Annotated in this window: 52 protein-coding genes (1 of these 52 running past the window's edge); 48 read left to right on the top strand and 4 right to left on the bottom strand. The window is 31.5% G+C overall.

Annotated elements, in window-relative coordinates; genetic code table 11:
• The 34 genes from EI71_RS02975 to EI71_RS10325 form a co-directional block, all read left to right on the top strand.
• On the top strand, positions 1 to 683 hold the 3' portion of the coding sequence (locus tag EI71_RS02975) for a pyridoxal phosphate-dependent aminotransferase (RefSeq protein ID WP_162849710.1). 478 nt of this gene lie to the left of the window's left edge; the window shows 683 of its 1,161 coding nt (coding positions 479-1,161); the start codon falls outside the window, past its left edge; its stop codon occupies positions 681 to 683.
• A 57-nt stretch (positions 684 to 740) separates the two neighbouring features.
• Entirely contained in the window at positions 741 to 1,847 is a 1,107-nt protein-coding gene (gene prfB, locus EI71_RS02970) for a peptide chain release factor 2 (protein WP_119015769.1), read from the top strand.
• The gene (locus tag EI71_RS02965) at positions 1,840 to 2,796 is read left to right on the top strand and encodes a YitT family protein (protein ID WP_119015768.1); all 957 of its coding nucleotides are present in this window, start codon (positions 1,840 to 1,842) and stop codon (positions 2,794 to 2,796) included. Before prfB ends, EI71_RS02965 begins: the two co-directional genes overlap by 8 nt.
• Positions 2,796 to 3,389 (top strand): regulatory protein RecX, encoded by a 594-nt coding sequence (locus EI71_RS02960; RefSeq protein WP_119015767.1) that lies wholly within the window; start codon positions 2,796 to 2,798, stop codon positions 3,387 to 3,389. The genes EI71_RS02965 and EI71_RS02960 overlap by 1 nt, the downstream gene beginning before the upstream one ends.
• 78 nt (positions 3,390 to 3,467) lie before the next feature.
• Positions 3,468 to 5,510, top strand: coding sequence for a 1,4-alpha-glucan branching protein GlgB (gene glgB / locus EI71_RS02955; RefSeq protein WP_119015766.1), 2,043 nt, complete (start codon positions 3,468 to 3,470; stop codon positions 5,508 to 5,510).
• Positions 5,511 to 5,660: 150 nt separating this feature from the next.
• Entirely contained in the window at positions 5,661 to 8,171 is a 2,511-nt protein-coding gene (locus EI71_RS02950; protein ID WP_119015765.1) for a glycogen/starch/alpha-glucan phosphorylase, read from the top strand.
• A gap of 57 nt (positions 8,172 to 8,228) precedes the next feature.
• Positions 8,229 to 9,944, top strand: a complete 1,716-nt coding sequence (locus EI71_RS02945) for a MutS-related protein (RefSeq protein ID WP_119015764.1) — start codon at positions 8,229 to 8,231, stop codon at positions 9,942 to 9,944.
• A 215-nt stretch (positions 9,945 to 10,159) separates the two neighbouring features.
• On the top strand, positions 10,160 to 10,969 hold the full coding sequence (locus EI71_RS02940) for a hypothetical protein (RefSeq protein WP_162849709.1): 810 nt from the start codon (positions 10,160 to 10,162) through the stop codon (positions 10,967 to 10,969).
• 11 nt (positions 10,970 to 10,980) lie between these two features.
• The gene (locus EI71_RS02935) at positions 10,981 to 13,350 is read left to right on the top strand and encodes a DNA translocase FtsK (RefSeq protein ID WP_119015762.1); all 2,370 of its coding nucleotides are present in this window, start codon (positions 10,981 to 10,983) and stop codon (positions 13,348 to 13,350) included.
• Positions 13,350 to 14,243, top strand: a complete 894-nt coding sequence (gene lepB / locus EI71_RS02930) for a signal peptidase I (protein WP_119015761.1) — start codon at positions 13,350 to 13,352, stop codon at positions 14,241 to 14,243. Before EI71_RS02935 ends, lepB begins: the two co-directional genes overlap by 1 nt.
• Before the next feature lie 19 nt (positions 14,244 to 14,262).
• Positions 14,263 to 15,120: a ribosome biogenesis GTPase YlqF gene (ylqF, locus tag EI71_RS02925; RefSeq protein ID WP_119015760.1), complete on the top strand. Its 858-nt coding sequence runs from the start codon at positions 14,263 to 14,265 to the stop codon at positions 15,118 to 15,120.
• Positions 15,095 to 15,769, top strand: a complete 675-nt coding sequence (locus EI71_RS02920; protein WP_119015759.1) for a ribonuclease HII — start codon at positions 15,095 to 15,097, stop codon at positions 15,767 to 15,769. The genes ylqF and EI71_RS02920 overlap by 26 nt, the downstream gene beginning before the upstream one ends.
• A 123-nt stretch (positions 15,770 to 15,892) precedes the next feature.
• The gene (gene topA / locus EI71_RS02915; RefSeq protein ID WP_119015758.1) at positions 15,893 to 18,355 is read left to right on the top strand and encodes a type I DNA topoisomerase; all 2,463 of its coding nucleotides are present in this window, start codon (positions 15,893 to 15,895) and stop codon (positions 18,353 to 18,355) included.
• Positions 18,356 to 18,417: 62 nt separating this feature from the next.
• Entirely contained in the window at positions 18,418 to 20,901 is a 2,484-nt protein-coding gene (locus EI71_RS02910) for a hypothetical protein (RefSeq protein WP_119015757.1), read from the top strand.
• 75 nt (positions 20,902 to 20,976) lie between these two features.
• The gene (gene ftsY / locus EI71_RS02905) at positions 20,977 to 21,945 is read left to right on the top strand and encodes a signal recognition particle-docking protein FtsY (protein WP_119015756.1); all 969 of its coding nucleotides are present in this window, start codon (positions 20,977 to 20,979) and stop codon (positions 21,943 to 21,945) included.
• A 1-nt stretch (position 21,946) separates the two neighbouring features.
• Positions 21,947 to 22,246, top strand: coding sequence for a YlxM family DNA-binding protein (gene ylxM / locus EI71_RS02900; RefSeq protein ID WP_119015755.1), 300 nt, complete (start codon positions 21,947 to 21,949; stop codon positions 22,244 to 22,246).
• A 3-nt stretch (positions 22,247 to 22,249) separates the two neighbouring features.
• On the top strand, positions 22,250 to 23,668 hold the full coding sequence (gene ffh, locus EI71_RS02895) for a signal recognition particle protein (RefSeq protein WP_119015754.1): 1,419 nt from the start codon (positions 22,250 to 22,252) through the stop codon (positions 23,666 to 23,668).
• A gap of 45 nt (positions 23,669 to 23,713) precedes the next feature.
• The gene (locus tag EI71_RS02890) at positions 23,714 to 24,577 is read left to right on the top strand and encodes a U32 family peptidase (protein WP_162849708.1); all 864 of its coding nucleotides are present in this window, start codon (positions 23,714 to 23,716) and stop codon (positions 24,575 to 24,577) included.
• The gene (locus EI71_RS02885) at positions 24,574 to 25,761 is read left to right on the top strand and encodes a peptidase U32 family protein (protein ID WP_119015752.1); all 1,188 of its coding nucleotides are present in this window, start codon (positions 24,574 to 24,576) and stop codon (positions 25,759 to 25,761) included. Before EI71_RS02890 ends, EI71_RS02885 begins: the two co-directional genes overlap by 4 nt.
• On the top strand, positions 25,761 to 26,438 hold the full coding sequence (locus EI71_RS02880) for a YgjP-like metallopeptidase domain-containing protein (protein WP_119015751.1): 678 nt from the start codon (positions 25,761 to 25,763) through the stop codon (positions 26,436 to 26,438). The genes EI71_RS02885 and EI71_RS02880 overlap by 1 nt, the downstream gene beginning before the upstream one ends.
• A 62-nt stretch (positions 26,439 to 26,500) precedes the next feature.
• The gene (gene greA / locus EI71_RS02875) at positions 26,501 to 26,947 is read left to right on the top strand and encodes a transcription elongation factor GreA (RefSeq protein WP_162849707.1); all 447 of its coding nucleotides are present in this window, start codon (positions 26,501 to 26,503) and stop codon (positions 26,945 to 26,947) included.
• A 133-nt stretch (positions 26,948 to 27,080) separates the two neighbouring features.
• Positions 27,081 to 27,356 (top strand): HU family DNA-binding protein, encoded by a 276-nt coding sequence (locus EI71_RS02870; RefSeq protein WP_119015749.1) that lies wholly within the window; start codon positions 27,081 to 27,083, stop codon positions 27,354 to 27,356.
• A gap of 32 nt (positions 27,357 to 27,388) precedes the next feature.
• Positions 27,389 to 28,336, top strand: coding sequence for an ankyrin repeat domain-containing protein (locus tag EI71_RS02865; protein WP_119015748.1), 948 nt, complete (start codon positions 27,389 to 27,391; stop codon positions 28,334 to 28,336).
• 107 nt (positions 28,337 to 28,443) lie between these two features.
• On the top strand, positions 28,444 to 28,890 hold the full coding sequence (locus EI71_RS02860) for a ribosome maturation factor RimP (protein WP_119015747.1): 447 nt from the start codon (positions 28,444 to 28,446) through the stop codon (positions 28,888 to 28,890).
• 9 nt (positions 28,891 to 28,899) lie between these two features.
• Positions 28,900 to 29,973: a transcription termination factor NusA gene (nusA, locus tag EI71_RS02855; RefSeq protein WP_119015746.1), complete on the top strand. Its 1,074-nt coding sequence runs from the start codon at positions 28,900 to 28,902 to the stop codon at positions 29,971 to 29,973.
• Positions 29,973 to 30,233: an RNase P modulator RnpM gene (gene rnpM, locus EI71_RS02850; protein WP_119015745.1), complete on the top strand. Its 261-nt coding sequence runs from the start codon at positions 29,973 to 29,975 to the stop codon at positions 30,231 to 30,233. The genes nusA and rnpM overlap by 1 nt, the downstream gene beginning before the upstream one ends.
• 1 nt (position 30,234) lies before the next feature.
• Positions 30,235 to 30,522: a L7Ae/L30e/S12e/Gadd45 family ribosomal protein gene (locus tag EI71_RS02845; RefSeq protein ID WP_119015744.1), complete on the top strand. Its 288-nt coding sequence runs from the start codon at positions 30,235 to 30,237 to the stop codon at positions 30,520 to 30,522.
• Between the two features lies 1 nt (position 30,523).
• A complete protein-coding gene (infB, locus tag EI71_RS02840; RefSeq protein ID WP_119015743.1) occupies positions 30,524 to 32,371 on the top strand; it encodes a translation initiation factor IF-2 in 1,848 nt (615 codons plus the stop codon).
• A gap of 1 nt (position 32,372) precedes the next feature.
• Positions 32,373 to 32,765, top strand: coding sequence for a 30S ribosome-binding factor RbfA (gene rbfA, locus EI71_RS02835; RefSeq protein ID WP_119015742.1), 393 nt, complete (start codon positions 32,373 to 32,375; stop codon positions 32,763 to 32,765).
• A 1-nt stretch (position 32,766) separates the two neighbouring features.
• The gene (locus EI71_RS02830; protein ID WP_119015741.1) at positions 32,767 to 33,615 is read left to right on the top strand and encodes an Mrp/NBP35 family ATP-binding protein; all 849 of its coding nucleotides are present in this window, start codon (positions 32,767 to 32,769) and stop codon (positions 33,613 to 33,615) included.
• Between the two features lie 97 nt (positions 33,616 to 33,712).
• Positions 33,713 to 34,555 carry a hypothetical protein gene (locus tag EI71_RS02825; protein ID WP_119015740.1) on the top strand — a complete coding sequence of 281 codons (843 nt, stop codon included), beginning with the start codon at positions 33,713 to 33,715 and terminating at the stop codon, positions 34,553 to 34,555.
• A 379-nt stretch (positions 34,556 to 34,934) separates the two neighbouring features.
• The gene (locus tag EI71_RS02820) at positions 34,935 to 35,645 is read left to right on the top strand and encodes a helix-turn-helix domain-containing protein (protein WP_119015739.1); all 711 of its coding nucleotides are present in this window, start codon (positions 34,935 to 34,937) and stop codon (positions 35,643 to 35,645) included.
• A 114-nt stretch (positions 35,646 to 35,759) separates the two neighbouring features.
• On the top strand, positions 35,760 to 36,782 hold the full coding sequence (locus EI71_RS02815; RefSeq protein WP_119015738.1) for a phosphate acetyltransferase: 1,023 nt from the start codon (positions 35,760 to 35,762) through the stop codon (positions 36,780 to 36,782).
• A gap of 89 nt (positions 36,783 to 36,871) precedes the next feature.
• Positions 36,872 to 37,924, top strand: a complete 1,053-nt coding sequence (locus EI71_RS10325) for an NUDIX domain-containing protein (RefSeq protein WP_211321014.1) — start codon at positions 36,872 to 36,874, stop codon at positions 37,922 to 37,924.
• Between the two features lie 37 nt (positions 37,925 to 37,961).
• Here the strand turns inward: EI71_RS10325 and EI71_RS02800 are convergent, their stop codons facing one another.
• Complete coding sequence (locus EI71_RS02800; protein WP_162849706.1) at positions 37,962 to 38,954, bottom strand: LacI family DNA-binding transcriptional regulator; 993 nt, start codon at positions 38,952 to 38,954, stop codon at positions 37,962 to 37,964.
• A 188-nt stretch (positions 38,955 to 39,142) separates the two neighbouring features.
• Here EI71_RS02800 and malQ point away from each other — a divergent pair, with 188 nt between their 5' ends.
• The 5 genes from malQ (at position 39,143) to EI71_RS02775 (ending at position 44,438) form a co-directional block, all read left to right on the top strand.
• Complete coding sequence (gene malQ / locus EI71_RS02795) at positions 39,143 to 40,639, top strand: 4-alpha-glucanotransferase (protein WP_119015736.1); 1,497 nt, start codon at positions 39,143 to 39,145, stop codon at positions 40,637 to 40,639.
• 93 nt (positions 40,640 to 40,732) lie between these two features.
• The gene (locus EI71_RS02790; RefSeq protein ID WP_119015735.1) at positions 40,733 to 41,401 is read left to right on the top strand and encodes an HAD family hydrolase; all 669 of its coding nucleotides are present in this window, start codon (positions 40,733 to 40,735) and stop codon (positions 41,399 to 41,401) included.
• Positions 41,402 to 41,443: 42 nt separating this feature from the next.
• On the top strand, positions 41,444 to 42,892 hold the full coding sequence (locus tag EI71_RS02785; protein ID WP_162849705.1) for an MATE family efflux transporter: 1,449 nt from the start codon (positions 41,444 to 41,446) through the stop codon (positions 42,890 to 42,892).
• Positions 42,822 to 43,223, top strand: coding sequence for a bis(5'-nucleosyl)-tetraphosphatase (locus EI71_RS02780; RefSeq protein ID WP_119015733.1), 402 nt, complete (start codon positions 42,822 to 42,824; stop codon positions 43,221 to 43,223). Before EI71_RS02785 ends, EI71_RS02780 begins: the two co-directional genes overlap by 71 nt.
• A gap of 123 nt (positions 43,224 to 43,346) precedes the next feature.
• Entirely contained in the window at positions 43,347 to 44,438 is a 1,092-nt protein-coding gene (locus EI71_RS02775) for a leucine-rich repeat domain-containing protein (RefSeq protein WP_119015732.1), read from the top strand.
• 45 nt (positions 44,439 to 44,483) lie between these two features.
• On the opposite strand, the gene coaD is transcribed toward EI71_RS02775, so the two are convergent.
• A complete protein-coding gene (gene coaD / locus EI71_RS02770) occupies positions 44,484 to 44,963 on the bottom strand; it encodes a pantetheine-phosphate adenylyltransferase (RefSeq protein ID WP_162849704.1) in 480 nt (159 codons plus the stop codon).
• Between the two features lie 98 nt (positions 44,964 to 45,061).
• Here coaD and EI71_RS02765 point away from each other — a divergent pair, with 98 nt between their 5' ends.
• From EI71_RS02765 to proC, 7 genes are all read left to right on the top strand, one after another.
• On the top strand, positions 45,062 to 46,051 hold the full coding sequence (locus tag EI71_RS02765; protein WP_119015730.1) for a hypothetical protein: 990 nt from the start codon (positions 45,062 to 45,064) through the stop codon (positions 46,049 to 46,051).
• A 108-nt stretch (positions 46,052 to 46,159) separates the two neighbouring features.
• Positions 46,160 to 46,750, top strand: coding sequence for an XTP/dITP diphosphatase (locus EI71_RS02760; RefSeq protein WP_119015729.1), 591 nt, complete (start codon positions 46,160 to 46,162; stop codon positions 46,748 to 46,750).
• Positions 46,725 to 47,171, top strand: a complete 447-nt coding sequence (locus tag EI71_RS10095) for a metallophosphoesterase family protein (protein ID WP_162849703.1) — start codon at positions 46,725 to 46,727, stop codon at positions 47,169 to 47,171. Before EI71_RS02760 ends, EI71_RS10095 begins: the two co-directional genes overlap by 26 nt.
• A gap of 9 nt (positions 47,172 to 47,180) precedes the next feature.
• A complete protein-coding gene (locus tag EI71_RS02755; RefSeq protein ID WP_162849702.1) occupies positions 47,181 to 50,366 on the top strand; it encodes an EAL domain-containing protein in 3,186 nt (1,061 codons plus the stop codon).
• Between the two features lie 65 nt (positions 50,367 to 50,431).
• Positions 50,432 to 51,577, top strand: coding sequence for a glutamate 5-kinase (gene proB / locus EI71_RS02750; protein WP_119015727.1), 1,146 nt, complete (start codon positions 50,432 to 50,434; stop codon positions 51,575 to 51,577).
• Complete coding sequence (locus EI71_RS02745) at positions 51,558 to 52,802, top strand: glutamate-5-semialdehyde dehydrogenase (RefSeq protein ID WP_119015726.1); 1,245 nt, start codon at positions 51,558 to 51,560, stop codon at positions 52,800 to 52,802. The genes proB and EI71_RS02745 overlap by 20 nt, the downstream gene beginning before the upstream one ends.
• Positions 52,802 to 53,596, top strand: coding sequence for a pyrroline-5-carboxylate reductase (proC, locus tag EI71_RS02740; protein WP_119015725.1), 795 nt, complete (start codon positions 52,802 to 52,804; stop codon positions 53,594 to 53,596). Before EI71_RS02745 ends, proC begins: the two co-directional genes overlap by 1 nt.
• A 37-nt stretch (positions 53,597 to 53,633) precedes the next feature.
• Here the strand turns inward: proC and EI71_RS02735 are convergent, their stop codons facing one another.
• The gene (locus tag EI71_RS02735; protein ID WP_119015724.1) at positions 53,634 to 54,287 is read right to left on the bottom strand and encodes a DUF1836 domain-containing protein; all 654 of its coding nucleotides are present in this window, start codon (positions 54,285 to 54,287) and stop codon (positions 53,634 to 53,636) included.
• A gap of 151 nt (positions 54,288 to 54,438) precedes the next feature.
• Here EI71_RS02735 and EI71_RS02730 point away from each other — a divergent pair, with 151 nt between their 5' ends.
• Positions 54,439 to 54,870, top strand: coding sequence for a hypothetical protein (locus EI71_RS02730; protein ID WP_119015723.1), 432 nt, complete (start codon positions 54,439 to 54,441; stop codon positions 54,868 to 54,870).
• Positions 54,871 to 54,898: 28 nt separating this feature from the next.
• Here the strand turns inward: EI71_RS02730 and EI71_RS02725 are convergent, their stop codons facing one another.
• On the bottom strand, positions 54,899 to 55,495 hold the full coding sequence (locus tag EI71_RS02725; protein WP_119015722.1) for a helix-turn-helix domain-containing protein: 597 nt from the start codon (positions 55,493 to 55,495) through the stop codon (positions 54,899 to 54,901).
• Positions 55,496 to 55,689: 194 nt separating this feature from the next.
• Between EI71_RS02725 and EI71_RS02720 the strand changes: the two genes are divergently transcribed.
• The gene (locus tag EI71_RS02720; RefSeq protein ID WP_119015721.1) at positions 55,690 to 57,474 is read left to right on the top strand and encodes a glycosyltransferase; all 1,785 of its coding nucleotides are present in this window, start codon (positions 55,690 to 55,692) and stop codon (positions 57,472 to 57,474) included.
• Positions 57,475 to 57,671: the final 197 nt, after the last annotated feature.

Genomic DNA, 57,671 nt, shown 5'->3' with positions numbered 1-57,671 from the left:
CTCCTAAAAGTAAGATATTATTAATGAATTTCCCTAATAACCCAACAGGGGCTATTATGGAAAGAAAAGACTTAGAAGAAATTGCTAAGGTAGTTATAGAACATGATTTAGTTGTAATCTCTGATGAGATTTATAGTGAACTAACCTACTTTGGAAATCATGTATCTATTGCAGAAATTCCTGGGATGAAGGAAAGAACTATTTTAATCAATGGTTTTTCTAAATCCTATGCAATGACAGGCTGGAGACTTGGATTTGCAGTAGGACCTAGCGAAATTATTCGTCAGATGATTAAAATTCATCAATTTTGTATTATGTGTGCACCTATTACAAGCCAGCATGCTGCAGTTGAAGCATTAAGAAATGGGGATAGTGATGTAACATATATGCGTGAAGCATATGATGAAAGAAGAAGATATCTTCTTTATCGATTCAAGGAAATGGGCCTTCCTTGCTTCACACCTAAGGGAGCATTCTATGTATTCCCTGACATTCGTAAATTTGGTATGAGTAGCGAAGAATTTGCGATTAAATTATTAAAAGAGCAAAAGGTAGTTGTTGTACCTGGTTCTGCATTTGGTGAATCTGGTGAGGGATTCATAAGAATCTCTTATGCATATTCTATCGATGATTTAAAGAAGGCCTTGGCCCGAGTAGAGGAATTTATTAAAACATTAAAGTGATTTTTAAGGACTTGAAATGTTAAATTTTAAGTCCTTTTTGTCGGAAAGGAGATTTTTATGGAAAAGTATGAGATTCATAAATTTTTAGAAGAGTATAAACAAAAGCTTAGCGATATGTATCAGGCTTTACAGATTGAAGAAAAAGAACCAAAGCTTAAAAAATTAAATGATGAAATTGCAAGCCCAGAATTTTGGAATGACCAAAAGCGTGCTCAAGCCATTATTGTTGAAGCAAATGCCTTAAGAGATACCGTTTTAAGCTATACCACTGCAAATACACAGTATAAGGATATATCTGATATGGTAGATTTAGCTTTAGAGGATACAGATGCTATGATGATGCTTGAAGAATCCATAGAAGAATTTAAAAAATATATGGCTTCCTTAGAAGAAAAAGCTTTATTTACAGGAAAATATGATTTTAATAATTGTATTTTAGAATTACACCCTGGTGCTGGTGGAACAGAATCTATGGACTGGGCAGATATGCTATATAGAATGTATACTAGATTTTGTGCTAGAAAGGGATTTAAATGTAATGTGATTGATTTCCAAGCTGGAGATGAGGCTGGTATTAAATCCGTAACATTATCCATTGAAGGACCATATGCCTATGGCCTTCTTAAGGCAGAGCGTGGTGTACACCGCTTGGTACGTATTTCTCCATTTGATTCAAATGCGAGACGTCATACATCCTTCTGTAGCTGTGAAATTGCACCACAAATAGAAGAAACAAATGATATTGTAATTCCTGAAGAGGATTTAAGAATTGATACATTCTGTTCTTCAGGTCCTGGTGGACAAGGTGTTAATACAACATATTCTGCAGTAAGAGTTACACATAAGCCTACAGGCTTATTTGTTGCTTGTCAAAAGGAAAGAAGTCAAATTAGAAATAAAGAAATTGCTATGACTTTATTAAAATCAAAGCTATTAGAGCTTGAAATTAAAAAACAAGAAGAGGAATTAGCTAAAGAAAAAGGAGAACAAATGGGTATCAATTTTGGTTCTCAAATTCGTTCTTATGTTTTTTGTCCATACACATTAGTAAAAGACCATAGAACCGATTATGAAATGGGAAATATTACTGCTGTAATGGATGGCGATATTGAAGGTTTTATGCTTGAATATTTAAAGATGAAGGCTGGTGCTAAAAATGAATAATGAAAAAAAGGAAGCTTTAGAAGAAATTAAAGTTATCGAAAAGAAAAATAAGTCTAATTATAAAAAGTGGCTTATGCAATATGCTTGGATTACATTTGGTGTAATACTTACTACAATTGGATATTACTTTTTCTTTTCTCCAGCAAAAATAGTCGCTGGTGGAGTCAGTGGTATTTCAATTATTTTTGAACCAGTTTGGCACAATATAGAATGGTTTAAAGATTCCTATTTTATTTACGGACTTGAAGCAATATGTTTAATTTTAGGTTTAGTTTTTATTGGTAAGGAATTCTTTATAAAAACAGTTTATGCTTCTTTATTATTTCCAACACTTGTTTTCTTGTTAGAATTAGTAGTTGAAAAAGAGGTAATCTATTATTCAATAAGCGAAGGAAATCGTTCTTTAATGTGTATGGCACTAGGAGCTATTTTAACTGGTGCTGGTGTAGGTGTTGCATTAAGACATGATGGATCTACTGGTGGTATTGATGTCGTTCAAAAAATCATTTCAAAATATGCAAAGATACCACTATCTCAAACAATGTATTTTACCGATTGGGTAATTGTTGTTTTAGCTGGTTTATCCTTTAATCCTTTCGCATATAATATCGAATTTGTTGTATTTGGTTCTGTTGCAGTAATCATTGAGGCATATATCATTGATTATATTGCATTATCTATTAAGCCAAGAAGAACAGTATATGTAGTTTCTGATAATCCACAGGATATTAAGAATTTAATCTATACAGAGCTTGATAGAGGAGTTACCTTCTCTCCTGTACAAGGAGCATATACAAATAAAGAAAGAACAATGGTTATTTGTACAATGGATAAGAATGAGGCTTATCGAATTGTTGGTATGATTTCTAAAGTAGATCCTAAGGCATTTACTTTTGTAACCTCTTGTAAAGAGGTTCGTGGCGAATATGATAAGAGAGGTTTATTTTAATGCTTGTTGAAAAGATAGAGAAAACCAAAAAAGGAATGTATAAAATTACAGTTTTAGGTAAGGAATATCTTTTTAGTGAGGATACTATAGTAGAATACCGTATGACCTTAGGTCACGAAACAAATGAAGAAGAATTAAAAAATGCTTTGAAGAGAGAAGAACTTCAAAGCTTTTATTCTAAAGCTTGTAGTTATCAAATTAGATATGCTAAAGGTGAGGTTAAGGTTAGAGAGTATTTAAAGAATAAAGAAGTCTCTAAAGAAGGAATTAATCAAATCATCGATAAGATGAAAAAGAATAAAATTTTAAATGATAATGATTTAATTGATTCTATTATTTTATTTTTATCTAGAAAGGGTAATGGCAAGGCATTAATTAAAGAAAAGCTTTATCAAAGAGGCTTTTATAAGAAGGACATAGAAGAAAGAATGGAATATATGGATATGGAGGAATATAAAAATGGCTTAATTAAGCTATATCAAAAGGTTTCCCATAAGTATGATAAATATGATCCATATATTAAAAAAGAGAAGCTAAAAGCTTATCTTTTATCTAGAGGATATACTTACTCTGAAATTGTTTTCCTGTTCTAATTTAACTTGTTAAATTGTGAATTCTATAATATAATAATAGTAACTGCGTTACGATATAAAGAGAGAAGGAGTGAAATTATGTCTGTTCGTGAAAAAATTAATGGAGATTTCCTTTATTATTTTGACCAAGGAAAGGTAACTGATGCTTATCAGGTATTTGGTGCACATTTAGTAAAGGATGAAAATGGTTATATTTGTGCATGTGAATTTGCACTATATGCACCAAATGCTGACAAGATTTACATCATCGGTGAATGGAACTACTATCAAGAGGGCCAAACAGAGATGTATTGCATCGATGAGAAGGGTATTTGGTATGCAAGAATTGAAGGTAATTATGAGTGGAAGGCATATAAGTATGTCATCTACACAAAGAATGGACAGCGTTTAATTAAGGCTGACCCATATGCATTCTTCAGTGCATATCGTCCTGCACAGGATTCTAAGGTTTATGATATTGATGGCTATTGGTGGAATGACCAGGATTGGATGTTCACACATGAAAAGAGTTATGATAAGCCTTTAGCAATTTATGAAATGCATTTAGGATCTTGGAGAAAGAAACCAGATGGTTCATTCTATACAACTGCTGAGCTTGCTCCAATGGTTGTAGATTATATAAAGCAGTATGGATTTACTCATGTTGAGGTAATGCCTGTTTATGAGCATCCACTAGATATGTCTTGGGGTTACCAGGGTACAGGTTATTATTCTGTATCTGCAAGATGGGGAGTTCCTAAAGACTTCATGTATTTTGTTGACTTATGTCACCAAAATGGTATTGGTGTAATTATGGACTGGGTTCCTGGCCATATTTGCCGTGATGCCCATGGTTTATATATGTTTGATGGTACTCCATTATATGAGTATTCTAAACCTGAAGATAGAGAAAATGTTGAATGGGGAACTGCAAACCTAGACTTAGGTAAGGGTACAACAAGATCATTCCTATTCTCTAACGCAATGTTCTATATGAATTATTTCCATATTGATGGTTTCCGTGTAGATGCAGTAAGTAATTTAATTTACTGGTTAGGAAACTGCAACCGTGGTGTTAATGAAGGAGCATGTGATTTCTTAAGACAATGCTCTAGATTAATCTTTGGTAAGGATGATAGAGTTCTATTTATGGCAGAGGATTCTAGTGCCTATGGTAATGTAACAAAGCCAGTTGATTTTGGTGGACTAGGATTTAACTATAAGTGGGATATGGGTTGGATGAACGATACATTAAAGTATTTCAAGCTAGACCCAATCTATAGAAAGTATCATCATCACCAGTTAACATTCTCTATGATGTATTTTTATAGTGAGCAGTTCTGCTTACCACTATCTCATGATGAGGTAGTTCACTGCAAGGGCTCTTTATTAAATAAGATGCCAGGTGATAGATGGCAGCAATTTGCAAACTATAGATTATTATTAGGATATATGTTTACTCATCCAGGAAAGAAGCTATTATTCATGGGAGATGAATTATCAACTTATGATGAATGGCATTATGAGGGTGAGCTTGCATGGAATATCCGTCAATACCCAGATCATGACGCATCTGCAAGATTTGTTCGTGATATGACATTAGTATATAAGTATCATGCACCATTATGGCAAGCAGATTACTCTACAAATGGATTCTATTGGATTCAAGCAGATAATGCAGATCAATCCTTATATATCTTCGCAAGAGTTGCAAATGATCCAAAGGATCAATTAGTAGTTGTAATGAACTGTACACCTAATACATATGATAATTATAGAATTGGTGTACCTGAGGCTGATTTCTATGAAGAGGTAATTAACTCTGATAAGGATATTTATGGTGGTTCTAATAGAATCAATCCATTCCATTTACCTGTTCAGGATTATGGTCAGGACAATCAGGCACATTCTATTTTAATGACAATTCCACCTTTAGGTATTTCTATTCTAAAGCCTATTTATGTACCAAAGCCAGTTGTAGAAGAGGTTAAAGAGGAAAAAGAAGAAAAGCCTGTAAAAAAGGCAGCTCCTAAGAAAAAGGTAGAAAAGACTGAAGAGCCAGAAAAGAAAGCCGCTAAGAGACCTGCAGTTAAGGCTCCTGCTAAGAGTGGCACAAAAGAAACAAAAAAGAAAACTTCTTAATTATTAAATATATTCAATATATTTTATAAAAATAATATATTTTATAAAAATTCATCGTTTCCGAAACTTTTTGCGATAAAGTGTTGAAAGTTTCGGAAATATTATGATACAATGCTTTTGGTAGTTTTCGAAAATGGAGGGAAACAAATAATGAACAATTATCCTAATTTTAAGGACAAAGAAACATTTAAGAAGGCATTCAAGGCTTATTTAGAAGCTAAGTATGCTATTGATTTTGAAAAGTCAACACCATATCAGCAGTACGTAGTACTTGGTGAAATGATTAGATATTATATTGCTAAGGACTGGAACAATACAAACCAGGTTACATTTGATACAAAGGCTAAGAAGGTATATTACTTCTCTATGGAGTTCTTAATTGGCCGTATGATTACAAATAACCTAATGAATGCTGGTGTTTACAATGTAGTAAAGGAAGCATTCGATGATATGGGTATCGACCTTAATGAGGTTGAGCACCAGGAGTCTGATGCAGGTTTAGGTAACGGTGGTTTAGGCCGTTTAGCTGCTTGCTTCATGGATTCTGTTGCATCCTTAGGTTTACCTGTACATGGTAACTGTATTCGTTACCGTTATGGTTTCTTCGAGCAGGGTGTAGTTAATGGATATCAGGTTGAGCATCCTGACCGTTGGTTAAAGGATGTACATGTTTGGGAAATCCGTAAGGATGACCAGGCAGTTGAAATTCCATTCTATGGATATATTCAGATGTCTACAGTTAATGGTAAGTTAGTTGTTGAGCATAAGGATGCTGAATATGTAAAGGCAGTACCTTATGATGTACCTATGATTGGTGCAGGCAACCATATCGTTAATACATTAAGATTATGGAGTGCTGAACCAGCTTCAACATATCCAGAAAATGATGCATTCCAGTATGCTAGAAATTTAAGAGAAATTTCTTCTATGCTTTATCCAAATGATGATACTGATGAGGGTAAGCTACTTCGTTTAAAGCAGCAGTATTTCTTTGTTGCTGCAGGTGTTAACGGAGCTATCCGTCTACATAAGAAGACTTTCGGTACTGTTAAGAATTTAGCTGATAAGGTAGTATTCCATATCAACGATACACATCCAGCATTAATCGTTCCTGAATTAATGAGAATTTTAGTTGATGAGGAAGGCTTACCTTGGGAAGAGGCTTGGAATATTACTAAGAACTGCTGTGCTTATACAAACCACACTATCTTAGCAGAAGCACTTGAAAAGTGGCCAGTTCACCTATTCAAGAGATTATTACCAAGAATCTATACTATTACAGAAGAAATTAACCGTCGTGTATTATTAGAGATTGCTCAGACTTATGGTCCAAACTCTAAGCAGGCTTATGATATGGCTATCATTAAGGATGGTCGTGTACATATGGCAACTCTTGCAATCCATGGTTCATTTAGTGTAAATGGTGTTGCTGCATTACATACAGAGATTTTAAAGAATATCGAAATGAAGGTATTCAACGATTACTATCCAGGAAAGTTCAACAACAAGACAAATGGTATTACTCATCGTCGTTGGGTTGCACAGTCTAACCCTGAGTTAGTTGAAATCTTAAATAAGTATTGTGGTGAAGAATGGATTAAAGATCCAGAGAAGTATTTCCCTCTATTATTAAAGATTGCTGATGATCCAAAGGCTCAAAAAGAATTCGCAAAGATGAAGAAGGCTCGTAAGGATGCTTTAGCTGCTAAGATTTTCAAGGAGCAGGGTATTTCCTTAGATACTAATTCTATCTTTGATGTTCAGGTTAAGAGATTACATGAATATAAGCGTCAGTTAATGAACGCATTACATATTATGTATATTTATAACCGTTTAAAGAGCGATGCTGAATTCAAGAAGAATTATCATCCTCATACATTCATTTTCGGTGCTAAGGCAGCTTCTGGTTATGTTTTAGCTAAGAAGATTATTAAGTTAATCAACACTATTGCTGATAAGGTTAATAACGATTATGAAACTAATTCCTTATTAAAGGTTGTATTCTGTGTTAACTATAATGTTACATATGCAGAGACTATTATGCCAGCTGCAGATGTATCTGAACAGATTTCAACAGCTTCTAAGGAAGCATCTGGTACTGGTAATATGAAGTTCATGATGAATGGTGCAATTACTTGTGGTACATTAGATGGTGCTAACGTAGAAATTGGTGAATTAGTTGGCGATGATAATATTGTTATCTTCGGTATGACAGCTAAAGAAGTTACTGATTTATATGAGCAGGGTGGTTATAATCCTTGGGATTACTATAACAATGATGAAAGAATTCATCAGATTATTGATCAGCTTACAAATGGCTTCTTTGATCATGTTGATCCAAATGAATTCCAGATGATTCGTGATACATTACTTGGTAAGGATAATTACTTTGTATTAAAGGATTTCGATTCTTATGTTAAGGCACAAGAAAAGATTAACGAATTATATAAGGATCAAAAGAAGTGGTTACATATGTCTATTGTAAACATTGCTAAGTCTGGTTTCTTCACAACAGACCGTACAATGAGACAGTACAACCAAGACATTTGGCATGTTAGCCCTATCCAAACTGTAAAGGCTCCAGCTAAGAAGGATACAGAAGCTAAGGCTCCTGCAAAGAAGGCTCCAGCTAAAAAGACTACAGCTAAGAAGGCAGCATAATAATAATTTATAAAAATTAGGGGATTCATATCCCCTATTTTTGTCTATGGAGGGACTATGCTAGAATTTAAAAAATACAATGAACTAGAAGAAAAATTAAATCATCAAAAGAAAATTACTAGAATATGGTCACTCATTCGGGCAATTTTAGCCATAGCTTCCATTATTTTCATTATTTGCTTATTATCTATAGGTGATTACCTCCTATATGGATTATTATCTGGCGTTTTTTTAGCTTTATTCTTTATTTCCGTTAGTTTATCGAATCCAAGCTATAAAGCCTTAAAAATTATAGAAAATAAGCGTAAGGTTTATGAAAGACACAACCAAAGAAGAAATAAGAATTTTTCTCATTTTTCAGATAATGGAATTGAATTTAAGGATAAGGAAGATTATAAGCTATCTGATTTAGATATCTTTGGTCCAAAATCCTTATATCAATACCTAAATGAGGCTAAAACCCCTTTAGGTAGAGCACTTCTTGCAAAACAATTCAAGGATCCAATTGAATTAGATTCTAACTTTAAATCCATGGTTAAAAATCTAGCTGAAAATGAGGATTCTTTAGAACTTGAAGCATCCCTAATGGAGTTTAAAAAGGGACAAGCGGGTATTACAACAGATGAATTTCTATCTATTGTAAGTAAAAAAATAGAGTTTAAAATATGGTATTTTATACCAATAATAAGCTTTATTTTAATGCTAGTATATATACCATTTATCTTTATATTTGGTATAAATCCATATATTCCATTAGTATTCTTAGGTGTTAATTTTATATCAAGTAAGCTACTTATTCGTGATGATATTTTAACTAAGGATGCGAATAGCTATTATTATTTATCTGATTTATATGTAGACTTATCGTTATCGATTAAGAATACAAATATAGAGGATGAATATTATCAAATTTTAAAGAAAAAAATAGTAGATGAAATTCCTCTAATTAAAAAGATTAGAGGTATCTATACTTTCTTAAATATTCGAAAGAATTTATTACTTAATATTATATTAAATATAATATTTTCCTTTGATTCTATTATGATATTAATACTAAGATTTAAGATAAAAAATGGTATTGAATTAAAGGATTCTTTAAAATCTATTTCATTAATAGAACTTGCCTTATCCTACAAGAATATTGGTATGGATAATATGGAATATTGTGTTCCAGAAGATGGAGATAAAATAGATGCAATAGATATGTATCACCCATTTGTTTTAAACTGTATTCCAAATTCTATTTCCTTAGATTCTGGTATTGTACTTACAGGATCGAATATGAGTGGTAAAACTACATTCATGAGAACCTTAGGTATTTGTATTCTACTTAAAAATGCAGGTTCAATTGTTCCTGCAAAAAGCTTTAAGGCACCAAATATGGATATATATACATCCTTACGTGCAAATGATATGCTACAAGAAGGAGTATCTACCTTCTATGCAGAAATCAAAAGAATGAAAAAAATTAATCAAGCAATTAAAGAATCTAAATGCTTAGTATTAGTTGATGAAATATTTAAGGGAACTAATGCCTTAGAAAGAATAGAAGCATCTAAAAAAGTAATTGAAAAGCTGAATAATTATCATGCAATATTTATAATCTCTACCCATGATTTTGAGCTTTGTGATACAAAGGGGATTACAAATTATCATTTTGAAGAAAATTATATTGATGATAAGATTTCCTTTGATTACAAATTAAAAAAGGGTCCTGGTATTAAAGGTAATGCATTATACCTACTTAAAATGTCAGGAATTATAGAAGAGTAAGAAAATGGCTTAGGCCATTTTTTTACTTTTATTTGTTTTTATATTTAAAAAATGATAATATATTATATAATAATATAGAGGTGGTGTAGATGATGTTCCTATATGAAATTTGGATATTCAAATTAGACTTTTCCACCATACTTTCCTTTGTTCTTGGTATTGGAATTGGTATGTTGCTTCTAAGTCTAATCTATGCCCTTATTGTCGTTTCATCAATGAGGGATAAAAAATATGCCGCCAAGCTTCAGGCCAATGACTTAAAAGCATCTGAAGCAGAAGAAATGATTCAAATCGCTATGGCTGCCTTTAAGGATAAAACCTTAAGAGGAGACCAAAAGGAAATGGAGCATTTTAAATATGTTTCTATGAATTTGGTTTATGGAATAGCATCTCGCTTTTATCCAGATTCCAAGCATCCATTTTTTGAATTAACGATAGATGAATCCTTAGAGCTTATTTCTTATGTAAAGGAAAGATTAGATGAAATCTTAAATCATAGAGGTATTAAGCTTTTAAGAAGATTAAAAATATCACAGATTATGTCTTTAACAGAAACGACCATGCAGGTTGTGGATTCTAAAGCATATGAGGTTGGTATAAATTTACAAAAGACGATTAAGGTATCCTCTTATGTACTTAGTGTTATTAACCCACTAAATCTTATTAAGAAGGGTACAATAGATGTTGGTGTACATGTCATCATGAAAAAGATTTATATTGCCACCTTGGGTATTATTGGTGAAGAGGCTTATAAGATTTTCTCAAAGTCTTATAAGAATTATTCTGAAACCATTGATGGTGGTGTTACAGAAGAATTAAAGAATATGGATAAAGAGTTATTATCTTCTTTAAATCAAGAAACACCAAAATTAGATAATAGTCCTAAGACAATTACTTCATTTGATGCAAAAATGAAAAGTAGAGTTGTAGTTGCAAATGAAGTAAGAGATGAATATGATCCATTATTTGATGAAACTAAACCATTAAAAAAGAAAAACTCAAAAAAGAGTATTGTTCATGAGTAGGGAGGATTTAGATGAAAAAGAAGAAGATAAAAGAGCCTGTGTATATTCCACTTTTATATACAGAGGAACCCTTTGAAATTTATCAATTAACAGAAAAGTTTAAATTCAATGCTAGAAAAAATGAATTTCACGGAATTCAAGTAGCATCTCCTGCTTATGGCTCACAAATTGATGATAAGCCAGTTTACCCTGATAATGCAGGTAAAATTGATATTGATCAAGGCTATGATTATATTAGAAAACAAGAGGAAAAGCATATTTCTGAAGAAGAAATTATTAAAAAATATGGAACAAAATATTATGAGTTCCAAATGCTTGACCATGAAAAGGCTAAGGAATTCTTAGGTGGAGAAGGTCCTGAGCTTAAAAAGCCTGTAGAGGCTCCAAAGCCTGAAAAGAAGAAAAAGGCATTATCCTTATTTGAAGAGGATTTCAATGATTTTATAACAGAAGATAAGCCTAAGGTAGAAGAGGCTGTTTTACCTAAGGAAGAGGATGTAGAAGAGCCAGACTTTGAGCTTGACTTAAATGTTGATGATTCTCCATATGAATATAATACAGAATCAAGCTCTATGCCAAAGGCAAAGCCTACATCTATTCCATCCTTCTTAACAGAAAAGCAAAAAGAGGAAGAGCCTATAGAAGAGGAAAAAGAAGATCCATTCGCATTTGGAGAAGATAGTATTGATGACTTTAACTTTGAGGATATGCCATCGATGGATGCCCCTGAAATTAAATTTACCGATAATCCTCCAGTAGATAAGACTATTTCTATTGAAGAAGCAATAAGAAGAGCACAGGCTGGTGATTTCCCAACTGTAGATATGGAAGATCCTACTCAAAATAGAGTTGTAGAAGTTAAAAAGGATCCTCTTCCTATTAAGAAGGAAGAGCCAAAGGCTCCAGTATTCAAGAAGGAAAACAAATATAAGAATTATCATATTGATTATAATTCTATGTTCCAAAAGTCTTCTTTAGCAGAATCAGAGCTTCCAGCATGGCTTGAAACAAAGAAAGAAATTATCAATCAAACTCTTACCTCCTTTGGTATTGCAGGTGAGGTAATTTCTTATACAAAGGGTCCTGCCTTCACTTTATATGAAATTATGCTTGACCCAGGTGTTAACGTTAAAAAGGTTAACCAAATTCGTGATAACCTTGCTATGAATCTAGAGGTTCAATCCTTACGTATTCTATGCCCAATTCCAGGAAAGAATACCGTAGGTATTGAAGCTCCAAATGATAAGGCAGATGTAGTTAAATTTGGTGATATTATTGATGATAAATTCGTTAATGATAAGAAGCCTATGAATGTAGCTTTGGGTAAGGATATTAATGGTAAGAGTGTATACCAAGATATTACAGATATGCCACATGCATTAATTGCCGGTGCTACAAAATCTGGTAAGTCTGTTTGTATCAATACTTTATTAGTTTCTTTACTTATAAAGAATTCTCCAGAAAAGCTAAAGCTTATTTTAGTTGACCCTAAGATGGTTGAAATGACCTTCTATAGAGATATTCCACATCTAGCTGTACCAGTTATTACAGATTTAACACTTGCAGGTGAGGCACTAAAATGGGCATGTGAAGAAATGGATAGAAGATATGAAATCTTCTCAAGAAACAGAGTTCGTAACCTAGAAGAATATAATAAGAAAAGAGAAACTTATCCTGAACTTGAAAATCTACCATTCATTTTGGCAGTTATCGATGAGTTTAATGATTTAGTTATGCAGTGCGGTGCTGAGGTAAATGATTCCATTGTTCGTCTAGCTCAAAAGGCTAGAGCCTGCGGTATGCATATTATCTTAGCTACTCAAAGACCAACTGTACAGGTTGTAAGTGGTACAATTAAGGCCAATATTCCATGCCGTATCGCATTTAGAGTTGCATCTCAAATTGACTCGAATACAATTCTGGATGAGGTAGGTGCTGAAAACCTACTTGGTCGTGGTGATATGTTAATCAAAAACCAGGGTGCTCCAATGAGAGCTCAAGGTGCATATTTACCGGATAATGAAATCATCGCTATTTGTGATTATTTAGTTCAAACCTATGGTCCAGACTATATGTTCAATTTAGATGATTTAAAGAAGAGAATGAATCAGCCAGCTGCAGGAGGATCTTTAGGTGGAAGAGATGTGGCAGCTGAATCAGAGGAATTATTATATCAAATCGCACAGTTCTGTGTGGATTCTAACGCCTGCTCCATCAATGGTATTCAAAATGCCTTTGGTCTAGGCTTTAACCGTGCTTCAAGAATTGTTACAATGCTTGAAGATAGAAATATTGTAGCTCCTAAGAATGGAACAAAGAGCCGTGAAATTCTTGTGGATACATATCAATTAAGACAAATGTTTGGAATTGATGACGAATAATGATATCTTTAGAGAAAAAGTATTTAGATAAAACAATTACAGAAGAAGAAACGGCTCAATATAAAAAAATCCTATGGATTAGAAAAGGTATTCTTCTTGGCCTATACTTCCTTATGATTATATTATCCTTTGTATGGGTAAGAAGAGTATCTATCTTCTTTAATGTATTAGGTGGAGGAAAATTTTCCTTCTATGCAGTTGCGATTGTTTTATTCTATTTAACATTATTTTTAACATTTGGTTATTTTACATTTCAAATATCCTATATGGTTTATTCTGAAATAAAGAAAAAAGACTGGTTAAGTCTTATTTCTAAATTAAATATCAAATTAGATATTGTATCTTTTTTATGTAAGTGCTTATCTATATTATTATTTATAATGATATATATGACTACTCCATGTACTGTAGTAGGTAATTCTATGAATGATACATTACATAATGGAGATAGATTATTATGTACAGATTTATTTTATTCTCCACACCAAGGAGATATCATCGTATTTAACGCATCCCAATATACCAAAAAACTATATGGAAATTATGATGATAAATTCTTTATCAAAAGAATTGTTGCGGTATCTGGAGATAAATTAACCTTAAGTGAACCATTACCTGATTCATTTACATTCTATGTGAATGACGTAGAATGTCCTGATGTTAGTAAAACAGAATTTATCAAAATAAGAGAAAGTGCTGGAATAACAGAGGATAAGGATTGGTTTAAAATTCCAGATGGTATGGTTATGGTAATGGGAGATAATAGAGAACCAGGAGAATCCTGTGATTCTAGATCCTTTGGTTTAATTTATGCCTCTGATATCTTTGGTAAGGTATATATGAGAATATTCCCATTCTCATTTAATCTAGGCTGTACATATCATAGAGTTTAAGTTTTAAGGAGTGCATCTTATGAATCCAATTCAATGGTTCCCTGGTCATATGGCCAAAGCGAAAAGAGAAATTAAAGAAAATATTAAGCTTGTGGACTTAATCATAGAACTAAAGGATGCAAGAATACCTTATTCCTCAACAAATCCTATGGTAGATGAAATCGTAGGAAATAAGCCTAGACTTATTTTACTTTGTAAATCATCTATTGCGGATCCTAAAATCACTAAGGAATGGATGGATTATTATAAATCCTTAAATATATTATCCTTAGATATTGATTCTATTACAGGATATAATGTTAAGAATGTAGTTCCATACGCAAGATTAGCTTTAAAAGAAGTATTTGAAAAAAGAGAATCTAAAGGTATTAAAAGTAAACAAATTAAAGCTTTAATTATTGGTATCCCTAATGTAGGTAAATCTACATTAATTAATACCTTAGCCAAAAGAAAGGCTGTTGCGGTAGGAGATAGACCTGGTGTAACGAAATCTCAAACCTGGATTAAGATTACGGATGATTTATTCTTACTAGATACTCCAGGTATCTTATGGCCAAAGTTTGAAGATCAAACGGTTGGCTTAAAGCTTGCAATGTGTGGTTCTATTAAAGATGAAATCTTGGATATGGAATATATCACAGATGAATCTGTTAGGTATTTAAGTCAAAACTATCCTAATTTATTAAAGGATAGATATAACTTAGAAGAATTAAATGAAGATCCAATTGAAGTATTAAAGGAAATTGGTAAAAAAAGAGGCTGTATGTTAAAGGGTGGTCTTATTGATTTAGATAGAGTAAGAACAATCCTTATGAATGAGCTTAGAAGTATGAAGATAGGGGCAATGAGTTATGAAAAGCCAGAAGGAAGAAATTAACCTATATAAATATGAGAATGAATTATATGATGAAGGATATGAAAATATCTGTGGAATAGATGAAGCAGGTAGAGGTCCTCTTGCAGGCCCTGTTGTAGTTGCTGCATGTATCTTGCCACCCTTCTTAAAAATAGAAGGCATTAATGATTCTAAGCAACTATCTGAAAAGAAAAGAGAAGCCTTATATAAAATAATTGTTAAGAATGCTGTTAGTTATAGCGTAGTATTTGTTTCAGAAAAGGAAGTAGATGAATTAAATATTTATCAAGCTACCAAAAAGGGTATGCTGAAGGCAGTAGAAGAATTAAAGGTAAAACCTGATTATGTATTAATTGATGCAATGCCTTTAGGTGAGCTTGAGGTTAAGCATCAATCCTTAATTCATGGAGATGCCTTATCTGCGTCTGTTGCTGCAGCATCTATTATTGCAAAGGTATCTAGAGATCATTATATGGAAAAGATGGATTTTAAATATCCTAATTATGGATTTAAAAAGCATAAGGGATATGGTACTAAGGAGCATTTAGCTGCCTTAGAAAAATATGGTCCTTGTAAAATTCATCGTAAAACATTCGCACCAGTATCAAAATATTTCTCAAAACAATTATCCTTAGATTTAGATTTTAATGATGATGAAAATGAAAATTAATTTTTTCTACTCCCTCCTTTAGGAGGGGGTTCTTTTTTGTGAAAAATAGGTAAAAATGTAGCCTTGACAAGTGAAAAATCTTGTTCTATTATAGAGGGGCACTTTGAAAAGGAGGAACACCAAGTGAATAAAATCATCATCGTTGAGTCTCCAAGTAAATCAAAAACTATCGCAGGATATTTAGGTGGAAAGTATACCGTATTATCCTCAAAAGGCCATATTTGTGACCTTGCTACTACAGGTAAGGGTGGACTTGGTATTGATATAGAACAAGGATTTATTCCAGACTATAGAATTATCGAGGGCAAAGAGTCTTTAGTTAAAAGCTTACAAAAGGCTTGTAAGGGTAATCAAGTTTATCTTGCAACCGACCCCGACCGTGAAGGAGAGGCCATTGCATATCATTTAGCTAGAGAATTGAATCTAGATTTAAATGATTCAAATAGAATAGAATTCCATGAAATTACAAAAACGGCAGTCAATGAAGCATTGTTAAATCCCCATAAGATTAATATGAAGATGGTGGATTCACAAGAATCAAGAAGAATGATCGACCGTATTTTAGGCTTTAAGCTTTCTAAGCTATTACAAAGAAAGATTGGTTCTAAATCTGCAGGTAGAGTACAAAGTGCAACCTTATTATTAATAGTAAATCTAGAAAAAGAGATATTAGCATTCGTTCCTGAGGCTTATTATGAGATGGAGGCATTATTTAAAACCTTCAAGCTTAAGTTAAGTGAATTAAATGGTGTTAAAATAGATTCCAAGAATCGTATTACAGATCGTAAGGTACTTGAAAACCTTAAAGCAAGATTATTATCCTTTACGGTATCTGATATTAGCCATAAGCAGGTAAAAAAGCAATCCTATCCTACTTATACAACATCTACTATGCAGCAGGATGCATCCATAAGATTAGGCTTTAGTCCAACTCGTACAATGACAATTGCGCAAGCCTTATATGAAGGTAAGAATATTGGTAGTGAAACTGTCGGTTTAATTACTTATATGCGTACTGATTCTACAAGATTAGCGGATAGCTTTGTTAAAACCTGTGATGATTATATTTTAAATAATTATGGTACTAGATATTTAGGCTCTGTTAAAACAAAAAACCAAAAGGGTATGCAGGATGCCCATGAAGGTATTCGTCCAACATCCATATCTAGAACACCAGATTCTATTAAAGATTATTTAACAAATGATGAATATAAGCTTTATAATTTAATTTATAAAAGAACTCTAGCATCCTTAATGAGTGCAGCAGTATATAACCAAACAAAGGTAGAATTCCAAAATACAGATTCCGTTTGGAGTGCATCAGGAACAGAGCTTACCTTTGATGGCTATTTAAAGGTATATGGAAAAGAAGCAACGGATGAGGTAACCCTACCTTCATTTAAGCTTGGGGAATCCTATAATGCGGATAAGATTCAAATATTAGATAAGGAAACTCAGCCTAAGAGTAGATATACAGAAGCATCCTTAATTAAGGATATGGAGGATTTAGGTATCGGTAGACCATCTACTTATGCCCAAACTATCGCAACCCTAAAGGAAAGAGAATATATTAAGCTTGAAAAGAAGATGATTCATCCAACCGAACAGGGTATGCTTACTATTGATAGGCTTAATGAATATTTTGATTCTATTATTAATGTAAAATATACAGCAAATATGGAATCTGATTTGGATAAAATCGCATCAGGAGAGCTAGAAAAGGAAACTGAGCTTCAAAGCTTCTATGATGGATTTATGCCTATTTATGATAAGGCATTAAGAAATATGGATAGTAAATATCCTATTCCTACAGATGAAATATGTCCGGAATGTGGAAGCCCATTAGTTATTCGATTAGGTAAATATGGTGAATTCATCTCTTGTAGTAATTATCCAAGCTGTAGCTTCATTAAAAGGGAAGAGGAAGAGGATAATGATACAGGAATTATATGCCCTAAATGTGGTAAGGCCCATATTGTAAAAAGAGTATCTAAATCTGGTAAGAGTAAGGGTAAAACCTTCTATGCATGTAATAATTATCCAAAATGTAAAACAATATTCAATGATAAGCCTACAGGAGAAGTATGCAAGGATTGTGGTGCATTAATCTTAATGGGAGAAGATGGAATTAAATATTGCTCTTCTCATTGCCAAGATGAACCAAAAGAGGTATTTATTTGCCCTGAATGTGGCAAGGGACACTTAGTTCCAAGAACTGCCGCAAGAGGTAAAAAGAAGGGGGCAACCTTCTATGGCTGTACAAACTTCCCTAGATGTAAAACCATCATTAATGGAACTCCAACAAATGAGAAATGTAAAGATTGTGGTTCTATGATGATTATGGATAATGATGGTAAGTTATCTTGTTATAAGAAATGCAATGAGGTAAAAAAAGAAGTAGAGGTTAAAGAACCTATTAAAGAAGATACAAATGTCACTTGTCCTAAATGTGGTAAGGGTCATTTAATTAAAAGAGTTGCATCTAAGGGTAAGATGCAAGGAAATGTATTCTTTGGATGTTCAAACTTCCCTAAATGTAAGGCAATTATTTCCTTAGAAGAATATAATAAGTTATTAAATAATTAAACTCCTATTTGGAGTTTTTTTATTTTGTGGTAAAATGGTTTTTGAATTGAGGGGTTTATTATATGGTTATTTCATTAAAACAAATAAGTTTAAAAGAAGATATATTATATCGTTTCATACCATATATCATAATATTTTTAGCATCTATCTTTGGTGGAATTGTACTTTTTTATAATGGATTTCCTAGAGGAGACGATGTTGCATATCATTTTTCTAATATTTATGATATGTATTTAGATTTAAAAAGTGGATCTATAGCTAGTATTTCTGATACTCTAGCTTGTGGCTTTGGCTTTGGAAAGAATTTATTTTATTCACCACTTGTACATCTATCTACTGCAGTATTAGCTATTATATTAGAGCCTTTTGGAGTATCTTTATTAAATGCTTTGAAATTTAATTTATTTATATCTATTTTTATATCTGGTATATTTATGTACCGCTTTTCCATGCATATATCTAAAAATAAAAAAATAATATCTTTAATTGCAGCATTAATATATGTATTATACCCATATCGCTATTTTGATATGCTATGTAGAGTTGCGCTTGCAGAAGCATATGCTTTCTTATTTTTCCCACTATTCTTTATGGGATTATATGATTTTATCCATATTGAAGATAGAAATACTGGTGGAATGATTCCATGCTTAGAAATTATCCTTGGTGGTAGCTTATTATTTTTAACACATAATATTAGTGCAATTTATGCATATTTCTTTGGAATCATATATTTATTATTCCATCTTAAAAAGATTTATTATTTATTCAAATACGACAAAACATTAATTCTATATGCAGTAGTATCTGCTATATTACTTTTAGGAATTGCCTCTAAAACATTATTTAGTGCATATTCTTTATATCAAACCAATCTATATAATGTATCACATGAGGTACGTATGTGGACGAATGCGGAATATTTAGCTAAAAGAAATGATTTTGAATGGTATAGCGGTTTATTGAATTTAGAATATTTAACTGGTAGAAACTGTGGTATTAATATTAAAACTGCATCACTAGATGCTCTATATTTTTCTATTAGTACCTTAGGTATAGTATTCTTGGATTATTTTATTGCCAAAATTAAATATACAAAGTATTTCCATTCTATTCTTGCTTGTTTAGTTGGATTAGCTTTAGCATTTATATTTCAACTAAGAACAGAAGTAGTATTAGGTATTGTATTATTCTTAGTAACTTATTTATTCTATTCATATAAAGAGGGAATAGAAAAATTAGATTTAAAAGCACTTTTAGCTTTCTTTGGCATTGCAACAGTATTCTTTATAGTATCCATGGTAGCATATAAAACTGCCTTATATGGTGTTTTAATTTTGGCAAGTGTATTATATGCCATAAGCTATACAGTGCTTCATAAAAAGAAAAAGTGTGCAAAGATATATAAAGAATCTAATATGGATTTATATTATTTAGTATTTGCACATATTGTAACTATTATATTAATAGTTGGTGGAGGCATTTGGTATATTATGCCATCTACCCTAAGAAGTATTCAATTCCCATGGCGCTTATTTGGATTCTTAGCATTCTTTACATCTATTTTAACTGTTGAAATATTAAAGAATGTTAAATCAAAATACTTTACCTTTGGAGCTTTAGCAGGTGCAGCATTTTTAATGGTTGTATCTGAGGCAATCCCGGAAAAGACACTCGTATATAACAGTAATAAAAATGATCCTAAAGCTACTGGTTGGTTATATGCAATTGATGATTCTATGTATACAGATAGTGGTGCCATTGGTGCTTGTAGAGAATATTTCCCACAGATTTATTATTACAATGAAACATATCAATCTAGCTATAACAATAGCTTATATAAGAAGGTTAAGAATTATCTTATGAATCCTTCCCTTTATAAAATGCCTACTCCTATTATTTTAGAAGGAGAAGCTAATGTAGCCTTAGATGGAATACTAGATAAAGAGATTGTTTATATTTTAGATGTGAAAGAGGATAATTCTTTAGTTCAATTACCAATTAGCTATTCTAGTGACTATATAGTTGATTTAATGGATAATAATGGAAATAAAGTAGATGTAATCGTTATAAGTAGAGAACAAAAGGTATCCTTCCATATAAATAAGGGTACATATAAAGTAAGATATCAATATAGCTATAATTTGGCATCGAATATTAAACCAGTTGTATTAGAAGGAGAAGGTAATATTTTACTTAATAGAAACCAAGCTCCTCAAATTGAAATGGATTTAGATATAGTAATGGAGGATACCTTAATTCAATTACCTTTAATTTATTATCCTGGATATGTAATTTCATTAGAGAATTCAAATGGTGATATTGTTAAAATTGATGCAATAAATGTAGATGGATTAGTATCCTTTAGAGTAAATAAGGGTACTTATAAGGCTACCTCTTATTATGAGGGTACAAAATTAATGAATATTGGAAATCTATATCAGAGGTTAGCTATTCCATTAACACTAGGCTTTGCCTCTTTAGGATTATTCTTTGATAATAAGAAAAGAATTCGTAAAGAAAATGTTTTATATATAGAGAAATAGGCTTTGGCCTATTTTTTCTTCTTTTAATTTAGGACTCTATTATGATATAATAGAAAAGAATATGGAGTGAAAATTATGGGCTTTTTTGATTTATTTAAAAGAAAAGATAAAAAGAAAAAAGAAAAATATAAAATGGGTTTACACAAAACTCGTGAGGGTGCATTATCTACCCTAAAGGATATTCTATCTAAGAGTAATCAAATTGATGAAGATTTATTTGATGAGCTAGAAGAAATATTTATTATGGCAGATATTGGTGTAGATACTGTTATTGACTTTATAGATAAGCTTAAGAATGAGGTTAAAACAAAGGGCATCACTAATCCTGTAGATTTACAGGAAATGATTATGGATGAAATGTTTGAAATCTATTTGAATGGTGAAATTGTTAACGCAAACCTTAATCTAAAAAAAGAAGGATTATCTGTTGTTTTATTCGTTGGTGTAAATGGTGTTGGTAAAACAACATCCATTGCTAAAATTGCTTACCAATATAAAAAGATGGGTAAGAAGGTTTTACTTGCTGCAGGAGATACCTTTAGAGCCGGTGCAGTTGCACAGCTAGATGTATGGGCAAATAGAGTTGGAGTAGATATTGTTGTAAAGCCAGATGGCTCTGACCCTAGTGCTGTAATGTATGATGCAGTAAAGAAGGCTAAGGCAGAAGGATATGATTTATTACTTTGCGATACTGCAGGTAGATTACAAAATAAGGTTAACCTAATGAATGAGCTTGCCAAAATGAAAAGAGTCATTCAAAAGGAAATTCCTGATGCACCACATGAAACATTACTTGTTATTGATGCAACAACAGGTCAAAATGGTATGTCTCAGGCAAAGGCATTTAAAGAGGCAACAGATGTTTCTGGTGTAATTTTAACTAAGCTTGATGGTACATCTAAGGGTGGTATTGTTCTTGCCATTCGTCATGAGCTTGGTATTCCAATCAAATATATCGGATTAGGTGAAGGTGTTGAGGATTTAGAAATCTTTGATATCGAGCAATACCTATACGGTTTATTTGCTGATTTCTTTGAGGAATAATATGGAAGAGGAAGCTAAAAGACAGCTTACCATAGATTTATATGATATTTATGGTAGCTTATTAACAGAAAAACAAAGAACTTATTTTGAAGATTATTATTTCTTAGATTTATCCTTATCTGAAATGGCAGAGAATTATGGGATATCTAGAAATGGTGTATTTGACCAAATTAAAAGAGCGGTTAGTGCACTAGAGGAATATGAAATGCATATCCATCTTCTAGATAAGATGAAAAAGATTGGTTCAATGGAAATGGATTCTAAATTAAAAGAAGAAATCTTGAACCTTTTAAAGGAGTAGATTATGGCATTTGATAGCTTAAGCTCCCGTTTACAAATGGGACTTAGAAGACTTACTGGTAAGGGTAAGCTTGATGAAAAAGATATTGATGATATGCTAAGAGAAGTAAGATTATCCTTACTTGAGGCCGATGTTAACTACAAGGTTGTAAAAAAATTCTTAGCAGATATAAAAGAAAAAGCCTTAGGTGAAGAAATTCTAAAGGGCTTAAATCCAGGACAACAGGTTGTTAAGGTTGTTCGTGAGGAATTAAAGAAAACCTTAGGTGATGAGGCTGTTGATTTAAATATTAAAGAGCATGGTACAACCATTGTTATGGCTGTTGGTTTACAGGGTGCAGGTAAAACTACTGCAGTAGGTAAGATGGCATTATTCTATAGAAAAAAGCTAAAGAAAAAGCCTATGCTAATTGCAGCCGATATTTACCGTCCTGCTGCGGTAGATCAGCTAGTTACACTTGGTAAATCGATTAATGTACCTGTATTTGAAATGGGTACAAAGGTATCTGCAGAAAAGATTGTTACGGAAGGCTTAAAGAAGGCTCGTGAAGAGGGCTGTGATTTAGTATTCATCGATACTGCAGGTAGACTTCAGATTAATGAAGAATTAATGCAGGAATTAAAGAATGTAAAGGAAATCGCAAACCCTGATGAAATCTTACTTACAGTAGATGCTATGGCAGGTCAGGATGCTGTAAATGTAGCCTTATCCTTCCATAAGGATTTAGACATTACAGGTATTATTTTAACTAAGCTTGATGGTGATACTCGTGGTGGTGCTGCATTATCCATTAAGGAAATGACTGGTATTCCAATTAAGATTATGTCTACAGGTGAAAAGCTTGATGCGATGGAGATTTTCTATCCAGATAGACTTGCAGATAGAATCTTAGGAATGGGTGATGTATTAACCTTAATTGATACTGTACAAGAGAATATCAATGAAGAAGAAATGAAGCAAATGGCTGAAGAGATGATGAAAAATAACTTCAACTATAATGACTTATTAAAGCAGTTTAAAATGATTAAGCGTATGGGCTCCATTTCTAAGCTTCTAGGCTTCTTACCTGGTATGGGTCAAATGAAGCAAGCAATGTCTCAAGTAGATGATAAGGCTTTTGATAAGATTGAGGCAATCATCTATTCTATGACAGAAAAGGAAAGATGTCATCCGGAATTAATTGATAAGGATTTTAAAAGAAGAGATAGAATCGCAAAAGGTTCTGGTAGATCCATTCAAGAGGTTAACCGTCTTCGTACAATGCTAGAGCAAATGAAAAAGACGATGAAGCAAATGAAGAATATGGATGAAGATGATGCGAAAAGAATGTCTCAACAAATGAAAAATGGAAATTATTCTGGCTTTGCACAGCCTAAAATGAAAAAGGGTAAAGGCAAGGGCAAGGGTGGATTCCACTATTAAAATATAAAAAACCATGGCTTCATGGTTTTTTTAAGCGGAGGATCTATGAGGCTTATTACAAGTATATATGAAAAAGAACAATTAGAATATTTAAAGGATAGTCTTGATTTAGCCTTATTAGAGTCTAAGGAGGCATCCTTAAATTACAAGAATTTAGATTTAGATTATGCCATTAGATTTTGTATGGATAATCATATTGGTATAGCTTTATCTATGGATAAGATTTATCAACCAAAAACGATTAAAGAAGCAGAAGAATTTTTAAAGAAATATAAAGATATTGTAGATTATTTTTATGTTACGGATTTAGGTGTATGTAATTTAGCTATAAAGCTTGGTATAGAAAATAAAATCATCTTTGATCCTAAAACTATGATAACAAATTCTTTAGATTTTTCTATTTATGCGTCCTATGGTTTTCATGCACTTGGAATTTCATCCGAAATAACTTTAGAGGATTGTAATACAATTATTCATAAATGTAATAAAAATTCCTTTTATCAGGTTTTTGGATTAAGATTAATGTTTTACTCAAAAAGGCATTTAATCTCTTTATATTCAAAGAAAAATAATGAAGAATATCCTAAAGAGGATGTATACTTTAGAGAAGCTACAAGAAGTGATTATTTCCCTGGCTTTGAAAATATAAATGGTACAGTGATGTATCGTTCTTATTATATTTCTTTATTAAAAGAGCTAAGCCAAATGAAAGACTTTACCTATGGCTATTTAGAAAGCTATAGAGTAGATAATGATACAATGAAGAAGGTATTAGATATTTATAAGAATGCCATAGATGGTAAAAATATAGATGAATTAATAAGTGAATTTAATTCATTAAATTTAAATGTAGAGGATGGCTTTACTTATAAGGATTCTGTATATCAAAAGGAGGAGTTAAAGTTATGAGTAAATTTGAACTATTAGCTCCTGCAGGAGATTTAGAAAAGCTTAAGGTTGCTATTCTTTATGGAGCAAATGCTGTATTCATTGGTGGATTAAAGTTCTCTTTAAGAAGTAGAGCATCCAATTTCACATTAGAAGATATTAAAGAAGGCTGTGAATTTGCCCATGCTCATAATGCAAAAATTCATGTAACATGTAATATTGTTATGCATGAGCATGATACAGATGATGTAATTGAATATTTAAAAGCATTAGAAGCATGTGGTGTTGATGCTATTATTGCATCAAGCTTATATATTTTAAAAATGGTATTAGAGCATACCCATATGGAAGCTCATGTATCTACCCAGCAATCTTCAGCAAACTCGGAAACTATCGATTTCTTTACAAAATTTGGAGTACATAGAGTAGTTCTTGCAAGAGAATTAGATTTAGATGAAATTAAAGAGGTTGTTAAAAATTCTAAAGTAGATATTGAAGCATTTATCCATGGTGGAATGTGTGTATCCTATAGTGGTAGATGTATGTTATCCAATAACATGACCAATAGAGATGCCAATCGAGGAGGATGTGCTCACTCCTGTAGATGGAATTATGATTTAATTAAGGATGGTAAGGTATACAACAAAGAAGGAGATTATTTTGCAATGTCTTCTAAAGATTTATGTGCTATTAAGGCTATTCCTAAATTAATGGATAGTGGAGTATATTCCTTTAAAATTGAAGGAAGAATGAAATCCTTACACTATATTGCAACAGTAGTAAATGCTTATAGAAGAATCATTGATGAATATGAAACAACAGGTAAGGTTTTAGATTATGATTCTTATATTACTGCAATCGAAAAGGCAGAAAATAGACTTACTGGTACAGGCTTTTTATTTGGTGATCCTACTGTTGATTGTCAGCTATATGATTTAAATTTAACTGTTCCTACTAAGGATTTTATTGGAATTGTTAGAGGATATGATAAAGAGACTAAAATAGCCTATATTGAACAAAGAAATTATTTCTTACCTAATACAACGATAGAAGTATTTTCTCCTCGTGGAACATTTAATTTAGATATTAAAGAGATTTATGATGAGGATGGTAATAGCTTAGATGCTGCAAGACATCCACTTCAAAAGATTCATTTTAAAAGTGATATTCCACTATCTGAATTTGATTTATTGAGGTTAATCTAATGGAATTTCTACTTAAGGGTTTAAAAGTAAAGGTAGATTTCATTTTAAGAAAAGAAAAAAGAGGCTGGTCGATTAAATTTAAATCCCCAGATACCTTTCTATTCTATTCGAATAGAATATGGAGGGATGATGAAATAATCTTAGAAATGTCAAAGCATTATAGGTTTATTAAAAGATGCTTGAATCAAGAAGAAAAGATATATTCGAATTCCATCCATTTATTTGGTAAGGAATATGAGCTTATAAAGGAATATTCTGATATAAGAAGAATGGTATTATTTGGAGATAAGGTATATTTATATACAGATACTGAGGATAAAAATATCAATCAACAAATTGCTAATCAATTCTATTATGAAAATTTATCTTATTTTGTAAATAATCATATAGAAAAAGCAAAGCAAGATATGGGTATTAAATTCCCTATAACTATTCAATATAAGCAAGTAAAGACCTATTATGGGGAATGCTTACCAAAAAGAAGAATAGTTATATTTCAATTAGCATTAGCAAAATATGATGAGATTTCTATTTTATCAGTTATATATCATGAACTTTGTCATTTTTATTATCAAAATCATCAATCTTCCTTTTATAAGCGTCTAGAAGAAGTATTTCCTTCTTATAGGGAGATTCAAGCAAGGCTTAGAAGAACAAAATATAATGATGCTTATTAGTTCTTGATTTTTTGAAGTTTTTAGGTATAATTTATATATGTATTTTTATGGAGGACTATAAAATGGTAAACGCAAAACAAATTGATTTAACCGTACAGGGTAAGAAGGAACTTGAAGATGAGCTAGAGTGGAGAAAAGTTTCTGAGCGTGATAGAATTAAAGAAGCTATCCAGGTAGCTCGTGAGCAAGGTGACTTATCCGAAAACGCTGATTATACATCCGCAAGAGAAGAGCAGTCTAAGAATGAAGCTCGTATTACTGAAATTGAGGATATGCTAAAGCATGCTAGAATTGTAGAAATCACTACAATTAAGATTCGCTATGTAGCTAAGAATTTAGTAAAAGAGTTCCAGGTTTGCGGTTCTGAAACAGATCCATTTGCTGGTAAGATTTCTAATGAATCTCCTTTAGCAAAGGCAGTTTTAGGTCATAAGGCAGGAGATCATGTATTTATGACTACTGAAACTGGCAAGGACATGGAAATCGAAGTATTAGAGATTAAAAAGTAATTTCAAGATTTATGGCTTATCTAAGCCATTTTTCTTTTAGTTAAGCCATTTTCTCTTATGAAAGGGCTTGCAATTATAACATACAATTGTTATAATTATAAATACAAAATGCAATTATTTTTAGGAGGAAAAAATGAATAAATCAGAAATTGTCGCAGCAATTGCCGATGGATTAGAAGTTACACGTAAGGATGCTGAAAGAGCAGTGGATACAGTTTTTAAGATGATTGGAGAAGCTTTAGCTGATGGAGATAAGGTTGTTATTTCTGGATTTGGTACATTTGAGGTAAGAACTAGAGTAGCTAGAGAGGGTAGAAACCCAAGAACTGGTGAAATCGTTGAAGTACCTGCACAGAAGACTCCTGCTTTCAAGGCTGGTAAGGTTTTAAAGGACGCTGTAAATAAATAGAGCATCATGCTCTATTTTTTTTCGGATGGAATATGGACGCATTTGATTCTATTTATTCGAATAACCCTCAAGCTCTAAGAGAATTTTTAGAGCTTGGAGATGTTAATATAAAAAATGAAAGAGGCCTAAGTCTTCTTCATGTAGCTATTACCTTCAACAACTCTGAAATATTTGATTTACTTTTAGAAAACTATATCAATGTAAATATGCAGGATAGCTTTGGAAATACTCCAAGCCATTATTGTGTAATTAATAATCGAATTGGCTTTTTAAAAATGCTTATTCGTCATAATGCTGATTTAACCATCAAGAATAATGATGGACATTCTCCTTTGTATAAAGCATGCATCTTAGGTAGAGAAAATATGATTTCTTTATTATTAGAAACTCAAGAATTCCATTTAGAAGAAGAGGATAATAAAGAAGAAACTATATTTATGGCTTTAGTAAGAAGTAGAAATCTAGATTTACTTGCTAAAGTAATTGTAGATGATGAAATTGTAAATAAGCCTAACTTTAAGGGGGAAGCCCCAATCCATATTGCAGCTAGAAGTGGAGACATAAAGGTTTTATCTTATTTGATTAGCCACAATGCATTTGTGAATTTGAAAACAAATCAAGGAGAAACTCCGCTTTTCTATGCTATAAAAGCGAAAAGCTTTGATAGTGTAGATTTATTATTATCTAAAGGAGCTATTTTAGATATAAAGAATAAAAATGGGGATACTGCCTTAGATTTAATTGAAGCAGATTCTATGATAGATTTCATTAATGAAAAGGCGATTAAATATAAGTATGAGGAATATAAAAGTACATATCCTTTGCATTATGCGATTCTAATTGAAGATTATGTTTTAGTAGAAAAACATATGGTTTTAAGAAATATAAAAAGAAGTGATACTTTTGGATTTACACCGAAGATGTTAATAAAGTACATAAAGAACGAAAGAATCCGAAAACTTTTAGATGAAATTAAGTAATTCACTTGATTTTTTTGAATATTTCTATATAATAGAAGTATAAGCTTTAAAAGAGAGGTTGACGGACCTCTCTTATTTATTTCTTAATTTGGAAATGGAGGGATTTTATGGATTTACAAATTACCAAAACCATATTAGAGCCATTTCTTAAGGAGCATGATTTAATTTTCTATGATGTAGAGCTCGTTAAGGAATTTGGTTATCTGATTTTAAGGGTTACCCTAGATAAAAAGGGTGGAATTGATGTAGATACTTTAGGTCTTGCGAATGAATATTTATCCGAAAGAATAGATAAGTATGATTCTGATATGCCAGAATATTTACTTGAAGTATCATCCCCTGGGGCAGAGAAGGTTTTAAGAAATGATGAAGAAATCTTAGAATCTATTGGAATGTATACTCATGTAGAAGTAGAAAATATGATTTATGAGGGTGAGCTTGTAGAGGCAGATCCCATGTCCATTACCTTAAGGATTAATATTAAAGGTAGATTTAAAAAAATGAATATTAAGAAAGAAGAAATCAAGCTTATAAGGCTTGCAGTTAAAATATAGGAGGAGAAAATGATTAACAAAGCTTTTTTTGAGAATGCAGAAGTACTTGCTGAAGAAAGAGGTATTACTGTAGAGGATGTATATGAGGTATTTAAGAAGGGATTAATTAATTCCTTCAAGAAGATTAATGGTAATGCTTCATGTGAGGTTACAATTGATCCAGGCCATCATGAAATCAAAATGTATTCTTTACATGTTGTAGTTGAAAAGTATTCTGAAGAGTTAGAAGAAGATGCAATGGCAGAAATGCTACTTGAGGATGCTCAATTAATTAAGGCATCCTATAAGGTTGGAGATATTGTTAAACAGGAAGTTAATATTAAAGACTTCAACCGTACAGCAATTAGTGCTGCAAAGAGTGTTTATACTCAGGGTGTTAGAACTAAACAAAGAGAACTTGCTTATGAGCATTTCAAGACTTTAGAAAATGAAATGGTTATTGGTGAGGTTACTAACTTAAATGATAAGTTCATTACCCTAAATTTAGGTATGGGTGTTGTAACAAGCCTATCTGTTAAAGAATTATTACCTAATGATCATCCATTCATTGGTGAAAAGATGAATGTATATGTTCGTAAGGTTGAAATGACTACTAAGGATCCTAAGGTTTCTGTATCTCGTACAGATAGAGCATTAGTTATCCGTTTAATGGAAAACTTCATTCCAGAAATCAAGAGTGGAGTTATTGAAATTAAGGGTATTGCTAGAGATCCTGGTGATCGTTCTAAGATTGCCTTATATTCTAATGATCCAAAAGTTGACGCTATCGGCTCTTGTGTTGGTGAAGGAGGATCTAGAATCCGTGATATCGTTAATGCTTTAGGTGGAGAAAAGGTTGATTTATATAAGTGGAGTGAAGTTCCAGAGGAATTAATTTCTAATTCCTTACAGCCTGCAAATGTTACAAAGGTTTTATCCATTGATCCAAAGACAAAGTCATCTGTAGTTGTAGTTCCAAATGATCATTTATCACTTGCTATCGGTAAGTCAGGACAGAATGTACGTTTAGCTGTTCAGTCTTGTGGCTGGAAGATTGATATTATGCCAGTTACTGAAGCATATGAGAAGGGATTATTAATCTAATGAAAGAAAGAAAGCCTGTTTTACGTACCTGTGTTGTTACAAAAGAGGTATGTGAAAAGAAGGATTTAATCCGTGTTGTTCGTACACCTGAGGGTAATGTTATTGTAGATACTAAGGGTAAGGCAAACGGTAGAGGAGCATATCTTAAGCTATCTGAAGAGGTTATTCTAAAAGCAAAGCAATCTAAAGCTTTAGATAGAAAGCTTGAGGTTTCTGTTCCTGATTCTATTTATGATGAACTTTTAGGATTATTAAAGTAATATGGATAAGATTTTATCAAATCTAGGATTATGCGCTAGAGCAAGAGGTCTTGTAGATGGTACAGATATCGTATGTAGCCAAATGGCAGATCATAAGATTAAGCTTGTATTTCTTGCTAAAGATGCATCAGAAAATACAAAGAAAAAGATTCGTAATAAAGCGAATTATTATAATGTGGAGGTCCAAGAAAGCTATTCCTCAATAGAACTTTCATCTGCCATTGGTAAGGAAAATCGTATGGTTGTTGGAATTAGCAATGAAAGCTTTCTAAAAATATTAAAGAAATAAGGTGATTATTGTGGCTAAAAAACCTACGAATAAAAAAGAGGTAAGAACTTCAAATATCCCGCCACAAAAGGGTAAGAAGAAGGAAAATGACACTAAAGAAAAGGGTGTCTTAACATATAGAGCGGATATGACTGTTGCAGATATTGCATCTGAAATGGGCAAAACAAATAGCCAAGTCATTATGAAGCTTATGCAGCTTGGTATTATGGCCAACCAAAATCAAACTGTAGATAGAGAAACTATTGAGCTAGTCGCAATGGATTTTGGCTTTGAGGTTAAGGATGAGGTCATTACAGATGCTGCAAGATTTGATGAGATGGTATTTGAGGATGATGAAGCTGATTTAGTTTCTCGTCCACCAGTTGTAACAATCATGGGTCATGTTGACCATGGTAAAACAACATTACTTGATACTATTCGTAATTCTAGAGTAGCTAAGGGTGAGGCTGGTGGTATCACACAGCATATTGGTGCATACCAGGTTAACCATGAAGGCTTCTTAATTACATTCATTGATACTCCAGGTCATGCCGCATTTACACAGATGCGTGCACGTGGTGCTCAAATTACAGATATCGTTATTCTAGTTGTAGCTGCAGATGATGGTGTAATGCCTCAAACAGAAGAGGCTATTGCTCATGCTAAGGCTGCAGGATGCCCTATTATTGTTGCAGTAAACAAGATGGATAAGCCAACTGCCAATATGGATAGAGTTAAGCAAGAGCTTGCAAACTATGATCTATTAGCAGAGGACTGGGGTGGAGATACAATCTTCTGTCCAATTAGTGCACTTAAGGGTACTGGTGTTGATGACCTATTAGGTATGGTTCAGTTAGTGGCTGAAATGAAGGATTTAAAAGCAAATCCAAAGAGACTAGCTATGGGTAGTGTAATTGAGGCTCAGCTTGATAAGGGTAAGGGCCCTGTTGCTACTCTATTAGTACAAAATGGTACATTAAAGGTTGGTGACTGTGTTGTAGTAGGTACAACATGGGGTAAAATCCGTACAATGGAGGATGACCATCATTCTCGTTTTACAGATGCAGAGCCATCCTTAGCTGTAGCGGTTACTGGCTTAAATGAGGTTCCTATGGCTGGTGATAAGTTTATGGTATTTGCAGATGAAAGAACTGCAAGAGAAACTGCAGCTATTCGTCAGGCTAACGCAAAGGCATTAGAAAATACATCTAAGAAGGCTGTAACACTTGAAGAATTATTCAGTGAAGCAGAACAAGATAAGGAAAAGATTTTAAACTTAATCATCAAGGGTGATGTACAGGGTTCTGTTGAAGCATTAAAGGCTTCCTTAGAAAAGATTCAAATGGATGATGTTAAGGTTAATATCATTCGTGCAACTGTAGGTGCTATTACAGATACTGATGTATCCTTAGCTGAAGCAAGCCATGCGATTATCATTGGCTTTAATGTACGTCCTATGGCTCCTGTTCGTCAAGAAGCACAAACTAAGGGTGTTGAAATCCGTCTATATAACATCATTTATAAGGTTATTGAAGAAATTGAAGCTGCATGTAAGGGTCTACTTGATCCTGAATTTGAAGAAGTTGTTACAGGTCAAGCAGAGGTTCGTACAGTATTTAAGATTTCTAAGATTGGTACAATTGCCGGTTGTTATGTAACTGATGGTGTTATCGAAAGAAATTCCTTAGTACGTATTTTAAGAGATGGCGTAGTTGTATTTGAAGGAAAGATGGCATCTTTAAAGAGATTTAAGGATGACGTTAAAGAAGTTAAATATGGTTTTGAATGTGGTATTGGCATTGAAAACTATAATGATATTAAAGAAGGCGACGTAATCGAAGCCTCTATTATGAAGGAGATTCCAAGATAATATGGGAATTAGTTTAGCAAGATTAGAGTCTAATGCATTAAGAGAGCTTGCTATCATTTTAAGAAATGATGCGAAGAACAAGCACTTATCTAATGTTACAGTGACTGAAGTAAGAATAACAAACGATTTATCTTATATGACAGTTTATTATACCTTCTATCAGGGTAAGGAAGAAAATTATCAAAAAGCATTAGAAGATTGTAAAGGCTATTTGAGAAGTGCCCTTGCTAAAAAGCTAAATGCTAGAAAAATGCCAGAGCTTATCTTTAAAAGAGATACTTCCTTAGATTATGGTAATCATATCAATGATTTAATTGTTGGTATTCATGAGCATGATAAGGAAATTAAGGAGCATCAGGCTTCCTTAGGCATTAAAGAAGAAGAGGAAAAGTAATATGTCAGAGTGTAATCATAATTGTGACGGATGCACTGCATCCTGTGATAAGAATAAATCCTTACTTGCAAAAGCACCTAAGGATTCAAGTATTAAAAAAATTATTGGTGTAGTATCTGGTAAGGGTGGAGTTGGTAAATCCATGGTAACATCCTTACTTGCAACAGAGCTTGCCAAAGAGGGCTATAAGGTTGGAATTTTAGATTCTGATATTACTGGCCCATCAATTCCTAAGGCTTTTGGAGTTACAGAACAGATTCATGGTACAGAAGATACTATGTATCCATCAGAATCTAGCCTAGGAATTAAAGTAATGTCTATTAATTTAATTTTACAGGATCCATCCACTCCAGTATTATGGAGAGGACCTGTAATTGGTGGAGCAATTAAGCAATTCTATTCTGATACCTGCTGGGGAGATTTAGACTATCTATTTGTCGATATGCCTCCAGGAACAGGAGATGTTGCATTAACTGTATTCCAATCCATTCCAGTAGATGGAGTAATCATTGTATCTACTCCACAGGATTTAGTTAAGATGATTGTTGGTAAGGCAGTTAATATGTGCAACCAAATGAATATTAAGATTGTTGGTTTGGTTGAAAACATGAGCTATATGGAATGCCCTTGCTGTAAAGAAAAGGTATATCCATTTGGTGATTCAAAGCTAGAAGAAGTAGCATTCCACTATGACATATTACCACTTCAGGCTTTACCTATTAATCCAAATTATGCAAAGCTTGTTGATGATGGAAAGATTGAATCTATTGATACTTCATTCATCAAAGATACAGCAGAAGCTGTAAAAAAGTTTGGTAAAATTGAACTTAATAGAAACATTGTAAAGTAATTCAAATGCTCAAGCTTAATAACTTGAGTATTTTTATTTGACATTTTTTAAAAACTCGTTATAATAACATTGTCATAAAAAGAAGGAGAGAGTAATTATGAAAAAGAAAAAAATAACATTATTATTTGCATTAGCAGTATCTACAGTAAGCTTAGCTTCTTGTGGAGAAAGAGACTATTTTTCAAAGGATTTTGATGTAGCAAGTCAAGAAATGGATTCTTGTGCTACAGTAGAGTATAAGACAATAGAAGAAAAATCGAATTTGATAAATGAATTTGAAACTGTGAAACATAATACAAAAAATAATATCTTAAATGGTATGTCAGTTGATGAGTATGATAAATTCTACCAGAATAATACAACAATTATGATGACTCAAGAAGCTAAAGGCTATGAGTCTGGGGATAAGAATAAACCGGTTTTTAAATTCAAAATAAAATCTATTTATGATTCAAAAAATGGTTCTTCCTATTATTATGAATATTACCATTTAAAAACTAGTAAAGGTGATTCATCCTATTCTTTTGTAACAAAGGCAGTACTAAAGGATGATAAATACATTGTAAATTCGGATTTTGAATTTAATGATTACCAGTATTGTGATGAAAAGAAGGCAAGTGGTTCTCTAAAAATTACATCCTTTAAAGGAAACTTAATGAAATATTATAACTATACAGTTTTTGAAAATTGTTGTTATCCTGAATTGTTCTCGGGAAGATTTAATTCAAATAATATGTCTATATATTCTAATGAGGATAAGAGTTATATTTATGCCTCTGTTGATTTAAATCGTGGAGGATATTATGGAGATTCTGAAAAATATGTATCTATTAGAGAAAATAGTTTAGTATCTTATTATGGAGAAGCAAGATTAGGTTTGTCTGATTGTTTAGGATATGATAAAATTGATGGATATACAGATGTAAAATTAGAATATTAGTGAATCAATTTTAGATGATAAAATCGATTCAACAGACTATATAGAGTATAATTGGAATGATTATGATAGATATAATTATTCATTTGGTGATTATTTTTATTCTTTACCTGGATCATATGAGAATGGATTTATAAATGTTGTAGATGAATTAGTAGAAAGAAATCAAGATAAATTAACTATAACAAACCTCTGATTTAAAGAACCTAGGGAATCTAAATTTAGATTTCCTTTTCTTTTTAGATATTTATTTAAAAAGTAGTAAATTTAGCGTAAAATAAGGTGATGCAACCGATAGTTGCGGCCATTTCAAACTAAAATTGCTAGCGCAACCACTAGATTTTTGTTAAATTATGGCTGTAAATTGAAGGAGGAATGTGTTATGAATATTGAAACTGCAAACAGATTATATGAACTTAGAAAAAAGAATGGATTATCTCAAGAGGAGCTTGCGGATAAGCTTGGCATATCAAGACAGGCCGTATCAAAATGGGAAAGAGCGGAAGCATCTCCTGATACAGATAATTTAATCTTATTAGCTAAGCTATATGGTGTTACATTAGATGAATTATTAAATTCTGAATCTGCAGAGGATTTGGCAAAAGAAAATATAGAGGCAGATCCTATTATGGAATCAGAAATAGTTGAAGAAGAGAATAATATAAAAAAGGATTTACCTAAAAAGGAATTAAGTGAAGAAGAAAAGAAAGAAAAGAATTTCGCTTTAGATTTTGTTTCTGGATTATTTGTATTTGGTACTGCAATTGTTTATTTGACTATTGGATTTTTAGTTCCAAAATATGGTTGGAGCTGTTATTGGGTATTATTCTTACTTATACCTATTGCTACATCCTTAGTGGAAGCAATTCAAGAAAGAAGAATATGCAAATTCTTATATCCTGTATTAGTTGTAGCAGTATACTGCTTTTTAGGTATGAGATTTAATGATGTTAGTTATAATTTATTCGGAAAAGAAATGCATGGATTTTGGCATCCAATGTGGATTTTGTTTTTAACAATCCCTCTATTTTATGCAGTTGCTGGCCCAATCGATTCTTATATCCATAAGACAGAAGATACAAATAATGATTAATGCCTATTTATTTAGGCATTTTTTTATTGAAATGAGCGTTACTTTTATTGACTTAATAATAAAAAAAGCATAAAATTACTTTTGGTGTTTGAATAATATTAGGAGGAATAAAACATGAGCATGTTTGATAAGCTTTTAGCTAATTTAAAGGCTAAGAGGAAGACTATTGTTTTTACAGAAGGTACTGATGAAAGAATTCTTTCTGCAACAGACCGTTTATTAAAGGAAGACTTAATGGATGTTATCCTTTGTGGTAACGTTAATGAAGTAGCTAAGGCAGCTAAGGAGGGTGGCTTTGATGTATCAAAGGCTACAGTATTAGATCCTTTAGCTTATGCTGAATTTGAAGCTATGGTAGATAAGATGGTTGAATTAAGAAAGGGCAAGATGACAAGAGAAGATTGTGCTTCTAGCCTAAGAAAGTCTAACTACTTTGGTACAATGCTAGTTAAGATGGGTAAGGCAGATGCATTACTTGTTGGTGCAACTTACTCTACTGCAGATACAGTTAGACCAGCACTTCAGCTAGTTAAGACTAAGCCAGGTGCAAATTTAGTTTCTTCATCTTTCATCCTATTCCGTGAGAAGGATGGAGTAGAAGAAAGAATTGCAATGGGTGACTGCGCAATTAATATTTCTTATGAGGATACAATCGATAAGGTAACTGGTGAGGTTAAGGTTACAGCTGCATCTAAGCTTGCAGAAGTAGCAGTTGAAACTGCTAAGACAGCTGCATTCTTTGGTATTGATCCAAAGGTTGCTGTATTATCCTTCTCTACATATGGTTCTGGTAAGGGCGGTACAGTTCAGTTATCTCATGATGCTGTAATTGAAGCTCGTAAGCTAAACCCTGAATTAGTAATTGATGGTGAATTCCAGTTTGATGCTGCAGTATCTCCTGTAGTAGCTAAAACTAAGTGCCCTGATTCTAAGGTTGCTGGTCAGGCAAATACATTCATCTTCCCTCTAATTGAGGCTGGTAACATTGGTTATAAGATTGCACAAAGATTAGGTGGATATGAGGCATATGGTCCAATTTTACAGGGATTAAATGCTCCTATCAATGACTTATCTCGTGGTTGCAACGCTGATGAAGTTTATAAGATGGCTATCATCACTGCTGGTATGGCTGAATAGTTTTAGATTTAAAGCTTCTTCGGAAGCTTTTTTTCTTGCAATCTTTTTATATTTATGTTTTATAATAATTAATTGTTAAGGGGGATTATATGAGAACAATTAAGCTTTATTATGATGATTTCCAAAAACAAATTGATGTATTACGTCATGCCTCAAGAGGTATTGTTATAAAAGATAATAAGATTTTATTAACCTATGTTAAAACAAAAGATATTTATATGCTACCTGGTGGTGGTAAAGAGGGAGTAGAAACTATCACTGAAACTTGTATTAGAGAATTACAAGAAGAAACAGGAACTTTAGTTTCAGTAAAAGATTTATATTTAGATATTGAAGAGTATTTTGAAAGAATGTGTCACATTAATCATTATTTGATTTGCGAGGTTAATGAAGAGAATTTACCACTTAAGCTAACAAAAGCTGAAATTAAGGCAAAATGTGAGCCTAGATGGGTAGATTTAAATGAAGCATTAAGAATATTTGGAAGCTATCCAGAATATCAATATACTAATGTAGAGGTCTATGGCTTATATCAAAGAGAATATAGAGCTATAAAGGAATATATAAGATATACAAATATTATGGATACTTATAATTTCTTAAAAAGCTATAAGCCAGTGAATGAACAAGAAAAAGCAGATTTGGAATATATGCTTTATATGTATGAAAAAATGGGAGATGAATTATTTAAAAGAGAATCCTTAGCTACTCATTTTTCATCATCCTGTTGGATTACAAATAAAGACCATACAAAGATTTTAATGAATTATCATAATATATATAAAAATTGGGGATGGCTTGGAGGCCATAATGATAATGATAAGGATTTCTTAAGTGTAGCTTTAAAGGAAGCCCAAGAAGAATCTGGCTTATCGAATATCAAGGTATTAAAGGAAGAACCAGTATCTATAGAGGTATTACCGGTTACATATCATATAAAGAATTCTAAATTTGTGTCTAGCCATACACATATGAATGTAACTTATTTATTTGAAGCAGATGAAAAAGAAGAACTAAAAATAAAACCAGATGAGAACTCTGGCTTAAAATGGGTGGATATGGATAAAACAATTGAAATTACAAATGAAGAAGATATGAAGCCTATTTATAAAAAACTAAATGATGCCTTAAAAAGATTATAGAAAAAGCCAGCAAATTGAATTTTGCTGGCTATATTTATTATTCGTTATCTTTTCTTGGAACAGAAACAGAAGAACGTACGATGATATCACCATCGACAACAATTCTTTGGCTCGCTCTGTTCATCATTAAAGAGGTTAAAAGATAATATGCTCTTTCACCAATTAATTCTAGATCCTGACGGATAGTTGTTAGAGGTGGCTTAATGTATCTTGAAATTTCTAGATCATCATAGCCTGTAACAGAAATATCCTTAGGTACTGCCATATGGAATCTTTCAATACCATTAATAAATCCTACCGCAATAATATCAGAAGAGCATACAACTGCAGTTACATCTCTTTGAGCGAAGTATTCGGATGCCTCAAAGCCAGATGCTTCAGAGAATGAACCATAGAATACATAATCTGGATTATATTCGATATTATTCATCATTAAACCGATAATATATCCTGCATAACGTTCATTCGCAACGAAGGATTGCTTATCCGCATGGATAAAGCCAATCTTCTTATGTCCACTCTTCGCAAGAAGTGTAACTAATCTTTGAATCGTATTGATATTATCATTTGTAATTGTAGATACCTTTTCACCATTTAAGATATTATCGTATAAAACAGTAGGTATTTTTGTTGTTTCCAATTCCTTAAAAAAAGGAGATAAATAATTTAGACCAACAATGAATGCACCATCATAGTTATTATTCATCATGAATTTTTCATAAGATGGTGTAACATCTGAAATTGGTCTTGTGATTGTTTCAAAGTTATTAACTCTTGCTGCCTCAGCAAATGCTAAGGATAGAGGAATAAAAATGTTTGACTTTGAATCAACTGCATTATCAAATAAGACACATAGTCTTCTTATGGATTTTACCTTTAATCTTTCATCTCTAGATTTGTATCCATTTTCTTTTGCATATTTTAAAACTTGTTCTTTTGTTTCGGGAGATACATCGAAACCACCATTCAGTGCCTTGGAAACAGTAGACACGGAAAGATGTAATGCATCTGCTATATCTTTTATTCGCATAGTAATCACCTTCAAATACATTATACATAAATTTCGTTTAGATTACAAGAATTTTCGAAAAAAATCCGAAATTCTTTCGGAAATGTTTGAATTGTTTTGAAAGTTCAGCAAGTTATTCACTTTTACTTGTAAAGGCTTTTAAAAAAGCATAAACTTAAAATGAATTAAATTCATTTGGAGGAATTTCTATGGAACAAAAAAGATGCGCTGGCGTTTTATTACACATCACTTCCTTACCATCAAAGTATGGTGTAGGTACTTTAGGAAAGGAAGCTTTCGATTTCATTGACTTTTTAAAGAAGTCTAATGTTTCCATTTGGCAGGTTTTGCCACTAGTTCCTACGAACTATGGTGATTCACCATATCAGTCTGTATCATCTACAGCATTAAATTATTATTTAATTGACTTAGATATCTTAAGACAAAAGAAGCTTCTTAAGAAAGAGGATTATGAGAATGTCTTCTTTGGAGATGATCCTTTAAGAGTAAATTATGCAGCATTATTTGAAAACAAGACTGAAGTCTTAAGAAAGGCTTTTAACAATTTCGATAAAGAAAACAGAAACTTTAAGAAATTTGTTAAGGATGGAGATTATAATGATTTCGCAGTATTCATGACTATTAAAGCTATGCATGAATATAAATCTTGGGATTTATGGAGCGAGAAGTATAAGAACTATTCTAAAGAATTAGAAGAATCTGTTATTGAAGAATATAATGATGATTACCTATTCTGGGTATGGACTCAGTTTGAGTTTGTAAATGAATGGAAGAAGCTTAAGGATTATGCAGAGGAAGCAGGAATCCGTATTATGGGTGATATGCCTATTTATGTTGCTTACGACTCTGTTGAGGTTTGGAAGCACCCTGAGCTATTCGATTTAAATCCAGATAAGAGTAAGCACTTAGTTGCTGGTTGCCCACCTGATGTATTTAGTGAGGATGGTCAGCTATGGGGTAATCCATGCTATAACTGGACATATCAGAAGAGTAGAGGATATAAGTGGTGGACTTATAGAATTAATGAAAGCTTTAAGTTTGTAGATATGCTACGTATTGACCACTTTAGAGGATTTGACCGTTACTATGCTATTCCTGCAGAAAATACAAACGCAAGACAAGGTGAATGGTTAGATGGTCCTAAGAGCGATCTATTTAAGGATAAGCTAGATTTAAATATCGTAGCTGAAGACTTAGGTGTTATCGATGATGGTGTTAGAAAGCTTATGGCAGATACACAGTATCCTGGTATGAAGATTTTAGAGTTCGCTTTTGATGGTTCTAAAGAAAATGACCATTTACCTAGCAACTATAAGAAGAATCTATTATGCTATACAGGTACACATGACAATATGCCATTATACCAGTATATTTTAGATTTAAATGAAAAAGAATATGAGACCTTCAAAGAAGGCGTAAAGAGAGAAGCAAAAATGTTAGGCGTAACTGTTAAGGGTGAAGATCCTAAGTCTATTGAGAAGACTGTAGTTGAGCTTGCCTTCGCATCTATCGCAAATATTGCGATTGTGCCTTTACAGGATTTATTATGCCAAGATGGTTCTACAAGAATGAACCTTCCATCTACAGTTTCTACAGATAACTGGAGCTATAGATGCAAAAAGTCCTATTTCTCTGATGAACTTGCAGAAGAATTAAAGGGCTATATTACTAAGTATAATCGTTAAAAGATTTGATACTCAAATCTGTGTTTACCTCTTTTTTCTTTGGGAGGCTCCACCAAGGAGCCTCCTCTTTTTAACTCTTGGAGAATAACCATTATGAAAACTGTTATATTTGATTTATATGGAACATTGATGAATATTCATACCGATGAAGAAAGGGATTCTTTTTGGAAGAATCTTGCCAAGGCCTTTAAGGATTATAAGGAATATGAACCAATGGAATTAAAAAGTGAATATTTAAAGCTATGTAAGGAATTAGAAAAAGAAAAAGAAGAAATAGAAATATTAGATGTATTTCATATTCTATATCCTGAAGGAGATGTAAATAAGATTGCGATAACCTTCCGCAAATTATCTACAGATTTTATTCATCCTTATTTTGGAGTAAAAAGATTATTAAAAAAGCTAAAGAGTGAAGGCTATAAAATCTATTTGCTTTCGAATGCCCAAGCATCCTTCACTAAGTGGGAATTATCTAAATTCAATTTAGAGTATTTATTTGATGGAATATTCTTATCTAGCGATTTAGGTATTAAAAAGCCAAATATGGCTTATTATAATGCCTTAATTGAAAAGTATTCTATAGATACAAATAATGCAATTATGATAGGTAATGATTACAATAATGATATTTTGCCTGCAAAAGAGCTTGGATTAAAGACTATTTATATTGAATCAAATCAATCCTATTTTGTAGATACAGAAGATAAAATTATCAATTTTTCTTATCGTAAAGTATTAAATCGTATTCATGAATTGTTATAAAAAGGTAGAGGTTTAACCTCATATGAGGAGGTGTATGTATAAATGAAAAAGGAAGTTTTTCGTAAAGTTTTGTTATTATTTATTCCTATTTTTTTAGAACTTTTACTAATAAATTTGTTATCCAGTATAGATACAATCATGCTTACAAGATATGATGAATTATGTGTAAATGCGGTTGGCACATCGAATCAAACACTATCGCTTTTAACTACATTAATCATTATTTCTTCCAACGGAGTATCTATTACTGTTGGTCAATTCTTAGGTGGAAGGAAGGATAAGGAAGCAAAGGATGTATTAAGCCAAGGTGTATTCTTTAATTTCTTTTTAGGACTTGGATTAATGCTGGTTTTCTTCTTTTTCAATGGCCCATTATTAAAGATGGCAAATACACCAGATTCCTTCTTTGAATATGCGAAAACATATTTAAAAATATATTCTATTGCATTACCATTTCAAGCAATAACTCAAGTAATTAATGCAAACTTTAGAGCCTATGGTAAGCCATTTTATATGACCATCATATCGGTTGTTTCTAATTTAATTAATGTATTATTTAACTGGCTATTAATCTTTGGTGTTGGAATATTCCCAGAGCTTGGAATAAAGGGCGCTGCAATTGCGACAGTGATATCCTTAATATTTAAAACATTCTCTGGGATTATTTTGAATCACTTTATTTTAAAATGCCCATTAATTCCAAGACATATCGATAAGAGTATTTTAGCTGCAATAGTTAAAATTGGTGGACCATCCGCACTAGAAACTGTTACATATTCCGCGTGCTCGTTTGCACTTACTGCTGCATTAAACACTTTGTCTGACCCTGAAATTAATTCTAGGGTATTAATTAATCTAGTATTAGGATATGTTTTAATGTTCTCCTCAGGCTTAGCATCTGCCAATTCCATATTAGTTGCAGGATATGTTGGTTCCCATAAATATAATGAGGCCAAGAAGCTAACCTTATATGTTACAATGATTGGTTTATCCTTTGTTTTACTTTTAGTAACTTTAATTAATATTCTTGTAGATCCACTCTTTACAGCAGTAGCTGGAAAGAGGGATAATATAGATATAATAAGAAGCGTTTTACCACTTGTATACATACTTGAAATTGGCAGGTGCGTCAATTTAATAGTCATAGGTGCTCAAAAGAGTAGTGGAGATGTAATATTTCCATTAGTATTAGCCATAATTTCTATGGCAGTTATTATGGGTGGAGGATCATGGCTTTTTGCAGTAAGCTTTAAGATGAGGCTTGCTGGTATTATACTTGCTCAAGGCTTAGATGAATTTGTAAGAGGAATTGTATCTTTAATTCGTTGGTTTAGTGGTAGATGGCAAAATAAATCTTTAATTAAGGATAAAGATTTAGAAATAGAAGAAGAAATGAAAGAACCTAAGGAGGAATTCATTTATGGAAAGAGAGAAAAGTTGTGGTGCTGTCCTATATTTAATGAAGGAAGGCAAAAGATTTTATTTAATTGAAAAAATGAGACTTGGACATTATTCTTTAGTTAAAGGTCATGTAGAAGGAAATGAAACTGAAGAAGAAACTGCCCTAAGAGAAATTAAAGAAGAAACAAACTTAGATGCTAAATTAGATACATCCTTCCGTCAGGTTATTACATATTCCCCTAAGGTTGGTGTAATAAAGGATGTTGTATTCTTTGTTGGAGAAATTGTATCTTTAGATGTAAAGGCTCAAGAAGAAGAGGTAAATCAAATTCTATTTTTAGAATTTGAAGATGCCATAAATACATTAACTTATGAATCGGATAAAGAAATTTTAAGACTTGCTAGAAGACATTTAAAATAAAAGAGGCTGAGAAACTATTTTAGTTTCTTAACAGCCTCTTCTCTTTTTATGCAGTAAACAAAGTTATTGACTGATATATTTTTTAATCATATAATTTTTTTGAAAAAGAATGGAGAGGGATTTATGAATAAAAAGTTAAAATATTTAATTATAATCGCAAGTGCTATAGCTTTAATAGCTACAATTCTTACAATAGTATTTGTACAAAATTTAAAAGATTCTGAAGGAATTAGGGAATATGAAATGGATGGGTATAAATACAAAATAGAATTAATGAATGATTCAGAAAATGAAGCATGCTTTTTCATTCCACAAAATGGTAAAGAAATACATATTCCTGAAGAAATTACCATTAAGGAAAGATGGGTTGAAAAGAAATATACTGTAACTGAAATTAAGTTTGACTATGTTAAAGAAAAGCTTACACCAGATTCTTTAATTTATAAAACGAAAATCATTGTACCTAAAACAGTTTCTCGTATAAGAGATGATGGTTTTGATGAATTTACATATGCAATGATAAATAAAGAAAAGATGGGATTTTATGTTCCTAATGTAGGAGATATTGAAGTAGCTATAGATAATCCATATTTCGATTCAAGAGAGAACTCGAATTGTATTATTGAAACGAAAACAGATAAGATACTTATAGCTGGATTAAATAGTCCAAAGATTCCTAGTACAGTGAAAGAAATTGGTTCCTTTGCCTTTTATATATATAATCAAACGGAATTAACAATTCCTTCTAATGTTAAGAAAATAGACTCCTGTGCATTTATGGGATGTGAATCTTTAAATAGTATAAAGTTTGAAGAAGGAGTCGAAGAAATTGCTATTTATGCGTTCGTTCTTTTGGATGTATTCATTGAAAAGGATGATAGATCTTATTACAATTTAAATGAAATATATATTCCATCTACAATGAAAAAAATATCTGAGGTTCCCTTTGCATTCTGTAATAGTTATGAGACCAAACTTTATTATAATGGTTCTGACTTTAGTTCCATTGTAAGTAAAGACTTATTCTACACACATAGACAAAGTATTGGAAATGTAGTTATAACGCATATAAGTCCTTATACAAAGGATGGTTATTTTTATATAGAAGGATGGTGCCACCCAATAGGTTATATATATTTATACAGTGAAACTGCTCCTTCAAATGAAGGAAATTATTGGCATTATGTAGATGGCAATATAACAATATGGGAATAAAAAACTGAAGGGGCTGAGAAACTATTTTAGTTTCTGACAGCCCCTTTATTTTTTAAATTTATTGGTGATTTCTTCTATTAAGCATTTTGGAACATATTTATCAATTGCACAACCAAATGTAACTAATTCCTTGATTGCAGAAGAAGATACCATTTGATTTTTTGTTGTAGGCATAAGAAGGATTGTTTCAACATCAGGATAAATATCTTTATTGTATTGGAATAAAGAAAATTCATTTTCATAATCGGAATAATTTCTCATACCACGAATGATAACTTTTATTCCATTATTTTTACAGTAGCTTACAACAAGTCCATCCCAAGATGTTATAACAATATTTGTTAATCCTGCTGTTGCTTTTTTTAGCATCTCAATTCTTTCTTCAACTGTAAAAGATGTGCCTTTGGCTATATTAAAGGATACAACAACATGTACCTCATCAAAGAGCTTTGAAGCTCTTTTTATTATATCTAAATGTCCATTAGAAATTGGATCAAAGGATCCAGGATATACGGCTTTTCTCATATAAATACCTCGCTTTCTTTCATTATATAACATATATACTTTATTTAAAAGTATATAAATGATATACTAGGTGTGTAAAAAAATTTGGAGGGATTATTATGGGAGGATTTTACGGTGGTACAAACCACAACTCAGGTTCAAACTCAAATTACAGCAGCAATGATTCTCATGATGATGATTATCATTACTGTAGATGTCACCATTACTATAATCCAGGACACCCTATATTTAATATAGGAACTGGTATATTCTTTTTAGTATTGGATGTATTTATGGTTTATTTAATTTCACAAGCGGAAATAGAGCTTGCTGCAAAGATATTTATAGCTACAATTATGTTCCTATTCTTTACGATTGCTGGTGTTGCAATTATTATTATAAATATTAAGAGATATCAAAAGGAAAAGGAAGAAATCAAAGAAACAATAGATATAAATAAAATAGATATTGATAGCTTTTTAAATTCCATTTCTAAAGATAGCACAAAGGTTTATGCAAAAACTGAGGAGCCTAAAAGTAATCGTATTATAACTAGGTCAGCAAGAATTGTAGGCTATGTATTAATGGGGCTTGGCTTAGTATTATTTTTATTATTAAACCAGGTAAAGGTAAAAGCTACAGTTACAAGTAAATATGAAACATCAAGTGAGGTTTCCTATTCCTTCACTTATTCCTATAATGGAGCACCCTACTCTGGACAGGGGAGTGATAAGAAGGAGTATTCAAGCATGATTACAGAAGGTAGTCAGTACTATATTTATGTATCTATGGTAAACCCAAGCCATTATGAATTTGAGTATAATGCAGCACCTATGATTACTTTATTCGTATTCCTAATTTTAGGCTCAGCCTTCTTAGGATATGGTATTATTCAAAGAAAGAAGTATTTAGTTTCTATTAAATTTGTTGGAGACTTAAATCACGATGGTAAAATCGATGAGGAGGATTATAAAATCTATAAAAATGGTGGAGGGGTTGAGGTTGAATTTGAAAATGTATCTAAAAGCAAATTCAAATATTGCCCATACTGTGGTGAAAGATTAGTAAATCTATCCTATTGTGGAGCTTGTCATACAAGAATTAAATAGTGATATTTAAAGGGGTAAATCCCCTTTTTTTCATGATTTTCTTTATAATGAATATACTAATTTTAATTAGTATGTTATAATATTTTCATATTTTACGAGGTATTTAACATGGTTGTTATAGCTACAAATAATAAGAATAAGGTTTATGAATTTAAAAGTCTATTTGGTACGGATAAAGTTGAATTTAAAACCTTACATGAAATTGGGTATGATAAGGATATCATAGAAGATGGAAATACATTTAAGGAAAATGCCATTATTAAAGCAAAACAGGTATCAAAGGATTTAGGATGTATTGCAATATCTGATGATTCAGGCTTAATGGTTGATGCACTTGGTGGTGAACCTGGTATATATTCAGCTAGATATGCTGGTACTCATAACGATGATGATAATAATAAATTGTTAATTAAAAATTTACAAGGCATAGAAAATAGAAGTGCTAGATATGTATGTGCCATTTGTATTTATTATCCAGATGGGAATTATTTAGTTACTGAAGGAACTGTTGAGGGTATTATTATTGATACACCTAAGGGTGAAAATGGTTTTGGCTATGACCCATATTTTTATATTGAAGAATTTAAAAAGACCTTTGCAGAGGTCCCATTAGAATTAAAAAATACAATTTCCCATCGTGCAAGGGCAATAGCTAAGATGAAGGAGCTAATCAATGAAGATTTTACTTATAAGCGATAGCCATAATAAATTAGTTGATGAAAATTTTAAAGAATTTGATGCCATAATTCATTGTGGGGATTATGGGAATAGCTTGCCTATATTAAAAAACAATAATATCCATTATGTTATAGGAAATTGTGATTCTTTTGGTCCAAAGGAATTACTTTTAGATTTATTTGGGAGAAAGGTATTCATTACACATGGTCATTACTATGGAGTAAAGGAATCCTATGATAGAGTAATGTATAGAGCACTAGAGCTTGGAGCTTCTGTATGTCTATTTGGACATACGCATATTCCTATTTGGAGACCAAGTGATGATTTACTTACAATGAATCCTGGAGCCTATATGGATGATTTTAGAATCATTATTACAGATGATTATATCTATTATTATTTTGAGGATAAGAACTATAAAAAATTTGAATTTAAGTGGTGATGAAAATTGATGTCTTTAGATGAAATCTTACAATTAGATAAAGTACAGTCTTCGGTAAAAAAGATTGATCTTTTTGTAAGCCAAAAGACTAAATTTTCAAAAGATTACATGAAGGCTATAGCCTATAAAGGCTTAGTTTTACATGAGCTTGGTAAAACGAATGATGCATTAAAATTATTATATGAATATGTACCTGATATCAATAAAATGGATTCCGAAGGAGTAATTGCCTTATGTAGTTCTATTGTTGATGTTACTATTTCTATTGGTGCATATGATCAAGCAGCAAAATATATTCGTATCAAACAAAAATATTTACCTATTTCACGTCAAAGTGAGTATATTAAGGATTCTACAAGATTATATTTAGCAAAACGTGATTACGAAAATGCTAAACAATCTTTAAAGGAATATCTAGATGATGATATCACTAGAGAAGAAGAAATCTTTGCTTTAGAAAAATTATCGGATATTTATTATATGGAAAGAGATTATGATAAATATTTAGAATTAATTCCAAGGCTTGAATCCTATTATGCAACAACTCTAGATTTATCTCATCAAGAAGAAATAGCTAAAAATAAAATAGAAATAGCTTTTATAAGAAAGAATTATATAAGAGTCATTCAAGATGGAGATTCCTTCTTTAATGAATATGATGCATCTATTGATAAGAAGCTATTAATCGCATCTTATATGATTAAATCATATATTTTAGTAGATAATTATAAAAAGGCTTCTATTGTAGAAAGTAATTATGAAGAATATATAACAATAGATTATCCTAAGGAATCCTTAGAGTTTGCTAAAGCGGCTCTAGATTTATATATTCATACGAATACAGCTTCATCTATTATTTCTTATAGAAGAAAAATAGAAGAATTAGAGGATGTATTAAATCCGAAGGAAGATATCAAAAAGGTTGTAAAAAAATCCAAGAAAAAAGAAGAAATTGTAATTCCTACTATAGAAGAAAAGGAAGAGGTTACACTTCCTTTAATTAAGGCTGAAGATACAAGCTATAGTCCTCTTGGTATATTAAATCCTAAAGTAGTAGAATTACCTTTACAAAGTCAAAAGGTAATTGAAGATATTAAGACGGTTAAGAATATAACTGTATCCGAAAATTATAGAAAGCTATCTATAATTTTTGATACAATGAATCAAGTAGACCATAATGTTAAATTTAGAGAAGCATTTCGAAGAGCTTCTATAGAAATAGCTAATCAATATTCTATAAAAGAAATCTATTTATTATATTTTGATTATAAATATTTAGGTTTGCATTATAAGGTTGAAAGAGTATATGATAAAGAACCAAAGGTCGATTTATTAGATGGTACACTTGGATATCAGGCTATGCAAATGGGGCGTGAGGTATTCTTAGATTTATCAGATAAAACTTATTCTAAAAGTATCGTTACAGGAAAAGATTTTATCAGTGATACTTATGCTATAGCTATTCCATTATTTGATAATAATAGAGAGCTTGGTTCTATTACATATTTATCTGATACACCATTTTTAAGTGAAGATTTATGCTATGAATCCTTAAAGCTTATAACTTCCGTTTTAAATACAAAATTAATTGAGTATTTAGATAGAGAAAAGAATGATATTAAAAATAGTAAAATGCTATTCATTCAAGAAAATATGTCTTTAGGTGTTATAGAGAATTTAGAAGGCTATTATCATTTTTCCGATAAAGCTCAAGAAATACTTGGCGTATTAGAAACCTTAACAGATAAAGATTATTTTATGCATATGGAATCTTCTGATGTCATAAAATATAAAGAAATATTAAAAGAATTATATGCCCTAAAGTCTAAAGATATTATCTTTGAATATGATTTCAAAAAGGGAAATAGTAAGGTTAGAATTAAAGAAAGATTCTATCCATTATTAAATAATGGAATGATTATCATTTATTCTTTAATAGAAGATATTACAAGCGAGAAAAAGGAAAAGGATGATTTAGTTGCTCTAGCATATGAAAATCCTATATCTCATATGCAAACAGAGGTTAAATTGACTGTTGATTTAGCTAAGGAATATTCTAAAAAGAAATTATCCTTAGTTATTATTGATGTTATAGATTCCTTATTCTATAAAGATATTTATGGCTTAAATTTCTATAATCAAGTAATCTATGCCGTAGGATTAAAGCTAAAGGATGCCTTCAGTAATCATTTTAATATCGAATTATATCATTTATTTGGTACAACCTATGCAGTTTTAATCAAGGATATCAATGATAAAAGAATTGTAGATTCTATACTTAAAAATGCATTAGATAATGCATCGCTTTCTATGAAGCAATTAAATTATAGAGTAAATATAAGATTTAATGCTGGTGTATTTCGATTAGGTAAAAATATGAATTTTAATGATATTCATGAGCTAATTGAAAATGCAAGTGATGCATTAATTGATGCATCAAATATGGATTCTTTAGATAATCATATTGCTCATTATGATTCCCATCTTGCGAAAGAAAGATTCTATCAAAATCATTTAGTAACTGCAATTAGTGAAGCAATAGATCAAGGTAAGCTTTCTTTGATGTATAAGCAAATAGTAAATTTAACAGGAAATAAGGTATTAGGCTTCTATTTAGAAATTAGTATGGATACTTTAGAAATATCTAAAGAAGATATGGATAATGTCATAAAGAAAAAAGGATTAGTTTCTAATATAGAAAAATATATGCTTCGTATGGCTTATCAAGAGATGAGATTATTTAATAATGAAACAAAAGCTTATCCTAATTTATTTATTCCTGTTTCTAAAGAAACATTAGAAGAAAAATATTTAGAATCTCTAGCTACAAATGAGAAGTTTTATAAGGTTAATCCAAAATATATAACTTTAGTTACAGATTCTATTCATAATACATGCCTAGAATCCTTGCGTGATACAAATTATCATTTAGCATCTAAAGATATATTTGATGTATATAGAGGCTTATGTGATTATCTAATTTATGATTACCATGGAGTAAATTCAAGCTCTATTCCAGAAATATTAGAATTATGTGAAAAGCATAATGTTACAGTTATCCTATCGAATATGGATAGTAGTATAGATATAGATATGGCAAGAGAAAATGGTTATCAATATATTTTTGGTAATTATTATAATAAGAGATTCCGTATAAAAGACTTACTCCAAGGAGTAAAAAGAAGAAAAAACTAGAAGAAGGCTTTAAATAAGCCTTTTTTTATGGTAAAATATTAAAAATTTTTTGCGAGGAAGAGATTATGAGAAATTTTCAGAATATTAAAAGAATCATAATAAAAGTAGGTTCATCCTCTTTAGTTAAGAGTGATTATTCTGTAAATATGCCAATGCTTGTTACTATTATGCATGAGTTCTCTAATTTAAAGAAAAAGGGAATTGATGTAGCTTTAGTAACCTCTGGTGCGATAGCGGTTGGAATGAATGTCTTGGGGCTAGAGCATAAGCCTAAGGACATGGCATTAAAACAGGCTTGTGCGGCAGTTGGACAAGCGAAGCTTATGGAAGCATATAATAAGGCTGCAGAAATATATAATATCAAGCTTGGACAAATATTAGTAAATCATGATGACTTCCAAGTAAGAAAAAGAATGCTATATTTATCAAATACTTTAGATAGCATGTTTAAAAATAATATTGTACCAGTTATCAATGAAAATGATGCATTAGCTGTTGAAGAAATTAAGGTTGGAGATAATGATACACTTGCAGCCTTAATTGCACCAATGGTAGATGCTGACTTATTAGTTTTATTTTCTGATATTGATGGATTATATACTAAAAATCCTAAGGTTTATAAGGATGCAGTAATGGTAGATATAGTAGATAAAATAGATTCCAATATTTTATCTATGGTATCTGGTTCCACAACAAATGTTGGAACTGGTGGAATGGAAACAAAAATCGATGCTGCATTAATTTCAACTATGGTTGGAGTAAATATGATTATTTGTAATTCAAATAAGCTTGATTCGCTTATAGATATTGCAGAGGGGAAAAATATTGGTACATTATTTAAAGCACAAGAAAAAGGAATCTCTTCTAGAGAACATTGGATGATATTTAAAGCAAATAGCCAAGGGGCTATTACTGTAGATAATGGAGTTAAAGAACTACTTGAAAAAAGAAAGGTATCTATATTACCAAAAGGAATTACCAAAGTAGATGGAGAATTCTTAAGTGGTTCTGTTATAGATATAATCTCTTTAGATGGAATTATATTAGCGAAAGGAATTACAAACCATTCCTCAAGCGAAATAGATTCCGTTAAAGGAAAAGACTCTAAGACTGCAGAAAGTATAATTGACTTTCATACAAAGAAAGGTATCGTCTATGCCGATGATATGGTAATTCTAAAGGAGGGATATTATGGAAGATTCGTTAAATAGTATCTTAAATAATACAAAGGAAGCTGAAAAAGAGCTTCTAAAGCTTACAAATGAAGATAGAAATTTAATGCTAAAAAGAATAAGCGAAGCTATTTTAAAGAATAAAGAATATATCATAGAAGAAAATAAAAAGGATATAGAAATAGCTAAAGCATCCGGTTTAAAGGAATCTATGATTGAAAGATTAACCTTAAATGATAAAAGAATTGATGGATTAGTCCAAGGTATTTTAGATGTTATAGAATTACCAAATTATATAGGTGAGGTTATTGAAAGCTACAATAGGGATAATGGTTTAAGGATTGATAAGGTAAGAGTTCCTTTTGGAGTTATTGCAGTTATCTTTGAATCTAGACCAAATGTATGTGTAGATATTGCAGCATTATGTATTAAAACTGCAAATGCTTGTGTATTAAAGGGTGGAAAAGAGGCTATATTAACAAATAAAGCTTTATGCAAGATTATGCAAGATGCAATTAAAGATATTGTAAATCCTAATTGTATCACTTTAATCGAATCTACAGATAGAAGCGCAACGAATGAGCTTATTGTGAAAAAGGAATATATTGATTTATTAATTCCTAGAGGATCTAAAGGATTAATTCAATATGTAGTATCCAATGCCAAGGTTCCATATATTGAAACAGGAGCTGGTAATTGTCATTTATATGTTCATGAAAAGGCAAATCTAGATATGGCAATGAAAATTGCTATAAACGCAAAATATTCTCGTCCTAGTGTATGTAATGCAATAGAGAATATTATTGTTGATGAAAAAATAGCAGAATCCTTTTTACCAATGTTAAAAAAGGAATTTGATTCTCTTAAAATAGAAATCAGAGGAGACGAAAAAACAAGAAAGATAATTTCTTGTAATGAAGCTACTTTGGAGGATTATTATACAGAATATAATGATTATATTGTTGCAGTTAAGGTAGTTAAAAATTTAGATGAAGCAATAGCACATATCAATTTACATTCTACAAAGCATAGTGAGGCTATTATTACAGAAGATATTCATGCTTATGTAAAATTCATGAATGAAATTGATTCTGCATGTGTATACCATAATGCATCTACAAGATTTACAGATGGTGGATGCTTTGGGTTTGGCGCTGAAATTGGTATTTCAACAGGCAAGCTTCATTCTAGAGGTCCTATGGGGTTAAAGGAAATTACAACGTATAAGTATTTAATTTATGGAAATGGTCAGGTGAGAGAGTAATGTATCAGATTGCAATTTTAGGTGTTGGTAAAATGGGTAGTGCCATTTTAGAGGGAGTATTAAGAAGTGGCGTATATCAAAAGGAGGATATCCTATTACATATTCATTCCTTTGAAAAGCTAGCTAAATATAGAATGGAAGGCTATAATGTAACCAATCATATTGAAGAGGTATTAGAAAATTCTAAGATTATTTTAATTGCTATAAAGCCTCAAATGTTTCCTGAAGTATTAGAGGATGCAAAGAATTATGATTTTAGTGGTAGATGTGTAATAAGTATTGCAGCAGGATTAACTATATCTTATATCCAAAGCTACTTCAATAATGCCTTTGTTGTTCGTGCTATGCCAAATACACCAGCTCAAATTAAAGAAGGAGTTACAACTCTTTGTAGCTTAGATGATTCAAATATATTCTTTACAAGTGCATTAAGAGTATTTAGATCTATTGGTGTTGCATACCCTATAAAAGAATCAGAAATGGATGATTCCTTAGCTTTAAATGGTTCAATGCCAGCATACCTATATTTATTTGCGAAAGCATTTATTGATGATGCGGTTAAATGTGGTATCGATTATGATGTAGCTAAGAAGCTAGCTGCAGAATCTATTAAAGCTTCTGCAGATATGATTTTAAAAAGTGAAGACTCTATAGATCAATTGATTACAAATGTTTGTTCTAAGGGTGGTACAACAATTGCAGGATTAAATGTATTGAAAGAAAATGGCTTTGAAGATACTATTTCTAAATGTGCAAGAGCTTGTGCAAATCGTTCGAAAGAATTAAGTAAATAATAAAAACGGAAGCAATTCAAATTTGCTTCCGTTTTCTTTATTCTTCTACACTTTCTTCAAGAGAAGAAGTATTATCTAAAGCTTCTTCATCTTTCTTTTCTTTCTTTTCTTTTTTCTTTTCCATAGCTTCCTTAGCCTTTTCTGCAATTTCATATGCACGAATAAGATATAAGATACGCTTAGAAATTTGAATATATGTATTTGCAGTCATTGCAAAATCCATCGCAAGCTCTGTTAAAGCCTTCGTATCATTTTCTTCAATATCATTTAAATGCTTAAATGCCTCTTCAACAGAAGAATCAAGCTTTTTATTATTTAAATGATTGAATTTATTAAATATTTCAGCCTTAGTTGTTTGATCCTTATATTCAGAATCAATGATTTGCTTAACCTCTGCAATAGATAATACTTGCTTTAATGTACAAATCTCTTCAATAAGAGCTAAATGCTCCTTATTATATTTTTTAGAGATAGGAGAAGGTAATACCTCACCCTTTACATAATTATTAATCATAGATGGGGTAATTTGCTTATCCATAGTAGAAGTTTGGAAAATATATAACTGTTTATCTAAAAACTGGATAACCTGATCCATATATAAATCTAAATCTGGTAACTGCTCATAATCCTTAAAAGAGAAGTTATTAAGCTCGTTCATCCAGTTTTCTAATGCCTTTTTTATGCTGTCCATATATAACACCTCGATTGATTACTTCAATTTTATCATGTTATAGTAAAAATTACAATAAAAAGCATCGAAAATAGTTGACAAGTTTTTAAAATTGGTTTAATATAGTATCGAAAACTAGATGAAATAGTTTTTAGACAAGGAGCGTATCGCTATGGAAAAAAGAATTCTAATTGCCGGATGTTCACATTATTTAAGAGAATATATAAAGAATGGTATATATTTTATATCGAATGAATACTATCTTAGAATGCTTTATAAAAAATATGATGTATATAATTTATCTAAAAAGAATCTTACTTCCAAAGAAGCAATGCTTCTTGTAAAAGCTTTTTTGAAATTGGGATCCTTTGATTACTGTATCTTATCCTTAGGTGAAGGAGATATGGAAGAAGGAATAGATAAGGAAGCATTTAGAAAGAATCTAATCGAAATTATATCTATTTGTAATTATTATGGAGTAAAGATTGAACTTCAAAATCCATTATGTAAGAAGAATAATCTATATTTAGATGTAATTGATGAGGTTCGTGCATTATATAACTTAGATAATATAAACTATCGCAAGGTTCTTCTTGCAGCATAAAAAAAGAAGTCCCTTGTGGACTTTCTTTTTAATAATGTCTTAATTGAGTTAATAAGCCTAATGCTACTTGAATTGGAATACCAATTAAAAATAGCATCCAATAATTATATTCGAAATGGGATGTATAAAGGATTTGTAAATATAATCCTGCAATTAATGTCCAAACGAATATAGAGCCAATGACAATGAACCATTTGCGTCTTCCCCATTTCATATTGAAAAACCAAAGAAGAACGCAATTTGCTGGAACTGCCCAAATGAAAATAGGCCAATTGTTAAACTCTTGGTATAAATTCTGATATACGTACACAATGATTACACCCATCCAAATAATGGAAGAGAATAAAGCTGTGATGATGATTCGATTTCTGAATTCCGATTGAGGAATTACATATTCCTTTTTCTCATCATAAGCTCCATCATGAGTTAGATAATCTAGGGTAACACCATATATGTTACAAATCTGATAAAGAACCTCGATATCAGGTAATGATTCTCCTTTCTCCCACTTTGATACGGCTTTATCAGAATACTGAACCATATTGGCTATATCCTGTTGTGTATATTTTCTTGACTTTCTTAGCTCTACTAAATTTTGAGCTATTAATTTCTTTAAATCACTCATACATCACTATTATACCCCATTTTCCTCGCAAAAACTAGGGTTATAATGCAAATTCTACTGTGAGTAGAGTAGTTTTTTTAAGGTAGAATGTGTGTAGAATTCGATGTAGCCTTATATATTATTGACAGTAGAGCGATAATGTTTTATCATTCAGTCGGTTTTTTTAAAAGAAGAACCAAGGAGGTATTTTTCTTATGAATCAAAAGAAAATCGTTCCTATATTCTTTGCGTGTGATGACAAATATGTTAAGTTCACAATGGTTACTTTAAAGTCCATTATGGAAAATGCATCACCAGATTTTGAATATAGAGTATACATTTTAAATACAGATATAAAGGAAGAAACAAAGGAAAAGTATTCCTCTGTTTCCAAAAAGGGATTTAGTGTTGAATATGTAGATGTATCTAGCTACTATGAAGGAATCGAATCTCGTCTACCAGTAAGAGATTATTACAACAAGACAACTTATTTCCGTTTCTTCATTGCAGAAATGTTTGAAGAATATGATAAGGCAATCTATATTGATTCTGATACTGTAGTATTAGGTGATATTTCTAAATTCTTTAGCCATGATATTACAAATTATTATTGTGGAGCATGTAATGAGCAGGCAATGATCCAAACAGAATGTTATGGTAATTATGTTGAAGAGGTTTGTGGTGTTAAAAGAGATGAATTCTTTAATGCAGGCTTAATGCTAATTAACACAAAGAAGTTCCGTGAGGATTGTGTATTAGATCAGTTCATTAACCTACTTGGAGTTTATAGATTCCAAGTTACTCAGGATGAGGATTACTTAAATGTTATTTGTAACCATAAGGTATTATGGATTGATAATTCATGGAATGTTGAAATTTATGGTGAAATCAAATACAAAGATGAAGATATCAATATGATTCATTATATTATGTGGGGTAAGCCATGGCATATGAAAAATGGTCCTTTAGGTGAGCATTTCTGGAAATATGCTATTATGACTCCTGGATATGATGAAATTAAAGAAATTCAAGAGAATTATAAAGAAGAGCAAGTCTTAAGAGATATGGAGCAGGCTAAGATTTTAGAGGCTCTAGCAATTAGTGAATCCTTAAGAAGTGATTCTTATTATAAATTATTACAGAAGGGTGAAATTGCTGTTCATTCTATTGACCGCTTAAGAATTATGAAGAAGATTCGTTCTTATGAGGTTGAAGGCAGATTTGCTGAAGATGTTGAACAGGATCCTCCCAGTCGTGAGATTTTACCTGGCGAAGTTGATTATTTAAAGAAGAAGGTTACTTCTAAGATTAAAACAAAGGCAGCATATTTTGTTGCAAGAAGATTTTTAAATAAAATTATCCGTAATAAGCAAATGATTATTAAGGATATTGAGGGTATCGAGAATTTAAGGAACTTAGATAGTGGTGCTATTTTGACATGTAATCATTTTAATGCATTAGATTCCTTTGCAATTCAGGTTGCATATGAAACATGCATTAAAAAATCCGAAAGAAGAAAAAGAAGATTTTACCGTGTAATTCGTGAAGGTAATTACACAAGCTTCCCTGGCTTCTATGGATTTTTAATGAGAAATTGTTATACATTGCCACTAGCTACAAATATGAAGGCTATGCAGCAATTTATGAAATCTACCAATACATTACTAGAAAAAGGTAATTTCGTGCTTGTTTATCCAGAACAATCTATGTGGTGGAATTATAGAAAGCCAAAGCCACTTCAAAAGGGTGCATTCCAATTTGCAGTTAAAAGTAATGTACCTGTTGTACCATGCTTTATTACAATGGAGGATTCTGATATTGTAGATAGCGATGGCTTTAAGGTACAAGAATATACTATTCATATTGGAAAGCCAATATATCCAAATAAGGAAGAAAATTCCAAAGCTCAAATTAATTATTTAATGAATGAGAATTATTCTTTATGGAAGGATATATATGAAAAAACATATAATATTCCACTAGAATATGCAGTAAGGTAAGTCAAAAGCTTACCTTTTTTCTTTCCCTTGTTTTTAAAACAACGTTACAACAATAATTGTCTTGAAAAGGTTTTCATAATCCCGTTTTCAACAGTTAAAAAATAGAAAAGAGAGAATTATGGCCTAGATAAGCCATTTTTCTCTCTTTCACTGTGTTATAAAAATGTAGTTACAAAAATTATTTAGAAAATTTTTTT

It is taken from the genome of Anaeroplasma bactoclasticum, assembly GCF_003550015.1.
GTDB classification, from domain to species: domain Bacteria; phylum Bacillota_I; class Bacilli_A; order Acholeplasmatales; family Anaeroplasmataceae; genus Anaeroplasma; species Anaeroplasma bactoclasticum.
The sequence above is the reverse complement of the archived record's forward strand: the minus strand, read 5'-3'. Positions and strand labels throughout refer to the sequence as shown.

Bases quoted from the DNA above. Each gene is read 5' to 3' on its own strand.
- proC (WP_119015725.1), top strand. From the start codon at position 52,802: ATGTATCAGATTGCAATTTTAGGTGTTGGTAAAATGGGTAGTGCCATT.
- EI71_RS02790 (WP_119015735.1), top strand. From the start codon at position 40,733: ATGAAAACTGTTATATTTGATTTATATGGAACATTGATGAATATTCAT.
- greA (WP_162849707.1), top strand. From the start codon at position 26,501: ATGGTAAACGCAAAACAAATTGATTTAACCGTACAGGGTAAGAAGGAA.
- EI71_RS02845 (WP_119015744.1), top strand. From the start codon at position 30,235: ATGGATAAGATTTTATCAAATCTAGGATTATGCGCTAGAGCAAGAGGT.
- nusA (WP_119015746.1), top strand. From the start codon at position 28,900: ATGATTAACAAAGCTTTTTTTGAGAATGCAGAAGTACTTGCTGAAGAA.
- EI71_RS02780 (WP_119015733.1), top strand. From the start codon at position 42,822: ATGGAAAGAGAGAAAAGTTGTGGTGCTGTCCTATATTTAATGAAGGAA.
- prfB (WP_119015769.1), top strand. From the start codon at position 741: ATGGAAAAGTATGAGATTCATAAATTTTTAGAAGAGTATAAACAAAAG.
- EI71_RS02920 (WP_119015759.1), top strand. From the start codon at position 15,095: ATGAAAAGCCAGAAGGAAGAAATTAACCTATATAAATATGAGAATGAA.
- EI71_RS02870 (WP_119015749.1), top strand. From the start codon at position 27,081: ATGAATAAATCAGAAATTGTCGCAGCAATTGCCGATGGATTAGAAGTT.
- EI71_RS02820 (WP_119015739.1), top strand. From the start codon at position 34,935: ATGAATATTGAAACTGCAAACAGATTATATGAACTTAGAAAAAAGAAT.
- rbfA (WP_119015742.1), top strand. From the start codon at position 32,373: ATGGGAATTAGTTTAGCAAGATTAGAGTCTAATGCATTAAGAGAGCTT.
- EI71_RS02720 (WP_119015721.1), top strand. From the start codon at position 55,690: ATGAATCAAAAGAAAATCGTTCCTATATTCTTTGCGTGTGATGACAAA.
- EI71_RS02860 (WP_119015747.1), top strand. From the start codon at position 28,444: ATGGATTTACAAATTACCAAAACCATATTAGAGCCATTTCTTAAGGAG.
- EI71_RS02830 (WP_119015741.1), top strand. From the start codon at position 32,767: ATGTCAGAGTGTAATCATAATTGTGACGGATGCACTGCATCCTGTGAT.
- ftsY (WP_119015756.1), top strand. From the start codon at position 20,977: ATGGGCTTTTTTGATTTATTTAAAAGAAAAGATAAAAAGAAAAAAGAA.
- rnpM (WP_119015745.1), top strand. From the start codon at position 29,973: ATGAAAGAAAGAAAGCCTGTTTTACGTACCTGTGTTGTTACAAAAGAG.
- EI71_RS02910 (WP_119015757.1), top strand. From the start codon at position 18,418: ATGGTTATTTCATTAAAACAAATAAGTTTAAAAGAAGATATATTATAT.
- EI71_RS10325 (WP_211321014.1), top strand. From the start codon at position 36,872: ATGAGAACAATTAAGCTTTATTATGATGATTTCCAAAAACAAATTGAT.
- ffh (WP_119015754.1), top strand. From the start codon at position 22,250: ATGGCATTTGATAGCTTAAGCTCCCGTTTACAAATGGGACTTAGAAGA.
- malQ (WP_119015736.1), top strand. From the start codon at position 39,143: ATGGAACAAAAAAGATGCGCTGGCGTTTTATTACACATCACTTCCTTA.
- coaD (WP_162849704.1), bottom strand. From the start codon at position 44,963: ATGAGAAAAGCCGTATATCCTGGATCCTTTGATCCAATTTCTAATGGA.
- EI71_RS02935 (WP_119015762.1), top strand. From the start codon at position 10,981: ATGAAAAAGAAGAAGATAAAAGAGCCTGTGTATATTCCACTTTTATAT.
- EI71_RS02940 (WP_162849709.1), top strand. From the start codon at position 10,160: ATGAGGGATAAAAAATATGCCGCCAAGCTTCAGGCCAATGACTTAAAA.
- EI71_RS02960 (WP_119015767.1), top strand. From the start codon at position 2,796: ATGCTTGTTGAAAAGATAGAGAAAACCAAAAAAGGAATGTATAAAATT.
- EI71_RS02965 (WP_119015768.1), top strand. From the start codon at position 1,840: ATGAATAATGAAAAAAAGGAAGCTTTAGAAGAAATTAAAGTTATCGAA.
- EI71_RS02815 (WP_119015738.1), top strand. From the start codon at position 35,760: ATGAGCATGTTTGATAAGCTTTTAGCTAATTTAAAGGCTAAGAGGAAG.
- EI71_RS02730 (WP_119015723.1), top strand. From the start codon at position 54,439: ATGGAAAAAAGAATTCTAATTGCCGGATGTTCACATTATTTAAGAGAA.
- EI71_RS02890 (WP_162849708.1), top strand. From the start codon at position 23,714: ATGAGGCTTATTACAAGTATATATGAAAAAGAACAATTAGAATATTTA.
- EI71_RS02950 (WP_119015765.1), top strand. From the start codon at position 5,661: ATGAACAATTATCCTAATTTTAAGGACAAAGAAACATTTAAGAAGGCA.
- ylxM (WP_119015755.1), top strand. From the start codon at position 21,947: ATGGAAGAGGAAGCTAAAAGACAGCTTACCATAGATTTATATGATATT.
- EI71_RS02760 (WP_119015729.1), top strand. From the start codon at position 46,160: ATGGTTGTTATAGCTACAAATAATAAGAATAAGGTTTATGAATTTAAA.
- lepB (WP_119015761.1), top strand. From the start codon at position 13,350: ATGATATCTTTAGAGAAAAAGTATTTAGATAAAACAATTACAGAAGAA.
- EI71_RS02745 (WP_119015726.1), top strand. From the start codon at position 51,558: ATGGAAGATTCGTTAAATAGTATCTTAAATAATACAAAGGAAGCTGAA.
- ylqF (WP_119015760.1), top strand. From the start codon at position 14,263: ATGAATCCAATTCAATGGTTCCCTGGTCATATGGCCAAAGCGAAAAGA.
- EI71_RS02800 (WP_162849706.1), bottom strand. From the start codon at position 38,954: ATGCGAATAAAAGATATAGCAGATGCATTACATCTTTCCGTGTCTACT.
- EI71_RS02755 (WP_162849702.1), top strand. From the start codon at position 47,181: ATGTCTTTAGATGAAATCTTACAATTAGATAAAGTACAGTCTTCGGTA.
- EI71_RS02880 (WP_119015751.1), top strand. From the start codon at position 25,761: ATGGAATTTCTACTTAAGGGTTTAAAAGTAAAGGTAGATTTCATTTTA.
- EI71_RS02735 (WP_119015724.1), bottom strand. From the start codon at position 54,287: ATGGACAGCATAAAAAAGGCATTAGAAAACTGGATGAACGAGCTTAAT.
- EI71_RS02865 (WP_119015748.1), top strand. From the start codon at position 27,389: ATGGACGCATTTGATTCTATTTATTCGAATAACCCTCAAGCTCTAAGA.
- proB (WP_119015727.1), top strand. From the start codon at position 50,432: ATGAGAAATTTTCAGAATATTAAAAGAATCATAATAAAAGTAGGTTCA.
- EI71_RS02945 (WP_119015764.1), top strand. From the start codon at position 8,229: ATGCTAGAATTTAAAAAATACAATGAACTAGAAGAAAAATTAAATCAT.
- EI71_RS10095 (WP_162849703.1), top strand. From the start codon at position 46,725: ATGAAGATTTTACTTATAAGCGATAGCCATAATAAATTAGTTGATGAA.
- glgB (WP_119015766.1), top strand. From the start codon at position 3,468: ATGTCTGTTCGTGAAAAAATTAATGGAGATTTCCTTTATTATTTTGAC.
- EI71_RS02775 (WP_119015732.1), top strand. From the start codon at position 43,347: ATGAATAAAAAGTTAAAATATTTAATTATAATCGCAAGTGCTATAGCT.
- EI71_RS02765 (WP_119015730.1), top strand. From the start codon at position 45,062: ATGGGAGGATTTTACGGTGGTACAAACCACAACTCAGGTTCAAACTCA.
- EI71_RS02785 (WP_162849705.1), top strand. From the start codon at position 41,444: ATGAAAAAGGAAGTTTTTCGTAAAGTTTTGTTATTATTTATTCCTATT.
- EI71_RS02825 (WP_119015740.1), top strand. From the start codon at position 33,713: ATGAAAAAGAAAAAAATAACATTATTATTTGCATTAGCAGTATCTACA.
- EI71_RS02885 (WP_119015752.1), top strand. From the start codon at position 24,574: ATGAGTAAATTTGAACTATTAGCTCCTGCAGGAGATTTAGAAAAGCTT.
- EI71_RS02725 (WP_119015722.1), bottom strand. From the start codon at position 55,495: ATGAGTGATTTAAAGAAATTAATAGCTCAAAATTTAGTAGAGCTAAGA.